This window comes from Zoogloea sp., from assembly GCF_023150065.1.
Taxonomy (GTDB): domain Bacteria; phylum Pseudomonadota; class Gammaproteobacteria; order Burkholderiales; family Rhodocyclaceae; genus Zoogloea.
The window spans coordinates 1-53,593 of sequence record NZ_JAKLLN010000028.1 but is presented as its reverse complement, the minus strand read 5'-3'; the positions used below and the strand labels follow the sequence as shown (position 1 = coordinate 53,593).

Here is a 53,593-nt window from a genome sequence, read left to right as displayed (position 1 = left end):
CGGCTGCAAGACCTTGGGCAACACCGAGCGCATACGCTTACCTTGGCCGGCGGCCAGTACGATCACTTCCATAGGGGTGTTCTCAGCTTGATTTATATGCGCGCCGGATTCTAGCAGGTGCATGTTAAGTTCTGTTGCAAAGCAGCATGCCGTTGGGGTTAAGCGTCGGGCGGAAGGAAATACGTCACACCTTGTTCCGGTGGGGGTGGAGGGCAGGCCCGAGCGCTGGCGACTGTTGATAGAATCGCGGGCTGTGTACGAGCACGCAGCTCGGCTTCTGGATACCTCCGAACACCATGCCCAACATCAACGCGCCCGCCTGGAAAGCCTTGCTGGCCCACCGAGACCAGATCTCCGGTCTGCATCTGCGCGACCTCTTTGCGGCCGACCCCGACCGCTTCAAGCGCTTTTCGGTTGAGCTGGATGGTTTGCTGGTGGATTTCTCCAAGCAGCGGCTGGATGAAAAGGCGCTGCGTCTGCTCATCGACCTGGCCGAGACGGCGCGTCTGGCCGAATGGCGTGACAGGCTGTTTTCGGGCGACAAGATCAATTTCAGCGAGAAGCGGGCGGTGCTGCACCCGGCTTTGCGGCATCTCAAGCTGGGGGCGTTTCCGTCGGCCGAGCAGGATGTGATGCCCGAGGTGCGGGCGGTGCGGGTGCAGATGCGGCAGTTCTCCGAGAAGGTGCGTGGGGGGCTGTGGCGGGGCTTTTCGGGCGAGGGGATCCGCGATGTGGTGAACATCGGGATTGGCGGGTCGGATCTGGGGCCCAAGATGGTGGTGCGCAGCCTGTCGGCGTATCAGCATCCGGGGCTGCGGATGCACTTTGTGTCCAACATCGACAGCGCCCATCTGGCCAAGCTGCTGGATTCCCTGGACCCGCGCCGCACCCTGTTTGTGGTGGCCAGCAAGACCTTCACCACCCAGGAGACCATGCTCAATGCCTACACGGCACGCGAATGGCTGTGCGCGGCGGCGGGCGAAGACTGGGCCCGGGCGCTGCCCCTGCATTTTGTGGCGGTGAGCTCGGCAGTGGATAAGGCGGCGGCCTTTGGCCTGCCCGAGGCCAATGTGTTCCGGATGTGGGACTGGGTGGGCGGGCGCTATTCGCTGTGGTCGGCGGTGGGCCTGTCGATTGCCCTGGCCATCGGCATGAACGGCTTCGAGCGCCTGCTCTCGGGCGCCCAGACTATCGACAACCATTTTCGCGAGGCGCCCTTCGAGCGCAACCTGCCGGTGCTGATGGCGCTGGTGGGGGTGTGGAACACCAACTTCCTGGGGGCCTCCACCAGCGCGGTGCTGCCTTATAACGAATCGCTGCGCTTTTTGCCGTCTTTCCTGCAGCAATTGGAGATGGAGTCCAACGGCAAGACGGTGGGCCGCGACGGCCAGCCCCTGAGCTGCCAGGCCAACCCCATCGTGTGGGGCGAGATCGGCTCCAACGGCCAGCATGCCTTCTTCCAGCTGCTCCACCAGGGCGGCTGGCTGGTGCCCAGCGATTTCATCGCCAGCGCCCAGAGTGACTTCCCCCTGCCCGGCCACCAGGCCCCGCTGATGGCCAACTTCCTGGCCCAGAGCGCGGCGCTGGCTTTTGGCAAGACGGAAGCCGAAGCCCGCTCCGAACTCGAAGCCGCCGGCATCCCCGCCGACCAGATGGCGGCCCTGCTGCCCCACAAGGTCTTCGCCGGCAACCAGCCCTCCACCACCATCATCCTGCCCCGCCTCGACCCTTTCCATTTGGGGATGCTGCTGGCGCTATACGAGCACAAGGTGTTCGTGCAGGGCGTGGTGTGGGGCATCAACTCGTTTGACCAGTGGGGCGTGGAGCTGGGCAAGCAATTGGCCGGAAGGCTGCTGCCCGCGCTGCAAGGCGTGGGGGATACCGTGGGGTTGGATCAATCCACCCGGGAGCTGATCGCTTGGTGCCGGGAGCACGGGGATTTCTGAATAGGCCCCTTGAGCAAGACACGGAATCGTATTTCGGCCCGGTGTGCAGGCGGCCCGCATAAAGAGGGTTGAAAGGAGACACGTCATGCATTCGATTCAACTCGGGATCGACATCGCCCAGGACACGTGCTGACGGGGTGAGACTGTTGCTTGAATGTCGCAGCAACGACTCTGCTTATTCCGTTGGGTCGAATCAATAGCAATTTGGGGCGTTATGCCATGACTACTCGGAAAGTTGCACTCATCACCGGCGTTACCGGCCAGGACGGTTCTTATTTGGCCGAGTTTCTCTTGGAGAAGGGGTACGAGGTGCACGGCATCAAGCGTCGTGCATCCCTGTTCAATACTCAGCGTATCGATCACATCTACGAGGATCCTCATAGCGATGATGCGCGCTTCAAGCTGCATTATGGCGATCTGACCGACAGCTCCAATCTGATCCGCATCATGAGTGAGGTGCAGCCAGACGAGGTGTATAACCTTGGTGCGCAGTCTCATGTTGCTGTGAGTTTTGAGTCACCGGAATACACCGCGGATGTCGATGCACTGGGGACCTTGCGGCTGCTTGAAGCGATCCGCTTCCTGAAACTCGAGAGAAAGACGCGCTTTTATCAGGCTTCGACCTCGGAGCTTTATGGGCTTGTTCAGGAAACGCCACAAAAGGAAGGCACCGCCTTTCACCCTCGCAGCCCATACGGCGTAGCCAAGCTTTATGCGTACTGGATCACGGTCAACTATCGTGAGGCATATGGCTTTTACGCCTGCAATGGCATTCTTTTCAATCACGAGTCTCCCCGCCGTGGGGAGACTTTTGTGACGCGAAAGATTACACGTGGTTTAGCCAATATCGCGCAAGGCCTGGAAACCTGTCTCTTTATGGGAAACATAGATGCTTTGCGCGATTGGGGGCATGCACGGGACTATGTGCGGATGCAATGGATGATGCTGCAGCAGGAGCAGTCCGAGGACTTCGTCATTGCATCGGGGTTACAGCACAGCGTTCGTGAGTTCATTGTCTGGGCTGCGGCTGAACTGGGCGTGCGCCTGCGCTTTGAGGGCACTGGGGTGGAGGAGGTTGGCCTGGTGGACGCTGTTGAGGGGGACAAGTCGCCGGCATTGAAGGTGGGGGATACGATCGTCAGGATTGATCCCCGGTATTTTCGCCCGGCCGAGGTGGAAACCTTGCTGGGGGATGCAACGAAGGCGAGAGAAAAGCTGGGATGGGTTCCCGAGGTTTCGGCCCGGCAGATGTGCGCCGAGATGGTCGCAAGCGATCTCGAGGCTGCCAGGAGGCATGCGCTCCTTAGAAAGCATGGCTTTTACGTTCCCGTCCCTGCCGAGCGTTAAGCCGGATTACCCGCTGCTCAGTGCGTCGATTGCTTGAAGTCAGCTTTGGCCTAATTGATCATCAGCCGCCCTTCACCTGCCCGCCCAGATAAGCCGCGTAGGCCTGCTTGAGGCCTTCTTCCAGTGACACGCTGGCTTTCCAGCCCAGATTGGCCAGGCGGGTGCTGTCCATGAGCTTGCGCATGGTGCCGTCGGGCTTGGTGGCGTCGAACTCCACGTCGCCTTCGTAGCCCACCACGCCGGCCACGGTCCGGGCCACGTCGCGGATGGTCACGTCGCTGCCAAAACCCACGTTGATGTGGCTGAGCATGGGCTGGGTGTTGCGGGCGTAGGTGTCGTTGTCCAGGTCCATCACGAAGATGCTGGCGGCGGCCATGTCGTCTACGTGCAGAAACTCGCGATACGGCGTGCCGGTGCCCCACAGGGCCACCTTGGCCGGGCCGGTGAGGGTCTGGGTGGCGGTGTCAAAGCCAATCATGGCAAGGATGTCGGCGGGGATGGGGCCGTAGCGTTCGCCGTCGCGCCGGATGGCGTCCACGTCGCCCTGGCGGGCCAGCTTGGCCAGGTGGAACTTGCGGATCATGGCGGGCAGCACGTGGCTGTTTTCCAGGTGGTAGTTGTCACCCGGGCCGTAGAGGTTGGTGGGCATCACGCTGCGGTAGTCGCGCCCGTACTGGCGGTTGTAGCTTTCGCAGAGCTTGATGCCGGCGATCTTGGCGATGGCGTACGGTTCGTTGGTGGGCTCGAGGATGCCGGTGAGCAGGGCGTCCTCGCGCATGGGCTGGGCCACGGCGCGGGGGTAGATGCAGCTGGAGCCCAGGAAGAGCAGCCGTTGCACGCCGTTGTGGTGAGCGGCGTTGATGACGTTGCTCTGGATCATCAGGTTGTCGTAGATGAACTCTGCCGGGTAAACGTTGTTGGCATGGATGCCGCCCACCTTGGCCGCCGCCAGGTACACCTCGTCGGGCTTTTCGGTGCTGAAGAAGGCATTCACCGCGGCCTGGCTGGTGAGGTCGAGCTCGGCGTGGGGACGGGTGATGATGTTGCTGTAGCCCGCAGCCTGCAGCTGCCGAACGATGGCCCCACCCACCATCCCGCGATGGCCGGCGACATAGATCTTCTTGTCTTGCTTGCGCATGGAGTGCCCGGCTTCCCAAAAAAAGTGAAAAAAACATGCCGAAATTATATGGGGCAGCGCAGCTGCGTGTGCGACCCGCGCCTCGTAGGGGCGACTTCAGTCGCCCAGAAAATGCCATCAGCAACTACAATCCCCCGCCATGAATGCAAACATCATCCATCACGGCGCGTTTCAGGGGGTGACGGGGTCGTGTCACCAGTTGTTCATTGATGAGCTCAACAGCCTGCTGATCGACTGTGGCCTGTTCCAGGGGGCCGAGACGGCGCCGGATGGGGTGTCGGGGGCGGACAGGCTGGAGATTCCGTTTCCGGTGGATCGGGTGCAGGCCCTGGTGGCCACCCATGTGCACATCGACCACGTGGGGCGCATCCCCTGGCTGCTGGCGGCGGGTTTCAAGGGGCCCATCCTGTGCAGCGAGCCCTCGGCCAGGCTCTTGCCGGTGGTGCTGGCCGATGCCTTTGCGGTGGGCGTGACCCGCGACGCGCGGCTGGTGGAGCGTTATCTCAGGATGGTCGAGGCGCGCATCCGGCCGATTCCGTGGCGCACCTGGTATCCGGTGTTTTCGGGCCCCAAGGGCAGCTGCCGCATCCGCCTGCAGCGGGCGGGGCATATCCTGGGCTCGGCCTATGTGGAATGCGATCTCACCCGGCCGGGCGGCGAGCGCCTGCGGGTGCTGTTCTCGGGGGATCTGGGCGCGCCCTATGCGCCTTTGCTGGCGGCGCCCAGGTCGCCCTGGATGGCCGACGTGGTGGTGCTGGAGAGCACCTACGGCGACCAGGTGCACGAAAAGCGCAGCGTCCGGCGGGCGCGTCTGCAGGCGGTGGTGGAGAAGGCCCTGGGTAACGGCGGCACGGTGATCATCCCGGCCTTCAGCATCGGCCGCACGCAAGAGCTGCTGTATGAGTTTGAGGACATCCTGTATCGCCAGCGGCAGAAGCCGGGGCGTTTTGCCGAGCGCTGGGCCAAGCTGCCCATCTACCTGGATTCGCCCCTCGCCGGGCGCTTTACCCAGCTGTATCGCGAGCTGCAGCCCTACTGGGACGCCGAGGCCCTGGCCCGGGTGAGGGCTGGGCGCAAGCCACTGGCCTTCGAGCAGCTGGTGGCCATCGATGAGCACACCGACCACGAGGCCAACGTGCGCCGCCTGGCGCGCAGCGGCGAGCCGGCCGTCGTCATCGCTGCCAGCGGCATGTGTTCGGGGGGGCGCGTGATGAACTACCTCAAGGCCATGCTCCACGACCCGCGCCACGACGTGCTGTTCGTGGGCTACCAGGCCCGCGGCACCCCCGGCAACGCCATCCAGACCTTCGGGCCCCGGGGCGGCTATGTGGACATTGACGGCGACCGCATCGAGATCCGCGCCGGCATCCACAGCCTCTCCGGCTACTCCGCCCACGCCGACCAGAACGACCTCGTCCGCTTCGTCACCCGCATGCGCCACCTCCCCACCGAAGTCCGCCTCATCCACGGCGACCCCGACGCCCGCCAAGCCCTGGCAATCAGGCTGCAGGACGCCACCGGCGGCAAGGTGAAGGTGATGAATGGGTGAGCTTCCGGATAGACGCGACGCAGTTCACACCCCCGGTAGGGGCGACTTGTAGGGGCGACTTCAGTCGCCCTCCACGCGTTGATCACCGGCACACCCTTGATCGAAGTCCGCGGGCGACTGAAGTCGCCCCTACGAGCCCACCCCCGCCGATCACCGGCATGCCCTTGATCTGACGTACACGGGATGGCGGCGGCAGAGTTCCACCACATTTTCCCGCACCCGATCACGCACTGTCGTCAGCGCACTGCCACCTGTCTCCAGTGCGTCCAGCACGTCGCACAGCCAGCCGGCCACGTGTTCGCACTCGGACACGCCGAAGCCGCGTGTGGTGACGGCAGGTGTGCCGATGCGCAGCCCTGAGGTGACGAAAGGTGAACGGGGGTCGTTCGGCACCGAGTTCTTGTTCGCGGTGATGTAGGCGTCAGTCAGCGCGGCGTCCGCGTCCTTGCCGGTGTAGGGCCGGGTGGACAGGTCGATCAGCATGAGGTGGTTGTCGGTTCCGCCGGAAACGATCTTGTAGCCGCGCTGCTGAAGCGTGGCCGCCATGGCACGTGCGTTGGCCACGACCTCCTGCTGATACGCCTTGAACTCGGGCCGCAGCGCTTCCTTGAAGGCGATGGCCTTGGCGGCGATCACGTGCATCAGCGGGCCGCCCTGGATGCCGGGAAATACGGCGGAATGGAGCTTCTTGTAGAACTCATGATCCTGCCCCTTGGAGAGGATGATGCCGCCGCGCGGGCCGCGCAGGGTCTTGTGGGTCGTGCTGGTCACCACGTGGGCATGGGGCAGGGGGTCGGGGTATTCGCCCGCCGCCACCAGGCCGGCCACATGCGCCATGTCCACCCAGAAGATCGCGCCCACCTTGTCGGCGATGGCGCGCATGCGCGCCCAGTCCTTGTGGCGCGAATAGGCGGAGAAGCCGCCGATCAGCATCTTCGGCCGGGTCGCCAACGCAAGGCGCTCCATCTCGTCGTAGTCGATCAGGCCCGTTTCGGGATCAAGGCCATAGGGCACGATCCTGTAGTGACGGCCGGAGAAATTGGACGGGTTGCCGTGTGTCAGATGGCCGCCCTGGGCCAGGTTCATGCCCATCACGGTGTCGCCGGGGTTCGTCAGTGCCAGGAACACGGCCGCGTTGGCCTGGGCGCCTGCATGGGGCTGGACGTTGGCGTAGTCGCAATCGAACAGGGCCTTGACCCGTTGGATAGCCAGACGCTCGGCCACGTCCACATGCTCGCAGCCGCCGTAGTAACGTTTGCCGGGATAGCCCTCGGCGTATTTGTTGGTGAACACCGAGTTCTGGATGGCCATCACCAGTGGGCTGGCGTAGTTTTCGGAGGCGATCAGTTCGACGTGATCCTCCTGGCGGCGTTCTTCCTGCCGGACGGCTTCGGCCAGTTCAGGATCGAAATCGGTGAGCGTCAGGGATGGGGCATACATGGGATCTGTCCTGTGGTTTGGGAGGTTTGGGAGGTTTGGGTTTGAGGGCGTGATCCTGTTCGGGCACATCCAGATCCAAGCGATGGCGCACCGCTCGGGTCAGGTCGCTGATAGCAGGCGGGCAAGACGCACCACGATGTCGTCGATCTGCAACTCGTCGCAAACCAGTGGCGGCAGCAGCCGGATGACGGTATCCCGGGTCACCGTGATGAGCAGGCGCTGTTCTTCCAGTGCCCGTCCCACCAGCTCCTTGCAGCTCCTGTCCAGCTCGATGCCGGCCATGAGGCCCTGGCCACGAATGGCAATGACGTTCGGGTGGTCGTCCAGTGCCTTGTGTAGTCCTGATAGCAGCCTCGCGCCCAGCAGCGCTGCGCGTTCGTGCAGCTTGTCGCGCGCCATGATGTCGAGCACCGTGCAGGCCACCCGGCAGGCGAGCGGGTTGCCGCCAAAGGTTGAGCCGTGTTGCCCGGGTGAGAACAGATCCGCCGCTGCGCCCCGCGCCAGGCAGGCGCCAATGGGAAAACCATTGCCGAGGGCTTTTGCCTGTGTCATCACATCGGGCGTGATGCCCCCGTGCTGGTGGCCGAACCAGGCTCCGGTACGCCCCAAGCCGGCCTGGATCTCATCGAGTATCAGCAGCCAGTCGTGCTGGTCGCAGAGTGCTCGCAGTTTGCGCAGGTAGTCGGCACTGGCAACCCGTATGCCACCTTCGCCCTGTACGGGTTCGATCAGCACCGCCACGATGTCTGCCGATTGATCGGCCGCCAGGCGAACTGCGTCGATGTCGTCGTAGGGAACACGCAGGAAGCCTGGCAGCATTGGCGCGAAGCCGGACTGTTTTGCAGGGTTGCCGCTGGCCGAGAGGGTGGCGATGGTGCGCCCATGAAAGCCGTTTTCCATCACCAGGATCTTGGGGGCCGCGATCTGTTTGCGATGGCCGTGCAGCCTGGCCAGCTTGAGCGCGGTTTCGTTGGCCTCGGCCCCCGAGTTGCAGAAAAAGGCCCTTTGCATGCCCGTCAGCGCACACAGGCGCTCGCCCAGCCGTTCCTGCCAGTCAATACGAAAGACGTTGGACGTGTGCAGCAGCATTCCGGCCTGTTCCGCGATGACGGCGGCAATCTCCGGGTGAGCGTGCCCCAGGCTGGTGACGGCGATACCGGCGATGGCATCGAGGTACTCCACGCCGTTTGCGTCCCAAAGCCGCGCACCGCTCCCGCGTACGAAGGACACAGGTTGACGGGCATAGGCCCGCATCAGATGAGAGCGTGTAGCTTGCATGGGGAAAATCCTGTTCTTGAGATGGCGCAGGGCATAAGCGCGTGACCTTAGTAGGGGTTCCAGAGGGCCGAGGTCTTCGGCGTCCAGATGGCGGCTTTCACGGTTGCGACTCCTCTGTGTTGGGTTCGCCGGGCCAGTAGTGGCTGTCTGGCAAAGGGCGGGCACCAAAAATGGCTTGGCCGACGCGCACCACGGTGGCGCCTTCTTCGATGGCGATCTCGAAATCGCCGGACATGCCCATCGACAGTTCATCCAGTGCGATGCCTGCCGGTGCGCTTTGGCGTAGCCGGTCGCGCAGGCTGCGCAGCCGCTCGAAGCACTGGCGCACTCTCTCGGCGTTGCTGGAAAACAGCGCCAGGGTCATCAAGCCGCGCACGCGCAGCGCCGAGAACGCCGGCAACGCCTGGATGAAGGCCGGCACGCCCTCGGGCAGCAGCCCGTACTTGCTGGCTTCGTTGGACGTATTGACCTGCACGAATACATCCAGCGAACGCCCTTCGGCTTGCAGATGACGATCCAGCGCCTCGGCCACGCGCAGGCTGTCGAGTGCCTGGAATTCGGCGGCAAAGCGCGCCACCAGCCTGGCCTTGTTGGTTTGCAGGTGGCCGATGACCGACCATTGCAGATCGGTCAGATCCTGCATGGCCTCCCATTTTCGGTGTGCCTCCTGCGGCTTGTTCTCGCCCAGCATCCGGCAGCCTGCCGCGTGTGCCAGGCGCAGGCTGGCTTCGGGCTTGGTCTTGCTCACCGGCAGCAGGCGCACCGTTGCCGGGTCGCGTTCTGCCCGGCGGCAGGCGGCCTCGATCCGCGCCTGCACCGCCGTCAGGTTGCGCTGAAAATCCTCGACCGTCCTGGCCTCGGGGTAGCGGCCGTGCTGTGCGTGGCCAGTCTGGGTGTCGAATGGCGCGGGCATCAGTTCACCCCGCTGTTGATAGGCGTGGGGGCCATGGCGGGTGCGCTCGCCTTCTGTGGCAGGCTGCCATTGAGGATCCCATGGGCGAGCAGCCCGATCACCAGCCCCCAGAAGGCACCGCCGATGCCCAGCAGGTTGATGTTGGCGGCGGCCGCCAGGAAGGTGATCAACGCGGCTTCACGCGTCCGGACGTCGGCCAGGGCGGTGGCCAGGCTGCCGCCGATGGTGCCCAGCAAGGCGAGTCCCGCCAGTGTGGTGATGAAGGTGGTGGGGAAGGCCATGAAGACGGCCGCCAGTGTCACGCCGAACACGCCGACGAGGACGTAGCACACGCCGGCGGCGATGCCCGCGATCCAGCGCTTGGACGGATCTTCGTGGGCCTCGCGGCCCGTGGCGATGGCGGCCGTGATGGCGGCGACGTTGAAGGCATGGGAGCCGAACGGTGCCATGAGCAGCGAGCCAAGTCCCGTCACCGTGACGATGGGGTTGGCGCTGGTCTTGAAGCCGTCATTGCGCAGTACCAGCATGCCGGGCATGTACTGGCCGGTCAGGGTGATCAGGAACAGGGGCAGCGCCACGCTCAACAAAGCGTTGAGCGAAAAGGCGGGCATGGTGAAGACTGGCGTGGCCAGCTGCAATTGCAGCCCCGACAGATCGACGCGATCCTGGACCAGCAGGAAGGCCAGCCCCAGCACCAGGATGCCCACCACCGCATAGCGTGCGGAGAAGCGCTTGAACACCACGTAGGCGAGGACCAGCACGCCGGCCAGCAGCGGGTCGATGTTCATGCCGCCAAAAGCCTTGATGCCGAACTGCAGCAGGATGCCGGCCAGCAGCCCGGCGGCTACGCCCGGCGGGATCAGACGGATCACGCGCTCGAACCAACCCGACAGCCCCAGCACCACAAAAGCCGCTGCCGAGATCAGGTAGGCCCCCACGGCTTCGGCATAGGGTGTGGTCGCCAGCGCGGTGACCAGGAACGCCGCCGCAGGCGTGGACCAGGCGGTGATGATCGGCTCGCGGGACATCCAGCTCAGGATGATCCCCGTCACACCCACGCCGATGGAGATCGACCATACCCAGGAAGCCGTCAGCTCCGGGCTCAGGCCCGCAATCTTGGCAGCCTGGAATACCAGGATGAATGTGCCGCCGTAGTTGACGATGACCGAGATCAGGCCCGCCACGACGGGGTGGGTGAGATCGTTCCAGCGAACGGATGAATGTGAGCGGATGGATGACATGGCCTGAGGGTGACTCCTGATACAGAGGATGAACGGGGTGCGAGGTGTATTTATAGATTTAGAATGGACGGATGTTCCCTGCCACTTTCTGATTGAGGTGCCGGCCAATTGTTCAAGCACGCTCAACTTGAGTCCGTCAAAGCCTGGATCGGCGACCCGGCGCATGGCGCCTTGCCTCTGCACGTGCGGGTGCAGCGGGCCATTCGCCAGTTGATTCTCGACGGTGCGCTGGAGGTGGGCAGGCCATTGCCCGCGTCACGTGCCTTGGCGAAGTCGCTCGGGGTTTCCCGCGATACGGTCGAGTCGGCCTACAGCCAGTTGCACGCGGAGGGCTTCATCGAACGGCGTGTAGGCAGTGGCACTTTCGTGTCGGAGCGGGTCCAGCGCCTGCCGGGGCGCGGCAAGCCACGGGGAATGAGTGTGGATGGCAAGGCAACACCGCGCCTCAGTCAGCGCGGCCGCGCCATGTTCAACGGCGGCGGCGTACGCGACTTCCTGGCGCCACGGCCGTTCGCGCCAGGTGTGCCCGAGACGCGCAGTTTTCCGCTTCAGACCTGGGAGCGACTGGAGCGGCAGGTGTTGAAGGAATACGGCACCCTGGCGCTGCTGCACAGCCCGCCCCAGGGGATGGAGCCGCTGCGGCGCGCGATCGCCGACTACGTGAATCTCGAACGTGGGGCGCGCGCGACACCTGATCGTGTGCTGGTGCTGACCAGTTCCCAGCAGGCCTTGACCCTGTGCGCCACGGTCTTGCTCGACGCGGGGGACCGGATCTTTATCGAAGACCCGGTGTACCACGGTGCTCGCAAGGCGTTCGATGCCGCCGGGCTGGAATGCGTGCCCGTGCCGCTGGATGAGGACGGCCTGCGGGTAGATCGTTTGCTGGAGGCCAGTGACGCGCCCGGCGAAGCACCCGGAGCGGTGTTCCTGACGCCATCGCACCAGTTCCCTACCGGGGCGAAACTGGCGCTGGACCGGCGCCTGGCCATCATTGAATGGGCCAGGCTGCGCCAGGGCTGGATCATCGAAGACGACTACGACAGCGAGTTCCACTACGCCAGCAAACCCACGGCCTGCGTGCAGGGGCTAGATCCTCATGAGCGCACGATCTACATCGGCACCTTCACCAAGTCGCTGTTTCCCGGCCTGCGCATCGGTTACATGGTGCTGCCGCCGCCGCTGGTGGCCCCGATGACGGTGGCCCGCACCCTGCTGGATGGGCACAGCGCGCCGATTCCGCAGCTCACGCTGGCGCGCTTCATCGATGGTGGCCACTTCGGCGCCCATGTGCGCACCATGCGCGCTGTCTATGCCGAGCGGCGTGACGTGCTGGCGCGGCTGGTGCGCCAGCACCTGGCCGACTTCGTGGAAGCGCGGGTTCCCGCCGGGGGCATGCAGATGCCCTGCTTGTTCATCCGGGATATTCCCGAACGCGAGGCCGTGGCGTCGGCACACCGGGCCGGAATCGATCTGCTGGGACTGACGGGGCTATATATGTCGAGCAATCACAAGGCAGGCTTCCTGATGGGATTCGCCGCTCACGCCCCGCATGAACTGGATGCTGCCGTCAAAAGACTTGCACATGTGCTGGGCGCGCTGTGCCGCTGATCGGTCTGTCACGCGTGAGCCGCAGGCCCGGTAGGGGCGACTTCAGTCGCCCAGCACGCGTCGATCACGGACATGCCGTTGATCTGCCGTCCGCGGGCGACTGAAGTCGCCCCTGCGTATTGGCTGGGTCACTGGAGAAACAAAAAACCCGCCGTGCTTGCGCAGGGCGGGTTTTTTTACCGGCCAGTCGGGTGACGCCGGGGCGTCACCTTTCCGTGAGGGCTTGCCTGATTAGGCGGCCTTCTTGGAGGACTTGGCGGGAGCGGTGGTGCTGACGGCCTTGACGGTGGCGCTGGTGGCGGCGGCAACGTTGGCTTCGGCGATTTCGGCGACTTGCTTGGCGGCCTTGGTCACGCTGTCGTAGGCGGAGTTGGCGGCGGCGATGGCGGACTTGACAGCGGCCACGGCGACGTCGGAGCCGGCGGGAGCGGACTTGGCAGCCTTGTCCAGAGCGGCGGCGAAGGACTTGTTGGCTTCGGCCACTTGGGCTTCAACCAGCTTGGACACTTCTTCCTGGGTCTGGGAGGCGATTTCGTAGATGCTGCGGGAGTAGGCAACAGCCTTCTCGACCAGGGGCTGGGCCAGGGAGGTTTGCAGGGCCAGCAGCTCTTGCACGTCCTTGGCGCCCAGCAGGGCCTTGGTGGAGGCAACGCTGTCTTCCAGAACGGCGCGGGCGGTGTTCAGGTTCAGGGCGGCGATGCGCTCGGCGCTGGCGAAGGCGGTGTTGGCCAGGGTCAGCAGGGTTTCAACGTTGGCCTTGTTGGCAGCGACGATTTGCTCGGGGGTGGTGGTCATGACAATCTCCTTGAGTGAATGGACAAATAACTGTCTGGGTTTGCAATGCCCCTGTTTGGTGCGCTGCAACATGTAGTCCATTATATGCACACAAAGAGTGCTGTCAACATTTTTTTGCTGCGCCGCACAAGAAACTTTGGGTTTCGTAACCTGCTTGAAAACTAAAGGTTTTTTTGTGCATTGGGCGGCGAGGGGGGCATCTGGCGGAGATCAAGGCCTGATGCGGTTCTCGGGCCGCCCGGGGGGTCAGTTGGCGCCGTCGCCGTCCTTTTTCTTGGGCTGGATGGTGACCTGTACACGCCCTTGCTGGCTGGGTACGGTGGTGGCGTTGGGGCCGTTGGTGACCACGTAGGTTTCGGTCAGGCCGTTGAACTGGATGTACTGGCCGCGCACTTCGTCGGCGCCGCTGCGGACCTTGGCGCGCTGGAAGAACTGGGAGAGTTCGCTGCGGGCGTCGTGCTCGATGCGCTCGCCTTCGCCCTCGACCCATTCGTTCTTGCCTTCGCGCTTCTGGCGGAAGTGGGCCAGCCCGCCTTCGCCGCCGGTGGCGACGCCGCGCTGATAGCCTTCGACGTCCTGGCTGACGACGAGCTTGTCGCTGCGGATGGTGAGGGTGCCCTGGGTGAGGACGACCTTGCCTTCAAAGATGTGGATCTTGTTCTTGTCGTCGACGGTCACGCGGTCGGCGGCGATGTTGACCGGCTTGCTGCGGTCGGCCCTTTCGGCGTGGGCAAAGGGAACGGCCAGAGCGAGGAGGGCGAGGAGGGTGAACTGCCGGCGTGCTGTTTTCATGGTTTCGGCGTCGGGGTATTTCGGTAAAGGGTGCCGCGCACCTGGCCCTGCAGGCGGATGTTGCCGACGATGTTGTCGCTTTCCATGCGGTCGGCGGTGACCACCGTCTTGCCCTGGGTGAGGGTGACGGGGGCGTCGCTGCGCATCTTTTCGTCGTCCGGCCAGACGGTCATGCGTTCGGTGCGGAGGGTGGATTCGGGCTTGCCGGGCTGGGCGGCACGGCGCAGGTAGACGTTGTCGTTGAGCACGACGGTCTCGCCGTCCTTGCTGACGGTGGCAAAGTCGGACTCCATGCGCACGGGCTCGGGCCGGTTGAGGTAGTCGAGGCGCGGGCGGGTGAGTTCGGTGCTCTCGTCGTCACCGAAGTGCACCATGCGGTCGGCTACCAGGATGTACTGGGTCTTGCCGGTGAGGTCGAAGCGCCGCAGGGTGAGCTTGTCGGCGGTGAAGTCGGGCTCGTGCTGGGATTTGTCGGCCCTGACGGTTTCTTCCTGCTGGGTCACCCGGTCGAGCCACACGCTGACACCGGCCAGCAGGAGAAGCACGATGATGGGGAAGAGGCTGTGGCCGCGGCTGTTCATGGGCTGTGGTCAGATGACCTTGGCGAGCATCAGGTCGTGGTGGTTGAGGGCGCCCACCAGGCGGCCCTCGGCGTCGGCCACCAGCAGCTGGCTGATGCGCAGGCGCTCCATCATCTCGGCGGCTTCGACGGCCAGGGCGCCGGCCTGGATGGTGCGGGGGCCGCGCTTCATCACGTCGGCCACCCGGGCGGTGGAGAAGTTGCAGCCGCTGGCCAGGGAGCGGCGCAGGTCGCCGTCGGTGTAGATGCCGATGATGCGGTCGTCGCTGCCGACGATGGCGGTCATGCCCATGCCGGCGCGGGTCATTTCCATGAGGGCGTCGCCCAGCAGGGCGTCTTCGCCGACCCGGGGGATGGCGGCGCCGCTGCGCATCACGTCGGCCACATGGGTGAGCAGGCGCCGGCCCAGGGCACCGCCGGGGTGGGAGCGGGCGAAGTCGTCGGGGCCGAAGCCGCGGGCGTCGAGCAGGGCCACGGCCAGGGCGTCGGTGAGGGCCAGGGCGGCGGTGGTGCTGGCGGTGGGGGCGAGCTTGAGGGGGCAGGCCTCTTCCTTGACGGCGCCGTTGAGGTGCACGTCGGCCTCCCGCGCCAGGGGCGAGTCGGGGTTGCCGGTGAGGGCGATGAGCCGGGCGCCCTGGCGTTTGACCAGGGGCACGATCTTGAGGAGCTCTTCGCTGCTGCCCGAGTACGAGATGGCCACCAGCACGTCGTCGGCGGTGATCATGCCGAGGTCGCCATGGGCGGCTTCGGCGGCGTGCACGAAGTAGGCCGGGGTGCCGGTGCTGGCCAGGGTGGCGGCAAACTTGCGCCCGATGTGGCCGGTCTTGCCGATGCCGGAGACGAGGACGCGGCCCCGCGACGCGAGGATCAGGTCGACGGCCCGGGTGAAGGTTTCATCGAGCTGGTCGGCGAGCGCCTGCACGGCTTCGGCCTCGATGGCCAGGACGCGGCGGGCGAGGGCGAGGACGCGGGCATGGGCAGCGGCAATCGGGGCTGAGCTCATGGGCGACGTGGGTATAATCGGGCACCGGAGTATATCAGAACGACTATTCGGCCCGTCCGGCGGGCCCGCTGCCTATGCATACCTTCGAGCTCGTTCTCGTTCTCCTCGCCGGTGCCGTGCTGGTGGTGGGGATCTTCCGCTCCCTCAATCTTCCGCCGGTCCTGGGTTATCTGATGGTCGGGGCGGCGGTTGGCCCCCATGCGATGAATCTCATGCCCGACACGGGCGGCGCCCGCTACCTGGCGGAGTTCGGTGTGGTCTTCCTGATGTTCACCATCGGGCTGGAGTTTTCGCTGCCGCGGCTCTACAGCATGAAGCGCATCGTGTTCGGGCTGGGGGCGATGCAGGTGCTGGGTTGCGTGCTGGTGGTCACCCTGGTGGGGGGGCTGGCGGGCTTGAGCTGGGGGGCGAGCTTTGCCCTGGGCGGCACCCTGGCCATGTCGTCCACGGCCATCCTCTCCAAGCTGCTGTCCGACCGCCTGGAGCTGGATTCCAAGCACGGCCGCGAGACCATCGGCGTGCTGCTGTTCCAGGATCTGGCGGTGGTGCCCCTGCTGATCCTCATCCCGGCCCTGTCCAAGCCCGCCGACGAGATGCTCACCACCCTCGGCCTGGCCACCGTGAAGGCGGTGGTGATGCTGGGGCTGGTGCTCTTTCTGGGGCAGAAGCTGATGCGTCGCTGGTTCTTCCAGGTGGCGCGCCAGCGCTCGGCCGAGTTCTTCATGCTCAACGTGCTCTTCATCACCCTGGGCCTGGCCTGGCTGACCGAGATCGCCGGCCTGTCCATGGCCCTGGGGGCCTTCCTGGCCGGCATGCTGATCTCCGAGACCGAGTACCGCTACCACGTGGAGGAGGACATCAAGCCTTTCCGTGACGTGCTGCTGGGCCTGTTCTTTGTGACGGTGGGGATGTTCCTGGATGTGGGGCAGATCATCCTCAGCCTGCCCGCCGTGTTGGCCATGCTGGCGGCGCTGCTGCTGGGCAAGTTTTTGCTGGTGGGGGCCGCGTCGCGCCTGATGGGCAGCCCCCAGGGCACGGCGGCGCGTACCGGCCTGTGGCTGTGTGCAGGGGGTGAATTCGGTTTTGTGCTGCTGAGCCAGATCGATGCGGCCAGCCTGCTGCCGCCGGCCCTGTCGCAGGTGGTGGTGGCGGCCCTGGTGCTGTCCATGCTGATGGCGCCGCTGGTCGTGCAGTACAGCGAAAAGCTGGTGCTGCGGCTGGTGCCGTCCGAGTGGATGACGCGCTCCCTGCAACTCACCAACATCGCCACCCAGTCCATGTTTGTAGACAAGCACGCGATCCTGTGCGGTTTTGGCCGCAACGGCCAGTACCTGGGCCGGATGCTGGAGCAGGAGGGCATCACCTACATCGCCCTGGATCTGGATCCGGAGCGGGTGCGCGAGGCCGCGGCGGCCGGTGAGACGGTGGTGTTTGGCGACGCCGCCAAGCGCGAGACGCTGATTGCCGCGGGTATCAACCGGGCGTCGGTGGTGGTGGTGACCTACGCCGATACCGACGCTGCCCTGCGTGCCATGAGCCAGATCCGCGCCTGCCGGCCGGATGTGCCGGTGGTGGTGCGCACCGCCGACGAGGTGGACCTGGACAAGCTGCGCCAGGCCGGCGCCGCCGAGGTGGTGCCCGAGGCGGTGGAGTCGTCCCTGATGCTCGCCTCCCACGCCCTGGCCCTGCTGGGGGTGCCCATGCCACGCATCCTCAAGCGCATCCGCGAGGTGCGGGCCGAGCGCTATCACCTGCTGCGGGGCCTGTACCGGGGTGGTGAGCATCTGCACGAGGAGGCGCTCGAAGAGCGCCAGCAGGCCCGCCTGCACTCCGTCGTGATGGCCGCCGGCGCCCATGCCATCGGCTACAGCCTTGAAGAGCTGCGCCTGCGCGAGACCGGCGTCGAAGTCAGCGCCGTCCGCCGCCAGCGCATCCGTGTCGTCGACCCCACTCCCGAAACCCGCCTGGAACTCGACGACGTCCTCGTCCTCCTCGGCACCCCCACCCAGCTCGCCTCCGCCGAAACCCGACTGTTCAAAGGCCTGTAGCGGCGACTTGTAGCGGCGACTTCAGTCGCCCATCCGTGCGTCAATCACAGGCTTGCCGTTGCTTGGCGCCCGCGGGCGACTGAAGTCGCCCCTACGGTCCCTGCCGCGTCAGGGACGTTTCAGAATGCCGCACACACCGTATAGATGCCGCCATCCACCAGCTCTGCCTGGTTGATGGCCGCGCCGTTGGCGGCGCCGCCGGGGAGGAGGCGGACGGAGCCGCTGGCGGGGAGGCCGTCGTCCATGGCGATGTCGATCTGGCGGGCGAAGTTGCCGGCGAGATTGTCCTGACAGATGAAGAAGGTGCCGGCCCAGGCAGTGATGGGCGGGGTGCCGGTGACGCCGATGCGGCCGCCGACCGCGTTGCGGGGGAGCCAGTCCTGGAGGGTGACGCCCTCGGTGATCGGGCTGCGGCCATCGCCGGTGGCGAAGTTGGCGAGGCGCACGTGCTGCCAGAACAGCACGGATTCGTCGGTGGGGGTGGTGGAGTTCCAGGCGCCCTCGATGCGCCCGTTGCCCACGCTGCCGCCGGTGCTGGCCCGGATGGCGCCGGTGAGGCGGTTGGCGACGCCCGGGTCGTCACCGGGCATGGCGCGGAAGCGGTCCTGGTAGCTGAAGACGTAGGTGGAGGTGGCGCGGAAGTCGCTGACCACGCTCTTCACCTTGGCGCTGTTGATGAGCTCCTGGCCTTTCAGCACGCCGCCGAGGAGCAGCCCGATGATGACCAGGACGACTGCGATTTCGACCAGGGTGAAGCCGCGTTGCCGTGTCTGCATTTTTGACCCCAATGGAATAGGTAGGGGGTGGATGTTAATGCAAATGGCATTTTTCGGCGCGCAAAAAAACCGCCTTGCCACCCGCTGGGCGGGGGCGCGGCGGGGGTTTCAGTGCAGGGTGTCAGGGCGCTCGGGGCTCTGGACGTCGAGCCACACGTCGCTGCCGTCCTCGCTTTCGCGGATCTGCAGGCCGAAGGTGGCAAAGGCGGCCTGCACGTCACGGCGCAGGGGGATGTCGGCGAGCTCGCCCGGGCCGATGGCATGGCCGGCGGTCAGGTGCTGGGCGGTGGTGAGCCAGATGGGCGACAGGAAGGAGCCGGCGACGAGCTCGTGCATTTCGGCGCTGACGGCCTTGAGGGGCTGGCCGAGGCCGTCCAGGTAGCCCTGCACGTGGGCGACGGCCTGCATCAGGTGGGCGATGCGGCCGAGGCTCTTGGCAAAGAGGTCGTCCAGATCCTGGGCGGCGTAATACAGGGTGATCTCTTCCTGCATGCCCTCGGGCAGGGCCTGGATGAGGGCGGCCAGGTGGTTGAGGAGCAGGTCGGAGTCGGCCGGCACCGACCAGGCGCTGCGCCGGTTGATGCGGTATTCCTGCCACATGGCGGCGACGATGGGGGCCAGGGCACGGGCCAGGGGCGCGTCATTGCCGTCGGGCACCGGGGCCCGGGAGTCGTGCAGGCGCCAGCATTCCTTGTGCAGGTGGTGGATCAGGCGGGCGATCTCGGCGCCATCGCCGGAGAGGATCTGCCACAGCTTGCTGCCGTCGAAGAGCAGGGCCAGCCCGCCTTCGTCGGAGACGATGCGCGACAGGTGATCGGCACCCGCCGGGGTGACGCCGAACCTTTGCTCGGTGGCGGCCAGGTCGTCAACCACGAGGATGCGCGACAGGGCCGCCAGGTCGAGGTCTTCGTCGCGGGCCTGGATGCGTTCGAGCAGGGCTTCGAGCACCTGCCGGAGGGTGTGGGCGTTGGCGGTGGAGGTGGGGCCGTCGAAGTCGATGTGCATGGTCGGTGGGGCGTGGCGCCGGGTTTATTCCTCGACGTGGCGCAGGGACAGGTCGATGGCGCGGACGTCCTTGGTGAGGCTGCCGATGGAGATGCGGTCGACACCGGTTTCGGCGATGGCGCGCACCCGTTCCAGATTGACGCCGCCGGAGGCTTCGAGCTCGGCGCGGCCCTTGTTGATGGCCACGGCGTCGCGCATCTGGGCGAGGTCCATGTTGTCGAGGAGGATCATCTTGGCGCCGGCGGCCAGGGCTTCCTCGAGCTGCTCGAGGTTCTCGACTTCGACTTCGATGAACACGTTGGAGGGGGCGAAGGACTTGGCCTGCTCGATCACGGCCTTGATGCTGCCGGCGGCAATGATGTGGTTTTCCTTGATCAGGATGCCGTCGTAGAGGCCAATGCGGTGGTTGGTGCCGCCGCCGACCTTGACCGCGTATTTTTGCGCCAGGCGCAGGCCGGGGAGGGTCTTGCGGGTGTCGACGATCTTGGCCTTGGTGCCGGCCACGGCCTGCACGAAGGTGGCGGTGAGGGTGGCGGTGCCGGAGAGCAGCTGCACGAAGTTGAGGGCGGTGCGCTCGGCGGTGAGCAGGGCGCGGGCGGAGGCGTCCACCTCACAGAGCAGCTGGCCGGGCTTGATGCGTTCGCCGTCACGGGCGTGCCAGATCACGGAGGCGTCGGGCTCCAGCGCGGCAAAGGCGGCGTCGAACCAGGCGGTGCCGCACAGCACGGCGTCTTCGCGGGTGATGACGCGGCCACGGGCGTTGCGGCTGGCGGGCACGAGGCGGGCGGTGAGGTCGCCGGTGCCGATGTCTTCGGCCAGGGAGGCGGCCACGGAGCGCTGGACTTCAACGCGAAGCTGTTCTGCAAATTCCATCGGGAGTCACCTAAGATGTTACCGGCCTTGAATTCTAACACCGGGGGGAAAGCGTCATGACCACGATGATGGGCGTGCTGGAGGTCAGCCTGGGGGTGCTGATCGTGGTGGTGCTGGTGGGGGGTACGATCTACTGGTATATCCAGGACATCACCCAGAAGAAGCACGCCATTCTGCGCAATTACCCGCTGATCGGCCATCTGCGCTACTTTTTCGAGCAGATGGGCGAGTATTTCCGGCAGTACTTCTTCCTCAATGACCGGGAGGAGATGCCCTTCAACCGGGCCACCCGGGGCTGGGTGTACCGGCTGGCCAAGAACGAGGGCGGGGTGGTGGGCTTTGGCTCCACCTACGACCTGCATCACCCGGGGGCGCTGATCTTTGTGAACGCCGGCTTTCCGGTGCTGGAGGAGGACCAGGCCCCCACGCCACCCCTGGCCATTGGCGACGGCTACGCGGCGCAGCCCTTCGTGGCCCGCTCCATCATCAACATCAGCGGCATGAGCTACGGCGCCCTGTCGGGCCCGGCGGTGCTGGCCCTGTCGAGGGGGGCGGCCGAGGCCGGCTGCTGGATGAGCACCGGCGAGGGTGGGCTGGCGCCGGCCCACCTGGAGGGGGGCGCCGACATCATGCTGCAGATCGGCACCGCCAAATACGGCGTGCGCGACGCCCAGGGGCAGCTGTCGGACGCGCGCCTGCGCGAGCTGGCGGCCCATGGGGCGGTGAAGGCCTTCGAGATCAAGCTGTCCCAGGGGGCCAAACCGGGCAAGGGCGGCGTCTTGCCGGCCAGCAAGGTGACGCCGGAGATCGCGGCGATCCGCGGGATTCCGGTGGGGGTCGATTCCATCAGCCCGAACCGCCACCGGGACATCGCCAACGTCAACGAGCTGCTCGACATGGTCGTGCGGGTGCGCAGCGTGACGGGCAAGCCGGTGGGCATCAAGACGGCCATCGGCGGGCGGCGTTTTCTGCATGAGCTGTGCGAGGCGATCCTGCGCCGGGGGCTCGATTCGGCCCCCGACTTCATCACCGTGGATGGGGGCGAGGGCGGCTCCGGCGCGGCGCCCCAGGCCCTGGCCGATCACATGGCCCTGTCCATCGACGAGGCGCTGCCGCGGGTGGTGGATACGCTGATCGAGTTTGGCTTGCGGGAGCGCATCCGGGTGATCGCCGCCGGCAAGCTGGTGACTTCGGCGCGGGTCGCCTGGGCCCTGGCCTGTGGGGCGGATTTTGTGAATACGGCGCGGGGTTTCATGTTCTCGCTGGGCTGCGTGCAGGCCATGCGCTGCCACCAGAACACCTGCCCGACCGGCATCACCACCCACAATGTCAAGCTGCAGCGCGGCCTGGTGGTGGAAGAGAAATACCTGCGGGTGGCCAACTACGCCCGCAACCTCAACCGGGAGATCGACATGATCGCCCACGCCTGCGGCCTGCAGCATGCCCGGGAGTTCCGCCGGGAGCATGTGCGCCTGGTGCAGTCGGAAGGGCGCAGCGAGGCCTTCAACATGCTCTATCCCTACCCGGAACCCTTCGAAGCGGCCCACGGCCGGCACGGCGGGCTGGTCTGAGGCGGCATTTCCTGCCGCCGCTGCCCGGCGGTGGGGGCGCGGCCCCGTGTGCGCCGCGGCATGAGCCGTCTGCTGCCGCCGGCAGATTTTTCCGGAAAGGGGCCGCGGATAGTGGTCGATGCCCGCTGGCTGCGTCGGAAAGGGGTTTTTGGGCGAATCCCCTTAACTGGACTTTACCCGTCTTAACGCCTGTTAACGGCAAGATCGCCGCTTTTCGGCCGCTAAATTGCTACATGAGGGGGCCGGGGGCAAGTCCGCCTTCCGGCCCGGATCGACCGGCGGTTTTCCGGTCAGTTCTGCGAAGGATCGCATCATGGTCAGCAGTATCGGCAGTAACAGCATGGCTTCCATGGCGGGCATGTCACGCCATGACCCGAGCCGCATGGCGAGCAATCTCTTTTCGAAGCTGGATACCAAGGGCCAGGGTTACATCGAGGCCAGCGACCTGCAATCGGCCCTGAGCCAGATCAGCACGACCTCGTCCACCAGCACCGAGAGCGACAGCGCGGCCCTGTTCAAGGCACTGGACGGGGATAGCGATGGCAAGGTGACGGAGAGCGAGTTCTCCAGCAGCATGCAGAAGCTGGCCGACGCCCTCGACAGCCAGGCCTTCGGCAGCCGCATGGCCGGCGCCATGCCGCCTCCGCCGCCGCCCCAGGGGGGGGATGACGCGGGCTTCACCAAGGATGAGTTGAGCAGCCAGCTGGAAGAGATCGGCTCGACCGACAGCAAGCGCTCCGAGCTGATCTCCAAGGTGGCGGACAACTTTGAAGCCGCTGATACCAACGGCGACGGCAAGGTGAGCGCGTCGGAGGCGATGGCCTATGAGCGGAAGAGTGCCAGTGCGAGCAGCAGCGGCAGCACTACGGCCAGCACATCCTCGTCCGACACCACCACCACCACGGATGCCGCCCTGGCCCAGCGCCTGATGGACCTGATGCGCGCCTACAGCGGTGACGAAGGCCGCCAGCGCGGGAGCGTTGCCGTCAGCGCCTGATCCGGCGGGCGGAGGTCGAATTCACTCGGCCGCTTTCTTCCCCTCGTCCCCCAGGTGCCGCCCCAGAAACCCGTCGAGCGCCTCGAGGTACTGGCGCCGGTGGGTGGGGTTGCCGAGGCTGTGGCCGGCGCCCTTGATCTCGATGTACTCGTGGCGCCGACCGGAGCGGGTGAGGGCCTCGGCCATGCTGCGGGCCTGCTCCACCGGCACGGTCTGGTCGGCGTCGCCCTGGATGAGGAGGAGGGGCGTCTTGATGGCCTGGGTGTGGAACACCGGCGAGGTGGCGCGCAGGCGGGCGCTGTCGCTCCAGAAGCTGCCGAACTGCAGGCGGGCCAGGCTGCGCCCGCCACGGCTGCGCAGGTGGTGGATGAGCGCCTCCAGGTCGGTGACGCCGTTGATGCTGGCGGCGCAGCGGTAGGTGTCGGGGGTGCGGATGGTGCCCATCAGGGCGGCATAGCCCCCGTAGCTGCCGCCGACGATGCACACCCGCCCGGGGTCGGCGATGCCCTGCTGGATGGCCCACTGCACCGCGTCGGTGAGGTCGTCCTGCATCTCCAGGCCCCAGCGCTGCAGGCCGGCCATCTCGAAGCTGTGGCCGTAGCCCGATGAGCCCCGGAAGTTGACCTGCAGCACCGTGTAGCCCCGGCTGGCGAGGAATTCGGTCATGGGGTCGAAGTCGTTGTTGTCGCGGGTATGGGGCCCGCCGTGGGGCATGAGTACCAGGGGCCCGGGGGCCGTGCCGGCAGCCTTGGGGCGGGTGAGCCAGGCGCGCAGCGGCAGGCCGTCCCGGGCGGTGATGCGGGCGGCCTGCTTGCCCACCAGCTGCGCCTTTGGAATATGGGGGTATTGCTCGGCCAGCAGGGCCAGGCGGCCGTTCTCGCGGTCGCCGATGTAGTACTGCCCGGGCAGGCCGTTGCCGCTGGAGCGCACGAGGTAGCGGGTTTCGTCCCGGCTCAGTTCAAGCAGCCGGTTGAAGCGGCCGGGCAGGGCCTTGTCGATTTCACCGGCCAGGGCGGCGAGCTCTGGGTCCCAGAAGCGGCTGGTCTGGCCGTCCTCGTCCGCGTCACCCATCAGCCCGAGGGCCTCGCCGGTCAGCGGCGAGCGGACCAGGCGGCCGTCCAGGTCCTGTTCGGGGTGAGCCAGCCGCAGTACCCGGGGCAGGGCCGGGTCGCGCAGATTGACACTGAAGACGGCGTCGCGGCCTTCGTGGAGGGCCATGATGAAGAGCGTGTATGGGTCTTTGTCGAACCCCAGGGGGATGACGCTCTCGGCGGAGAACAGGGGGTAGGACCACAGGGTGCGCCAGGCGTGGCCGTCCGGGTCGCGGGTGATGATGTCGATCCGCTCGCCCTGCTGGCGGATGCCCAGACGGACCCGGTGCTGGGCGTCGGTCATCCAGCGGCCGACCCGGCGCTGGGGCGGCTCGACCATGCGACGGCTGCCGGACTCGATATCCAGCTTGTAAACGGCGGGGCTGCGGGCGGTGGGGGCTTCCAGCGCGAGCAGGATGTGGCGGCCATCGCCGGGCAGGAGGTCGATCACCTCGTCCTGGATCTGCTGGCCGGCGCGCAGGCCGGCGTCGTCCAGCTCGCTCAGGTCCTGCCGCTCGCCGCCGTCCCGGTCAATGGCCACGAGGCGGGTCTGGGTGCCGCTCTTCTGCTTGCGGTAGTGGACGCTGGCGATGAGCCGGTCATTGGATACCCAGCGCGCCCAGCCCAGCGCCACGGTCTTGTTGTCGGAGAAGAGCAGGTTGCGGATGGCGCCGCCGTCGGTGCCCTGGGTGACCAGCACCGTGCCGTCGGGCAGGTTCATGAGGCCGGCGATGTGCTTGCCGTCGGGGGAGAGGGTGACCCCGTTGAGGAAGGGCAGCCGGGCCAGCTGCTCGGCGCTGAGCGGTGGTGTGGCGGGGGCAGAGAGGGCGGGGAGGGCGTGCAGCAGGGCGACAAGGGCCAGGGCCGGGAGATGACGCATTTCGAGTATTGAGAATTGTTATCGATTGCGCCGGATCGTAACATGGTTTGCGGATGGCATAGGTGGGCTGGAAGGGCTGTAGGGGCGACTTCAGTCGCCCATCGTGCGCCGATCACCGGCCTGCCGCGCATCGAAGTCCGCGGGCGACTGAAGTCGCCCCTACAAGTCGCCCCTGCGGGAGATGCTGACCTGTCTGCTCAGCCCAGCCTGGCCATCACTTCCCCGGCCACCCGGGTTTCCAGGTCGGGGGCGAGGCAGTCCAGCTCCACCAGGTCTCCCCAGTTGTCGCGGAAGTTGCGTTGCCAGGTGATCTGGCGCTTGGCCAGCTGGCGGGTGGCGAAGATGCCCTTGTCGCGGAAGGTGGCGAGGCTGCAGTGGCCTTCCAGGTATTCGAGGGCCTGGCGGTAGCCGACGCAGCGCATCGAGGGCAGGCTGGCGTCGAGCTGGTAGTGGCGGCGCAGGCGCTCCACCTCGTCCACAAAACCGGCCAGCAGCATGGCGTCGAAGCGCCTTTCGATGCGGGCGTGGAGCACGGCCCGGTCGCCGGGGGTGAGGGCCAGGGGGATGAGCCGGTGGGTGTCGGCGGCGCTCTCGCGGCGGGCGTAGCTGGCGGCCAGGGGCTGGTCGGTGAGGCGCACGATCTCGAGGGCGCGCTGGATGCGCTGGGCGTCGTTGGGCTCCAGGCGGGCGGCGGCGTCCGGGTCGAGGCGGGCGAGTTCGGCGTGCTGGGCCGGCCAGCCGTCCCGGGCGGCGGCATCCTCGATCTCCCGGCGCAGGACCGGGTCGGCCTCGGGCAGGTCGGAGAGGCCTTCGCGCAGGGCCTTGTAATACAGCATGGTGCCCCCCACCAGCAGGGGCACGCGCCCCCGGGCGCTGATCTCGCCCATCAGGCGCCGGGCGTCCTCGCAGAAGCGGGCGGCGGAGTAGGCCTCTTCGGGGCTGAGGATGTCGATGAGGTGGTGGGGGCAGGCGGCCTGCTCGTCGCGGCTGGGCTTGGCCGTGCCGATGTCCATGTCCCGGTACACCAGGGCCGAATCGACGCTGATGATCTCCACCGGCAGGCTGCGGGCGAGGGCCAGGGCGCTGGCGGTCTTGCCGCTGGCGGTGGGCCCCATGAGCAGGATGGCGGGCGGAAGCGGGGAGGTTTGGGGCATGATGCGCCTTTCGATTGGACGCGCATTGTAGCGGGAGGGCTTGCCCTGTGAGCATGAGGATGAGCGGGGCCTGGCGGGCCCTGGTGGTGGTGTGGCTGATGCTGTGGGCGGGGCTGGCGGGCGCCGCCAGTCCGCTGTTTCTGTGGGAGCTCCGGGACGGCGCGGGCGGGCTGAGGGCCTGGCTCTACGGCACCATCCACGTCTGCGATGTGGCCTGCTTTCCGCTGCCGGCGCCGGTGCGGGGCGCGCTGGCCCAGGCCGACAGCCTGGCCCTGGAGCTGGACCTGGAAGACCCGGCGGTGATGCGGCGCCTCGGTGAGGCGGCGATGCTGCCGGTCGGGATGCAGCTCGATACCCAGCTTCCGGCGGCCCTGCGGCCACGCCTGGTGCTGGCCTCCACCCGCATGGGCCTGCCGCCCGAGATGGTGCAGCGCCTGCAGCCCTGGATGGCGAGCACCCTGCTGACCATACGGGTGGCGGAAATGGTGGGCTTTCGCACCGATCAGGGGGTGGATCTGTGGCTGGCGCGCCAGGCTCGGACCCAGGGCAAGCCCTTGTGGGCCCTGGAAACCGTGGAGCGGCAGATCGAGGCCATGGCCGGGGGCGGTGATGCTGCCCAGGTGGCCAGCCTGACCGAGGTGATCGAGCTGATCGAGTCGGGCGAGGCCCGGGTCTACTTCCAGCGCATGCTCGACGCCTGGCGGTACGGCGATGTGGCGGCCCTGGATGTGCTGCTGCGGGAGGAGATGTCCAGCGCCGCCATGGCCCCCCTTTTCGAAGAGATGCTCGACCGGCGAAACCGGGAGATGGCGGATACCCTGCTGCGCCGGCTGGAGGGCGGCGGGCGGCCCTTTGTGGCGGTGGGCGCCGGGCACTTTGGCGGCCCGGCGGGGCTGTTGGCAGAGCTCACCCGGCGGGGCTACACCCTGAAACAGGTGGAAGCCTCTGCAGCCGGGGACTGATCCGCACACCGGGAGAGCGCCCATGGACGGCATCTTGAAACCTGCGGCTGGGCTGCCGCTACCGGCAGGTGCGTGGCGCAGGGCGGCGTGGCTGGCCCTGGCCCTGATGGCTACACCGGCCATCGCCGGCGTGCCGGTGGCCGTCGACGTCGGCCACTACCTGGACAAGCCCGGCGCCACCAGCGCCTACGGCATCACCGAGTTTGAATACAACCACGCCCTGGCGGGGGTGATCGCGGCCCGGCTGACCACGGCCGGCACGCCGGTGCGCCTGATCGGCCACCGGGGCGAGATGGCCGACCTGCGTGCCCGCCCGCGGGAGGCCGAGGCGGCGGGGGCGGGCTTCTTCCTGTCGGTGCACCACGACTCGGTGAAGGAGGTGTACCTTCAGCCCTGGGTCTGGCAGGGGCGGCCCCTGCGCCACGCCGAGGGTTTTGCCGGCTTCTCCCTGTTCGTGTCGCGCCTCAACCCCCGGCTGGACGAGAGCTTGGCCTGCGCCAGCGCCATCGGCGCGGCCCTGCGCCGGGCCGGGCTGCCGGTGGCCACCCACCATGGGGTGTCGTCGGAGGGCGTCGCCCGGCCCTGGGCCGACGAGGCCAACGGGGTGTATTTCTACGACAACCTGGTGGTGCTCAAGACGGCCACGGTGCCGGCGGTACTGCTGGAGGCCGGGGTCATCATCAACCGCGACGAGGAGCGCGCCCTGGCCACGCCCGAGCGCCGGGCCCTCACCGCCGACGCGGTGCTGGACGGGCTGCAGCGCTGCGGTGTGGCGGCCGCCCCGTGACCGCCGGCGCCGGATCGGCCAGAATGCCATCCGCGCGCACTGACAGGCTTCCTCGCCCATCACCATGAAAACCGTCCTGCTCTCCTATTTTTCCGCCGCCCGCAGCCTGACCCGGCCGGGCGTGTTGTGGCATCTCATGTGGCCGACCCTGCTCGCAACCGGCATCTGGACAGCCCTGCTGATCTCCAGCTGGGGCAGCCTGATCGAGCTGGGTTCGGGCCTGATCACCGCCATGCCCCTCGTGGGTGGCTGGCTGGCCAGCACCGACAGTGCCCTGATGGTGGCGCTGGTGATGTTCAAGATCGGCCTGGTGGTGCTGGCCCTGCCCATCATCTACGTGACGGCGGCCTTCCTGGTGGCAGCCGTGGCCCTGCCCCTGATGGCCGACAAGGTGGCCGCCCAGGATTACGCCGATATCGCCCGACGCAAGGGCGGAAGTCAGGCGGGCAGCGTGTGGAACGCGCTGGTGGCCGTGCTCCAGTTCCTGCTGCTGCTGGTGCTGAGCCTGCCCCTGTGGCTGATTCCGGGCGTCGGGCTGATCATCTCCCTGGTGCTCACCGCGTGGCTCAACCAGCGTGCCTTCCGCTACGACGCCCTGATGGCCCACGCCGACGGCTTCGAGATGAAGGATCTGCCCGCCCGCCACTCCAGCGGGCTGTTCGGGGTGGGTCTGCTGGGCGCGGCGATGGCCCATGTGCCCCTGGTCAATCTGTTTGCGCCGGCACTCTCCGGCCTGGCCTTTGTCCATTACCTCCTGTCGGCCCTGCGCGTGAGCCGGCAGGGCGAGAACATCATCGAGGTAACGTAAATGACCGACAACGCGGTGCCGTCCTTCGGCGCAATCATCATTGGTGACGAGCTGCTGTCCGGCCGTCGGGAAGACAAGCACCTGGGCAAGGTGCTGGAACTGCTCAAGGCCCGGGGGCTGCGCCTGGCGTCGGTACGCTACGTGGGCGACGAGCGCCCGCGCCTGGTCCAGACGCTCAAGGAGAGCTTTGCCGCCAGCGACATCGTGTTCAGCTTTGGCGGCATCGGCGCGACGCCGGACGACCACACTCGCCAGGCCGCCGCCGAGGCCCTGGGCCTGCCTCTGGCCCTGCACCCCGAGGCCGAGGCCGAAATCCGCGCCCGCTTCGGCGACGAGACCACGCCCCAGCGCCTGCAGATGGGCGTCTATCCGGAAGGCAGCGAGATCATCCCCAACCCCTACAACCGGATCCCGGGCTTCTCCATCCGCAAGCACTTCTTCGTGCCGGGCTTTCCGGTGATGGCCTGGCCCATGGTGGAGTGGGTGCTCGATACGCGCTTTGCCCATCTGCACCACAAGGCCGACTACGTGGAGGCGTCCATCATCGTGTGGGACGCCCTGGAAGGGCATCTCATCGACTTCATGGAACGCATCACTGCCGATTTCCCCGATGCGACCCTGTTCAGCCTGCCCAGCGTGGGCGGCGAGGGGGGGCGTCGTCACATCGAGCTGGGCATGAAGGGCCCCGCGGCCCGGGTGGAGCAGGCCATGGCCCTGATCACCGCCGAGATGAGCCAGCGCGGCTACGCCTGGGAGCCGGCCCGGAGCCTCTGAGTGAGCAAGGACGCGGCCTGCGGCTATCGCGACTTTCCCGGCCGGCGCTGGCTGGTGGTGGTGCTGCGCGCCGCCCACATCGCCGGTGTGGTGGGCGTGGGCGCCGGGCTGCTGGCCCCGTCGGGGCATCCATTCGAAGGCTTCGTAAGGCTGATGGTGGCCTCGGGCATCGCCATGGCCGCCCTGGACGCCTGGTCCAACCCCGTGTGGCTGCGGGAGTACGCCGGCCTGTCCCTGCTCGTCAAGTTTGCCCTGCTGGGCTGGTTCGTGGCCGATGAAAGCGCGCGGCCCCTGCTGTTCTGGTCCATCCTGGTGTTCTCCGTGATCTTCGCCCACGCCCCCGCCAGCTTCCGTCACCGCCGGCCCGGCGGAGGCTAGGCGCGTCCGTGGGGTCGAGTGCCTTCGACCGGGTGTCACCGTGCTGAATTATTCATGCCGTACTCTGCTCTCCGGTTCAGTAATACGCGGAGGGCGCCATGCAGAAGGACTGGATTCCGGGCAAGACGGCGGCCGGGGTGGAAGAGATTGCCACGCGTGGCCGGCGTCTGCCGCCGCGCCTGCGGACCTTGTTGATCCTGGTGGACGGCCGGCGCACGTTGGGCCAGCTGGCCGAGCTGGTGGCCGATCCGGCGGTGGGCGAGGGCCTTGTCGAGCTGCTGGAGCGGGGCCTGATCACGCCCCGACCGGTGCCTCCCCCCCATCCACCCCACGCCAGCGAGCCTGCCAGCCGGGCCTCGCTGGAACCGAAGACCCGCCCCGCGGCTCCCACCGACCGGCGGCGCTCCCTGGCGCTGGCGCGCTTCTACCTGCTCGACGCCATGGAGCAGAGCCTGCGTACCAAAGACGTGGCCATCCGCGAGCAGTTGCGCCAGGCCACCACCCGGGATGAACTGCTGCAGGCCTTCGCCCGCTGCCGCGTCATCGCCGCCGAGGTGGGTGTGGCCCACGTGACGACCATCGAGACCCGCTTCATGGACATGCTGCCCGAGGAGGGCTGAGTTTTTCCTTGAAACCGCCGCCGGGGGCTTCTATAGTTCGGGAGTCCCAAGGGGGAGTAGCTCCACGCTGGTAGGTCGTCAGTACGAAGAATGTCGCGATGTCTGCGGGGTTCTTCCGGCCGCCAGGCAGTCGCCGGGTTTTTAGGGTGACTGTGAGCAAGACCTTTGCCGCGATGGCGAAGTGTCTTCAGGCAATCCGGCTCCCCTGCCGGACCAACTCAAGGGCCTTTCGTCATTGCCGGACGAAAGGCCTTTTTGTTTGGTTCCGATTTGGGAGAGACGTGATGGAAAGTATCGGTACGTGGTGGATGTGGGCGGGCTTTGCCGTCGTGGTGCTGGTGATGCTGGCGATCGACCTGTTTGTGGTGGGCGGCGGCAAGGAGCACAAGGTGTCGGTCCGCGAGGCCGGCATCTGGACCGTGGTGTGGGTGAGCGTGGCGATGCTCTTTGCCGGCGCCCTGTGGTGGTACCTGGATGGGGCGGCAGGCCGCGAGGTGGCCAATGCCCGGACCCTGGAGTTCGTCACCGGCTACCTGATCGAGAAGGCCCTGGCCGTCGATAACGTGTTTGTCTGGCTGCTGCTGTTCTCCTTCTTCGCCGTGCCCCCCGAGTTGCAGAAGAGGGTGCTGGTGTATGGCGTGCTGGGGGCCATCGTGATGCGCACCGGCATGATCTTCGCCGGCGCCTGGCTGATCAGCCAGTTTCACTGGGTGCTGTATGTGTTCGGTGCCTTCCTGCTGCTCACCGGCGCCAAGATGATGTGGTTTGCCGACCATGAGCAGAACCTGGACAAGAACCCCCTGCTGCGCTGGCTGCGCGGGCATATGAAGATCACCAGCGAGTTTCACCACGAGCGCTTCTTCGTGATGAAGGAGGAGGGCGGCAAGTGGGTGCGCTACGCCACGCCCCTGTTCCTGGCCCTGGTGCTGGTGGAGATCTCCGACGTGATCTTTGCGGTGGATTCGATCCCGGCCATCTTCGCCATCACCACCGACCCCTTCATCGTGCTCACCTCCAACGTGTTCGCCATCCTGGGTCTGCGCGCCATGTACTTCCTGCTGGCCGATTTTGCCGGGCGCTTCTCGCTGCTCAAGTACGGCCTGGCGGCGGTGCTGATGTTCATCGGCACCAAGATGCTGCTGCTGGACGTGGTGAAGATTCCGGTGGGCATCTCCCTGGGCGTGGTGGCCTTGCTGATCGCCACCTCGGTGGTGCTGTCCCTGCGCAAGGAGCGGCTGGAAAGCTCGGCGCAGCGAGGCTGACGCTGGACGGGGCCCGGCTGCGTGGGGCATGCTGCCGGGCCCTGATGTTCCGAGACTGTCCGCTGTCGTGCTGATCCGCAATGAAACCCCGGCCGATGCCGCCGCCGTGCATGCACTGATTGTGGCCGCCTTCGAAGGCAATGCCGAGGCCGATCTGGTGGAGGCCCTGCGCGGTCACACCTTTCCCTACGTGTCCCTGGTGGCCGACGACAAGGGGGTGATCGCGGGGCACATCCTGTTCACCCCCGTGCATCTGCCCGGCCACCCCCGGGCGCGGCTGATGGCCCTGGCGCCCCTGGCCGTGCTGCCGGGCTACCAGCGCAGCGGGGTGGGGTCGGCTTTGGTGGAGGCCGGGCTGGAGCGGGCCCGCGAGGCCGGCGCCGGTGCGGTGGTGGTGCTCGGCCATCCGGCTTACTACCCGCGCTTCGGCTTCGTGCCGGCGTCGCGCCACGGCATCCGCTGTTCCTACATGGATTCCGGCGAGGTGCCGGACGAGGCCTACATGATCCTCGAACTGCAGCCCGGCCACCTGGACGGGCTGGCCGGCTGCGTCGAGTATCACGCGGCTTTTTCTGCCGTCTAGCCGCCGCTCCCGGCCGTCAGGCGGCGCAGCAGCGGCCGCCACATCTCGCCCTGGTGCACCGCCAGGCCGAGCAGGATCAGCCCGGTGCCCGCCCACAGGCGCAGGCCGATCACCTCGCCATTCAGCAGATTCCCCAGCAGCAGGGCCAGCACCGGCGTGATCAGGGTAATCAGCGCCACCCGGGATGCGTCCAGGTGCTTGATCACGTAGTAGTAAAGGGCAAAGCCCAGCACCGACCCGAATACCCCGAGATAGACGATGGCCGCGCCAGCGCGGGGTGGCACCGCGCTGGGCAGGTGCCCGTCGCTGAGCAGCCACACCAGGGCGAAGAAGGGCAGGGAGACGGTCAGGGTGCCCACCGTGGTGGCCAGGGGCGGGCTGTCGTCGCCGATGTGCTTGAGGGACACCAGGCTGCCCGAATACACCAGCACCGCCGCCAGCAGGGCCACCAGGCCTTGCAGCGCATGCTCGCCGCCCAGGCTGTCACCGTGCACGAAGATCACGCCCAGCCCGGCTGCGCCCAGCAGGGTGCCGGCCAGGCGCGCCGGGGTGAGGGCCCGTTCGCCCAGGAAAACGGCCGCCAGCACCGCCGCGAACAGGGGCGACAGGCCGAACAGCACCGCCACCAGGCCGGAGTTAACGTAGCGCGCACCCCAGTAGGTCAGCGCCATGGCCCCGAACAGGCCGATCCCGCCCGACAGGTAGGCCCGTCGCGCCCGGGCGTGCAGGGGAAAGCCGATGCGCCACACCAGCACCAGCAGCCCGGCCACCAGCGCACCGATCGCCATGCGGGCGAGCACGGCGAAGGCGAAACCGGTGCCTTCGGTGCTCCACTGGATGGCCAGGGGCGTGGTGGACCAGATCAGGATGATGCCGAGGTAGGCAGCGGGCAGTGACATGGGGGACTCCTGAAAATGAAAAAGGCCGCGGAGGGAAATCCGCGGCCTGTCGTGAAATCGGTGCAACTAACCGATCAACCCGATCCCGGCCCCGGACGGACGGCCACGCGCCAGGCGCGCAGGGCGCGACGACGGGCGGGCAGCAGGGGATAGGCGGTATAGAGGCAAGGCATGGCCCCATTCTCGCGGCCAGACGCGCCAGACGTCAAGGGGCGGGCAGGTTGATCGTTCAACGGGGGGAGGCCGGATGAGCTCGACTGCGGACTTCGTTTTTGATACCTGGCAGGTATTGAAAATAAAGTTATTAAGTATTGGACGGTATGTTTCCCCATTCATAGACTGCTTCCCATACCGGGCCTGCGGGTTCGGACACTTCAGACCATTGATCGAGGTTCAAGCATGCGTCTCATCCAGAATTTCATCGGCGGCGAATACACCGCCGGGCTCAGCGGCAAGACCTTCGAGAAGCGTTCGCCCCTGGACAACAGCGTCATCGCCCGCATCACCGAGGCGGGGCGGGACGAGGTGGATGCGGCGGTGTGTGCCGCCCGTGCGGCCCTGAACGGCGAGTGGGGCGGCCTGACCCTGGAGCAGCGCGTCGATCTGCTCTACGGCGTGGCCGACGAGATCACCCGCCGCTTCGAAGACTTCGTGGCCGCCGAGATGGCCGACACCGGCCAGCCGTCCCACGTCATGCGCCACGTCTTCATCCCCCGCGGCGCGGCCAACTTCAAGGTCTTTGCCGATGTGGTCAAGAACGTGCCCACCGAGTCCTTCCAGATGTCCACGCCCGACGGCCGGGGCGCGCTCAACTACGCCGTCCGCGTGCCCAAGGGCGTGGTGGGCGTGATCAGCCCGTGGAACGCCCCCTTCCTGCTGATGACCTGGAAGGTGGGCCCGGCCCTGGCCTGTGGCAACACGGTGGTGGTGAAGCCCTCCGAGGAGTCGCCCCACACGGCGGCCCTGCTGGGCGAGGTGATGAACGCGGTGGGCATCCCCAAGGGCGTCTACAACGTGGTGCACGGCTTCGGGCCCGACTCCGCCGGCGAGTTCCTGACCCGTCACGCGGGCGTCGATGCCATCACCTTCACCGGCGAGACCCGCACTGGCGCCGCCATCATGAAGGCCGCCTCCGACGGCATGCGCGACGTGTCCTTCGAGCTGGGCGGCAAGAACGCCGGCATCGTGTTTGCCGACGCCGATTTCGACGCGGCGGTGGATGGCATCTTCCGCTCCGCCTTCCTCAACACCGGGCAGGTGTGTCTGGGCACCGAGCGGGTCTATGTGGAGCGGCCGATCTTCGAGCGCTTCGTCGCCGCCCTCAAGGTAAAGGCCGAGGCGGTGAAGTTTGGCCGGCCCGAGGACCACGCCGCCAACTACGGCCCGCTGATCAGCCAGGAGCACCGCCAGAAGGTGCTGTCCTACTACCGCAAGGCGGTGGAGGAGGGCGCCACGGTGGTGACCGGCGGCGGCGTGCCCGACATGCCCGGCGAGCTGGCCGAGGGCGCCTGGGTGCAGCCCACCATCTGGACCGGCCTGCCCGAGAGCGCCGCCGTGGTGCAGGAGGAGATCTTCGGCCCGTGCTGCCACATCCGCCCCTTCGACAGCGAGAACGAGGTGGTGGCCCTGGCCAACGACACCGACTACGGCCTCTCCACCACCATCTGGACCACCAACCTGGCCCGCGCCCACCGCATGGCCGCGCACATCGAGGTGGGCATCACCTGGATCAACAGCTGGTTCCTGCGTGACCTGCGCACGGCCTTCGGCGGCTCCAAGCAGTCGGGCATCGGCCGCGAGGGCGGGGTGCATTCCCTGGAGTTCTACACCGAGACACGGAACGTGTGCGTGAAGCTGTGACCGCAAGGACATGACCATGAACGAAGAAAAGATCCACCAATACGGCGACGAGCTCTACGAGGCTTTCGTCAGTCGCCGCGCGATCCGCCCGCTGCTGGAGCGTGAGCCGGACATCACCATCGCCGACGCCTACCGCATCCAGGAGCGCTTCGTGGCCCGCCGGGTGGCGGCCGGCGAGCGGGTGATCGGCAAGAAGATCGGCGCCACCAGCAAGCCGGTGCAGGACTTCCTGGGCGTCTATCAGCCGGATTTCGGCATCCTGCTGTCGGGCATGGTGTACAGCGAGGGCGACACCATCGACCTGGGCACCCTGATCCAGCCCAAGGCCGAGGCCGAATTGGCCTTCGTGCTCAAGGAAGACCTGAAGGGCCCGGGCATCACCGCCATGGACGTGATCCGCGCCACCGACTACGTGCTGCCCTGCTTCGAGATCGTCGATTCGCGCATCACCGACTGGAAGATCAAGATCCAGGACACCGTGGCGGACAACGCCTCCTGCGGCGTGTATGTGCTGGGCAAGACCAAGGGCGACCCGCGCAAGCTGGACATCACCCTGGCCGGGATGGTGCTGGAGAAGAACGGCGAGCTGTTCTCCACCGGCGTCGGCGCCGCCGTGCAGGGTTCCCCCGCCAACGCGGTGGCCTGGCTGGCCAACACCCTGGGCGAGCTGGGCATCCCCTTCAAGGCCGGCGAGGTGATCCTGTCCGGCTCCCAGTCGGCCCTGGTGCCGGTGGTGGACGGGGACGAACTGGTGTGTACGGTGGGCGGCCTGGGCAGCTGCCGGGTGAAGTTTGCCGGGCAGAGCACCACCGCCAGCGCGGCTGCGCCTGGCAGCGAAGCCCGACCGGGCAGTGGCACCGCCGGCATGAACCTGACCCTGGGCCGCGAGGACGTGGTGCGCCTGTGCGAGCGCATCGAAGGCGCCCAGACCCGGGCCCGCGCCATCCCCAAGCTCACCGACGAATACCCGGGCATGACCATCGGCGACGGCTATGCCGTGCAGCTGGCCCTGCGCCAGCGCTTCCTGGCCGCAGGCCACAAGCAGGTGGGCTGGAAGGCCGGGCTGACCTCGAAGGCCAAGATGATCCAGATGGGCGTCAACGTGCCGTCCATTGGCTTTCTCACCGACCGCATGGCCCGCCCCGAGAACTCGGCCATCTCCACCGCCGACCTGGTGCATCCCCGCGTCGAGTGCGAGGTGGCCTTCGTGATGAAGAAGGCCCTGCAGGGCCCCGGCTGCACCCGCCAGGACGTGCTGGACGCCACCGACTACGTGCTGCCGGCGGTGGAGATCATCGACTCGCGCTTTTCCGGCTTCAAGTTCGACCTGCCCAGCGTGGTGGCCGACAACGGCTCGTCGGCCCGCTTCGTGGGCGGTGGCCGGGCCCGCTACGTGGACGACGTGGATCTGGCCACCCTGGGCGTGGTGATGGAGAAGAACGGCGAGCTGGTGGCCATGGCCAGCGCGGCCGCCGTGCTGGGCCACCCGGCCGAGGCCATCGCCATGCTGGTGAACATCCTGGCCGAGCTGGGCGAGGGCCTGCCGGCGGGCAGCTTCGTGATGAGCGGCGGGATCACCGAGGCCATCGCGGTCAAGCCCGGTGACAGCGTCATCGCCCGCTTCCAGGAGCTGGGCAGCGTGTCCATGCGCTTCGTCGCGTAGTCGCAGAAAAAACAGCAATCGCCCCAACCCATCCCATGGAGAGAGACCCATGCCAATTATCGAGATGCACATGATGGTGGGCCGTACCACCGAGCAGAAGAACAAGGTTGCCGTTGCGGTAACCGAGGCGGTGGCGAAGAGCCTGGAATGCAGCGCCGACACGGTGCGCATCCTGATCACCGAACACGCCACCGACGGCTTCTACGTGGCCGGCCAGACCATGGCCCAGCGCGCCGCCGCCCGGGCCCAGGAGAAAACGGCATGAAGAAGATCCGCTGCGCCCTGATCGGCTCGGGCAACATCGGCACCGACCTGATCTACAAGATCCAGCGCAGCCCGGTGCTGGAGCCCGTGTGGATGGTGGGCATCGACCCGGCCTCCGAAGGCCTCGCCCGGGCCCGGGAGATGGGCCTCAAGACCACCGCCGACGGCGTGGATGGGCTGCTGCCCCACGTGCTGGAGGACAACATCCAGATCGCCTTCGACGCCACCAGCGCCTACGTGCATGCGGAGAACAGCCGCAAGCTCAACGCCCTGGGCGTGATGATGATCGACCTGACGCCCGCCGCCATCGGCCCCCTGTGCGTGCCGCCGGTGAACCTGCGCCAGCACGCCGACAAGGTGGAGATGAACGTGAACATGATCTCCTGTGCCGGCCAGGCGACCATTCCCATCGTCAATGCCGTGTCGCGCACCCAGGGCGTGGGTTACGCCGAGATCGTGGCCAGCCTGTCGTCCAAGTCGGTGGGCCCCGGCACCCGGGCCAACCTGGACGAGTTCACCTACACCACCTCCGGCGCCATCGAGAAGGTGGGCGGCGCGCGCAAGGGCAAGGCCCTGGCCATCATCAACCCGGCCGAGCCGCCGATGATCATGCGCAACACCATCTCCTGCCTCACCGACGAGGCGCCGGACGAGGCCCGGATCACCGAGTCCATCCTGCAGATGATCAAGGAAGTGCAGAAGTACGTGCCGGGCTACCGCCTGGTGAATGGGCCGATCTACGACGGCAACAAGGTGCAGGTGTTCATGGAGGTGGCCGGGCTGGGGGACTATCTGCCGCGCTACGCCGGCAACCTGGACATCATGACCGCCGCCGCCACCCGTACTGCCGAGATGTTCGCCGAGGAGATCCTCAAGGGCAGCATCAGGCTGACCGCCGTCGCGTAATCCCACAGATTGGAGAATCCCATGGATCTCAAAGGCAAGAAAATCATCCTGCACGACATGTGCCTGCGTGACGGCATGCATGCCAAGCGCGAGCAGATCAGCCTCGACCAGATGGTCAAGGTCGCCACCGCTCTGGACGCGGCCGGCGTGCCCTACATCCAGGTCACCCACGGCGCCGGCCTGGGGGGCAACTCGCTGCAGCACGGCTTTGCGCCCCACAGCAACGAGGAATACATCTCCGCCGTGGCCTCGAAGATGACCCAGGCCAAGGTGTCGGTGCTGCTCATCCCCGGCCTGGGCACCATGAAGGAGCTGCAGTCGGCCTACGACTGCGGCGCCCGCAGCGTGCACGTGGCCACCCACTGCACCGAGGCCGACACCGCGCCCCAGCACATCGCCTTTGCCCGCAAGCTGGGCATGGACACCACCGGCTTCCTGATGATGGCCCACCTCAACGACCCCGAGGGCATCGCCCGCCAGGGCAAGCTGATGGAAGGCTACGGCGCCCACACGGTGTATGTCACCGACAGCGCCGGCTACATGCTGCCGGACGACGTGAAGGCCCGCATCGGCGCCCTGCGCGCCGTGCTCAAGCCGGAAACCGAGATCGGCTTTCATGGCCACCACAACCTGGGCATGGGCATCGCCAACTCCATCGCCGCCATCGAGGCCGGCGCCACCCGCATCGATGGCTCGGCGGCCGGGCTGGGGGCGGGGGCGGGCAACACGCCGCTGGAAGTCTTTGCCGCCGTGTGCGAGCGCATGGGCATCGACACCGGCGTCGATCTCTTCAAGCTCATGGACGTGGCCGAGGAGATCATCGTGCCGATGATGGAGCACGTGGTGCGCGTCGATCGCGAATCCCTGACCCTGGGTTTTGCCGGCGTGTATTCCACCTTCCTGCTCCACTCCAAGCGCGCCGCCGACCGCTTTGGTGTGCCGGCCCGGGACATCCTGGTGGAGCTGGGCCGCAAAAAGATGATCGGCGGCCAGGAAGACATGATCATGGACACCGCCATGACCATGGCCAGGGAGCGCGGCCTGCTGAAGGCCGTGGCGGCCTGAACACACGGACGGGGTGCCCATGCAGGCACCCTGCGGTAGCACCCCCATCCACCAACGGAGACAAAGATGGCACTCAGAGGATTGCTTCGCATGGGCGAAGTGGCGATACGCGTACTCGACATGGGCGAAGCCCGCGAGCACTACGGCAAGCGCATGGGCCTGCACGAGGTCATGACCGACGCCGCCGGCCAGGTCTATTTCAAGGCCTGGGACGAGCACGACCACCACTGCCTGGTGCTGCGCGAGGCGGAGTCGTCGGGCATGGACTACTTTGCCTTCAAGGTCTTCGACGACGCCACCCTGGATGCGCTGGAGCCGAAGATCCGCGCCTTCGGCCTGCAGGTGGAGCACATCGAGGCCGGCGTGTACCCCAAGAGCGGGCGGCGCCTGCAATTTACGCTGCCCAGCGGCCACGTGATGCAGCTGTATGCCCACAAGGAGCAGACCGGCAACAACCTGCCCCTGCTCAACCCCGGCGTGATGCCCGACGAGGGGGTGATCCGCGGCTTCCGCATCAACCGCCTCGACCATGCCCTGGTGGGGGGCGTGAACATCGACGAGTCGGCGCGGCTGTTTACCGAGGTGTTCGGCTTTGACCTGAGCGAGCGCCTCATCGACGCCGACAGCGGCCAGTCCCTGGCCCTGTTCCTGAGCTGCTCCACCAAGCCCCACGACATCGCTTTCGTGCTGCAGCCCACCCCGGGGCGCTTCCACCACGTCTCCTTCCTGCTCGAATCGGTGACCGACGTGATCCACGCCGCCGACCTCATCGGCAAGTACCGCATCCCGGTGGACGTGGGCCCCAACCGCCATGGTGTCACGCGCGGCGCCACCATCTACTTCTTCGATCCCTCGGGCAACCGCAACGAGGTGTTTTCCGGTGGCTATGTGCACTACCCGGACACCCCGACCCTGACCTGGGACACCACCGAACTGGGCCACGCCACCTTTGCCCAGGACAACGTGGTGCGCGAGAGCTTCCTGACCGTACTGACGGGCTGACCCCATGACCACTTCCCCGACTGAACTGGCCGTCGTGGTGGGCGCCACCGGCGCCTTTGGCAACGCCATCGTCGATCGCCTGGCCGCGGCCGGCCTGGGCGTGGTGGCGGTGGCCCGCAGTGCCGATTCCCTGGCGGCGCTGCAGGCCCGGGTGCCCGGGTTGCTGGCCTGCGTGGCCGACATCGCCGCCGACAGCGCCATCGAGGCCATTGCGGCGGTGGTGGACCGGCCCGTGCGCATGGTGGTGCATGGGCCGGGCGTGACGGTGGCGGGGGGCATCCTCACCGCGCCCACGGCCACCATGGTGGACGCGGTCAACATCAAGGTGGGCGGCCTGCTGCGTCTCACCCGCGCCGTGGATGGGCGCCTCAGCCCGGGTTCGCGCGTCGTCGCCATCGGCGGCCACTACGGTTTCGAGCCCACCGCCTATGCCGCGTCCGCCGGGGTGGCCAACGCCGCCCTGGTCAACGTGGTACGGCAGCTGAGCCTGGCCTATGGCAACCGGGGCATCACCGCCCACCTCGTCGCCCCCGGGCCGGCCGACACCGAGCGCCTGCGCCGGGTGGCCGCCGACCGGGCCGCCCTGCGCGGCATCACGGTGGACGAGGTGCTGGCCGAGATGCTCGAGGACTCCTCCATCGGCCGCTTCACCACCCCCGAACAGGTGGCCTGGGCCGTGTCCATGCTGCTGGCCCCGGAAGCCGACGCCATGACCGGCTCCAGCCTGATGCTGGACTCCGGCCGCCGCCGCGGCCTGCCATGACGGCACCCATAGACATCGCCCAGGAGCCCAACCGTGCCCATCGTCAATTTTCATGTGCTTGAAGGCATGAGCACCCCCGAGCAGGACGAGCGCCTGCTGATCGGTGCCTGCCAGCTCTATGCCGAGGTGTTGAAGGCTCCGATGGAGCGCATCCGCGCCTTCATCACGCCCCACCGCCCCGGCCAGTTCGCCGCGGCCGGCGGCCTGTGCGCCCACAACGGCCTGCACGCGCCGTATTTCGAGTTCATCGTGCTCGAAGGGCGCTCCCTGGAAGACCGGCATTGCCTGATGCGCCGCTTCACCGACCTGCTGGTGGACACCCTGGGCGTGCGCCGCGACCTCGTCCGCGGCAGCTGCCGCCGCGTCGCCCCCGAGGACTGGTCCATCGCCGGCGAACCCGCCAGCGTCGTCCGCAAAGACGAAGTCGCCGCCCGCGCCGCCCAGAATACCCCGCCCTCTTAGCCCGGGCCCCAGCCTGCCGCCGGGCCGCCCCAAGGCAGGCGCCCGCCCCCTTGGGGGGCAGCGACCCCCACGCAGTGGGGCGAGCGTGGGGGCCCATGTCTCCCTCGACCGAAGTAAACCCTCTCCTCCCAGGAATTCGGTCGTGTTCTCCCCTTCGCGAGGGCGGCTCGCGAAGGGGATTTTTTTGTGACCGCGCTGAAGCCCGAAGCCACCCTACGGTCCCGCTGAACACTGAAGGAACAGCCCATGAACGTACTGATCGTCTTTGCCCACAACGAACCTCGCTCCTTCAACGCCGCCATGAAGGACGAGGCGCTGCGGGTGCTGGAGGGGGAGGGCCACCAGGTGCAGGTGTCCGACCTCTACGCCATGAACTTCAACCCGGTGGCCAGCGCCGCCGATTTTGGCAGCCGCGCCAACCCGGATTACCTGGTGTATGCCCTCGAGCAGCGCCATGCCTTCAACACCGGCACCCTGGCGCCGGACATCGCCGCCGAGCTGGAGAAGGTGAAGTGGGCCGACCTGATCCTCTTCAACTTTCCCATCTACTGGTACGGCATGCCCGCCATCCTGAAGGGCTGGGTGGATCGGGTTTTCGTGTCGGGCTTCTGCTATGGCGGGCGGCGCATCTATGACCAGGGTGGGCTCAAGGGCAAGAAGGCGATGCTCGCCGTGTCCCTGGGCGGACAGGCCCACATGTTCGGGCCCGAAGGCATCCACGGCGAGCTGGAGGTTCTGCTCCAGCCCATTTTGCGGGGCATGCTGGGCTATGTGGGCTGCACCGTGCTGCCGCCCTACGTGGCCTGGCATGTGCCCTATGTGAGTGACGCCGAGCGGGCGGAGATCCTCGACGGCTACCGCCGGCACCTGCTCAGCCTGGATGCCCGGGCGCCCCTGCGCTTTCCGTCCCTGGCCGACTATGACCAGAACCTGCGCCCCAAAGCTGCGGTAGATTGACGGCCTGACCGACGATCCAGAGGAGAAGCCCGTGGAGTTTCCCGACAACCCCTTCAAGCAGCGCCTGCTCGCCGGCGACCTGCAATACGGCCTGTGGCTGGGCCTGTCCGAGATTTTCAGCGCCGAGATCTGTGCCGGCGCCGGCTTTGACTGGTTGCTGATCGACGCCGAGCACGGCCCCAATGATCTGCGCACCATCTTCGCCCAGCTCCAGGCGATTGCCCCTTACGCGTCCCAGCCGGTGGTGCGCCCGCCCCAGGGCGACCATGTACTCATCAAGCAGCTCCTGGAGACCGGGGTGCAGACCCTGCTGATCCCCATGGTGGAGTCGGCCGAACAGGCCGCCCACCTGGTGGAGGCCATGCGCTACCCGCCGGCGGGCATCCGCGGGGTGGGCAGCTCGATTGCCCGGGCCTCCCGCTGGGGCCGCATCGGTGACTATGCCCAGCGCGCCAACGACGCCATGTGCCTGCTCGTGCAGGTGGAAACCCGAGCCGGCATGGCCGAGCTGGACGCAATCCTGGCGGTGGACGGGGTGGATGGGGTGTTCTTCGGCGCGGCCGATCTGGCGGCGTCCTATGGTCTGCTCGGGGAGTCGAATCACCCGGAGATCGTTGCCATGATCGAACAGGGCCTGGCCCGGGTGGCGGCCTGCGGAAAGGCCGGCGGCGTGCTGTGCGGCGACCGGGGCCTGGTGGCGCGCTACCGGGAGGCCGGGGCGCGTTTCATCGCCGTGGGGGTGGATTCGATGCTGCTGGCGGCGGCGACGTCCAGCCTGTGTGCGTCGTACAAGGGCGGGGCGTCGAGCGACGCCCCGGGGTCTTCCTACTGAGGCGCCCGGGGGCGGGCGCCTCAGTCAGCATCAGCGGGCTGCGGCCTGGGGGGCGACGCTGGCGTTGCTGTCCTTCCAGCCACCGCCCAGGGCCTTGAACAGATCCACCGCCGAGGACAGCCGGGCCTGGCGGTTCTGCACCCAGGCCACGGTGGCGTCGTTGCTGGTGCGCTGGGCCGTCAGCACTTCCAGGTAGGGCGAGTAGCCGCTGTCGTAGCGGGTCTGGGCGAGCTGCAGGCTGCGTTTGGCGGCCTGCATGGCCTGGTTGAGGGCAACCTCGCTCTCGCCGTTCTGGCGCACCGTGATCAGGGCATCGTTCACCTCCCGGAAGGCGGTCTGCACCGACTTGCGGTAGGCCTCGAGGCTCTGCTTCTGCTGGGCGCTGACCTGTTCCACCTGGGCGCGCAGACGGCCGCCTTCGAAGATGGGCTGGGTCAGGCCACTGCCGATGGACCATACCGCGGCGGCCGGGCTGAACAGATCGGACAGGTCGCGGCTCTCCCGGCCGAAGGTTCCGGTCAGGGTGATGCTCGGGAACAGGGCGGCCTTGGCCACGCCGATCCGGGCGTTGGCGGCGATCAGGTCGGTTTCGGCCTTGCGCACGTCGGGGCGGGCTTCGAGCAGGCTGGAGGGCAGGCCGGCCGGCGGTGCCGGGGGTACCGGCAGGCTGCGCAGGTCGCCCGGGGCCAGCTTGAGGCCGGGTTGGCCGACCAGCAGGCCGAGCAGGCTTTCGGCCAGGGCACGGCTCTTCTCCAGCTGTACCTGGGCCGCCGTGTAGGTGGCCAGGGCGCCTTCGGCCTGCTGTACATCCAGTTGCGACACGTAGCCCCGATCGAAGCGGATGCGGGTCAGCTGGGTGCTCTTGGCCTGGCTGCTCACCGAGTCGCGGTTGGCCAGCAGCTGGGCGTCGATGGCGCGCAGGTTGAGATAGGCCTGGGTGACGCTGGCGGCGAGGCTCAGGGACACCGTCTCGGCGGTGTAGCGGGTGCCCAGGGCCTGGGCCCGGGCGCCTTCGGAGGCGCGCCGCAGCTTGCCCCACACATCCAGCTCGAAGGACGTGGACAGGCCGATCTTGTTGGTATTGCGCACCAGCCCGCTGGGCGGGTTGGTGTTGGGCAGGATGCTGCGGCTGCGCGAGATGCCAGCGTTGGCGTCGATCTGGGGCAGCAGCGCGGCATTCACCTGGCGCAGTACGGCGTCGGCCTCTTCGATGCGGGCGGCGGCGCTCAGGGCATCCGGGCTGCTGGCCAGGGCCTGGTCCACCAGGGTGTCGAGCTGCGCATCGCCGAACAGGGTCCACCAGCGGCCGGCAAGCGCCGGCGTGGTGGCCGGCGCGGCCGCCACGGGCTCATTGGCGTAGCTGTCGGGCAGCGCTACGCGGGCGTCGGGGCGCTGGTAATCGGGGCCGATGGCACAGCCGGCCAGGGCCAGGGGAATGGCGAGGGCGAGCAGGGTCAGACGGGGGCGGATCACGGCTTCACCTCCTGGGTGCCGGCATGCGGCAGGTCATCTGTCGGGGGGCGCGGCGTGTTGCGGCTCAGCCACTTGAAGAACAGCGGGATGAAGATGGTGGCGATGAAGGTGGCGGCGATCATGCCCCCCACCACGCCGGTGCCCATGGAGCGCCGTGCCGCGGCGCCGGCGCCCGACGAGAGGGCCAGGGGCAGCACGCCGAGGATGAAGGCCAGGGAGGTCATCACGATGGGGCGGAAGCGCAGGCGGGCCGCTTCGATGGCCGCATCCACCACCTTCATGCCCTCGGCCTGCTTCTGGGCGGCGAACTCGACGATCAGAATGGCGTTTTTCGCGGCCAGGCCGATGAGCACCACCAGACCGATCTGGAAGTAGATGTCGTTGGGCATGTTGCGCATCAGCACGGCCACCAGGGCGCCGAGCATGGCGAAGGGCACGGCCATGATCACCGCCAGGGGCAGGGACCACTTTTCGTACTGGGCGGCAAGGATCAGGAAGACCATGATGATGCCGAACACGAAGGCGATGATGGAGGCGCTGCCGGTGCGCTTTTCCTGGAAGGCCTGGCCGACCCATTCGGTGCGGTAGCCTTCGGGCAGGCTGGCCTGGGCAACCTCTTCGACGGCCTTGATGGCGTCGCCGGAGCTGAAGCCCGGGGCGGCGTTGCCCAGCACCTTGGCCGACACGAAGCCGTTGAAGCGTTCCACCATCTCGGCGCCGGTGATGGTCTTCACCGTGGCTACGGCGGACAGGGGCACCATGGTGCCGGTGGCGGTGCGCACGTAGGGCTTGAGCAGGTCTTCCGGCTTCATGCGGTAGGCTGCGTCGGCCGACAGCTGGACCTTGTAGGTCTTGCCGCTGCGGTTGAAGTCATTGACGTAGAGGGTGCCGGTGCTGGCCTGCAGGGTGGCGTAGATGCTCTCCAGGGGGATGCCCATGGACAGGGCCTTGGGTTCGTCCACCTCCACGTACAGCTGGGGCGCGGTGACCCGGAAGAAGGTGTTGACGCCGGTCAGCTCGGGGCGCTTCTTGAGGGCTTCGACGAACTGGGCGTTGACGGTGGCCAGGGTGCGCGGGTCGCCGTCGGCGCGGTTCTGCACGTACACCTCGAAGCCACCGGCGGTGCCGAGGCCCTGGATGGGGGGCGGGTTGAAGACCAGGCCCATGCCGTCGGGCAGGCTCATGCCGATGCCCATGAACTTGCCGGCCATCTCGGGTGTGGTCACCGTCCGCTGGTCCCAGGGCTTGAAGATGATGAAGGTGGTGGCCACGCTGGGGCGGGCGTTGCCGGTGATGAAGTCGACGCCATTGATGAAGAAGATGTTCTCGATGTCGTCGGACATGATGCGCTGGCGCATCTGCTCCGCGGCCACCCCGGTACGCTGGGTGGACGCGCCATCCGGCAGGGTGACGAAGCCGAACAGGTAGCCCTGGTCTTCGGCCGGCACAAAGCTGCCCGGCACGATGCGCAGCAGGCCCGCGGCGGCGGCGATGGTGAGCAGGAACACCAGGGTGCCGATGATGCCGTGGCGCAGGGTCAGGCCGACGGTGTTGGTGTAGCTGCGGGTGAAGCTGTCGAAGAAGCGGTTGAAGGGGCGGAACAGGGGCTTCTCTTCGTGGGTCGGCTTGAGCAGCAGCGCGCACAGGGCCGGGGTGAGGGTCAGGGCGACGATGCCCGAGATCACCACCGCCACCGCCACCGTCACGGCGAACTGCTTGTAGAGCACCCCGGCGATGCCGCCCAGGAAGGCCACCGGCACGAATACTGCGCACAGCACCAGCACGATGGCCACGACGGCGCCCGAGACCTCGCGCATGGCCTCGATGGCGGCGTCCTTGGGGGACATCTTGCGTTCGCTCATCAGGCGCTCGACGTTCTCGAGCACCACGATGGCGTCATCCACCACGATGCCGATGGCCAGCACCATGGCGAAGAGGGTCAGGGTGTTGATGGAGAAGCCGAACAGCCACATGCCGGCGAAGGTGCCGATCAGGGACACCGGCACCGCCACAATGGGGATGAGAGTGGCGCGCCAGTTCTGCAGGAACAGGTACACCACGGCGATCACCAGGAGGGCTGCTTCAATGAGGGTGTGGGTCACCTCTTTGGCGGATTCCTGGATGAAGCGGGTGGTGTCGTAGGGTACGAAGTACTCTATCCCCTTGGGGAACTGCTTGGACATTTCATCCAGGCGGGCACGGACGCGCTTGGCGGTGTCCAGGGCGTTGGCGCCCGACTGCAGATAGATGCCCATGCCGGACACCGGGGCGCCGTTCACGCGGGCGCTGCGGTCGTAGCCGTCGGCGCCCAGCTCCAGGCGTGCCACGTCCTTCAGGCGTACCAAGCCGTTGGCGCCGTCGGCGCGCAGCACGATGTTTCCGAACTCGTCGGGGGTCAGCAGGCGGCCCTTGGCAGTGACGGTATAGGTGAGCTGCTGGCCATTGATCACCGGCTCGGCGCCGATCTTGCCGGCAGCGTTCTGGGTGTTCTGTACCCGGATGGCGGCGGCCACGTCGGAGGTGGTGATGCCCATCTTGGCCATCACGTCGGGCTTCAGCCACACACGCATGGCGTAGACCGGGTCGAACTGCTGGGCGTCGCCTACGCCTGGAATGCGACGGATCTCCTCAATGACGTTGACCAGTACGTAGTTGGAAAGGTAAAGGGCGTCGAAGGTGTTGTCGGGGGAGCGCAGGGCCGCGAACATCAATATGTTGTTGGAGCGCTTCTGCACCAGCACGCCGGTGCGGCGCACGTCATCGGGCAGGCGCGGCTCGGCCACCTTGACCCGGTTGTTAACGGCGATCAGCGCCGTGTCGGGGTTGGTGCCCACCTCGAAGGTGGCGGTGATGCTCACCGTACCGTTGGAGGTGCTCTGGGAGTTGTAGTAGATCAGGCCTTCCACGCCCGACAGCTGCTCCTCGATGGGGGCGGCGACGGTCTTGGAAAGGGTTTCGGCGTTGGCGCCGGGGAAGGTGGCGGAGATGATCACCGTGGGCGGGGTGATCTCGGGGTACTGGGCCACCGGCAGGGTGAGGGAGGCCATCAGGCCTGCGATCACGATGACGATGGAGATGACCGAGGCGAAGATCGGTCGGCTGATGAAGAAGCGTGACATGGACGGCGACCCCCTCAACCCTTGGCCGGCGCGGCCGGCGCTGCAGCCGGCTTGGCGCCAGGGCCTTCACCCGGCGCGTGGGGGGCCACCGGGGCGCCCGGGCGGGTCTTGATCAGGTTGTCGATGATGACCTTGTCACCGGCCTTCAGGCCGCCGAGGATCACCCAGTCATTGCCGCTCCATTGGCCAGTCTTTACGGGCCGCGGCTCCACCTTGTTGTCGGCGTTGGCGAGCATCACCACCGCACCCTTGTCGCTCTGCATCACGGCGCTCTGAGGCACCAGGAAGACGCCATCACGCTCGCCGGTAAGCAGGCGGGCACGCACGAACTGGCCGGGGAGCAGGGTGCCGTCGGGGTTGGGGAACTCGCCCCGCAGCTGCAGGGTGCCGAGGGTCGGGCTGACCTGGCTGGCGGCAAAGTTGAGCTTGCCGCGCACCGGGTAAGTGCTGCCATCGGGCAGGATCAGCTCGACGCCACGCACCACCTGGGGCTTGAAGCGGCCGCTGGGGGTGGCGGCGTTGAGTTCGGCCTCGGAGACCGAGAAGCGCACCCACATGGGGTTGAGCTGGACCACGCTGGTCACCAGGCTGTTGGTGGCCACCAGGTTGCCTTCAGAAATCACGGCGCGGCCGCTGGTGCCGGCCACCGGGGCGGTCACGGTGGACCAGCCGAGGTTGAGCTCGGCCTGGCGCAGGGCGGCGTCGGCGGACTGCACGGCGGCCAGGGCGGCGGCCTTGTCGGAGCCGGCGGTGTCGTATTCGCGCTGGCTGATGGCCTGTTCGGCCAGCAGGCCCTTCAGGCGGGCGGCCTCGCGGTCGGTCTGCTCGGCGCGGGCCTTGGCCTGGGCCAGGTTGGCCCGGGCCTGGGCGACGGCTACTTCGAAGGGCGCCTTGTCGAGCTGGAACAGGGGCTGGCCGGCGTGGACGGGCGCGCCTTCCTCGAACAGGCGCTTCATGACGATGCCGCCGACCCGGGCGCGGACTTCCACCTCGCGGGCGCCCTCGGTTTGGGCCACTGCCTCGACGCTGCTGTCGACGCGGGTCGGCTTCATTTCGAGCACGGTGACGGGCAGTGCCGGCATGGCGCCCCCCGGCGGCCCGGCGGGCGCCTGATCCTTGCCGGAACAGGCCGACAGGACCAGGGCAGACAGGGCGATGACGGGGAGGGAGGTGCGCAGGGCGCGGGGAAGGGGCGTTGAGTGGACAGTCACGGAGGCCTCCGGGGGCTGGATTTTTAGTTGGTGTTGGGGCATGATTTTATACATTCACGAATGTATGTAAAGGCTTTTGCCACAGTTCGGATGTGATTACAGGCATGTCAAATGGTTCGTAAAACCAAGGAAGAAGCCGATCTCACGCGCCGCCAGATCATCGATGCTGCGCGCCGTGTGTTTCTGGAGTGCGGCGTCAGCCACACCACCCTGGAGAAGATCGCTGCCACTGCGGGGGTGACCCGGGGCGCCGTGTATTGGCACTTCCGCAACAAGACCGAGCTGTTCTTCGCCATGCGCGAGCAGGCCATTCTGCCTTTCGTGGATCGGGTGGTCTTCAAGGAGGATGATTCCGACCCCCTGTACGGCATCGAAACCGCCCTGCGGGAAATCTTCCACATCCTTGGTGATCAGCCCGAGGTGCGGGAGACCTTCGAGATCATCAGCTTCAAGTGCGAGTATGTGAATGAGCTTGGTGACATGATGCAATGCACCGGCGGTCAGCTGGATTTCCTGGGCAAGCTCACGGAGGCCTATCGTCGGGCAGAGGCTCGGGGGGTGCTGCGCCCGGGTATCGCACCGGACGATCTGGCCCACGACACTTTCCTGTTTGTTGGTGGCCTGATCAAGCACTGGCTGGCTGGCAGGCCGGATGAGCGTTTCCGTGCCGATGCCGCGGCCCTGATCCGCACCCATGTGGCCTTGCGTCGGGCTGGCGTGGATCAGGCCGGGCCGGTCTCTCCGGCCCGATCCAGCCATCTGAGCAAGGCGGCGTAGAGAAGCTCCGGGTCCACCGGCTTGCTCACGAAATCATTCATGCCTGCCGCCAGGCAGCGGGCCTCGTCCTCGCCAAAGGCGTTGGCCGTCATGGCGATGATGGGCAGGGTCTCGGCCGGGTGGGTCTCGCGGATGCGCCGGGTGGCTTCGAGACCATCCATCACCGGCATCTGCATGTCCATCAGTACCAGGGCGTAGCCCGGATTGCCGTCACGCAGCCGTTCGACGGCCTGCTGACCATTGTCGAGAACATCGAGCTGCAGTCCGATCTCGGCAATCAGATCGCGGGCGACCTCCTGGTTGACCATGTCGTCCTCCACCAGCAGCAGCCGGGCATGGGCGTGGTGCTGGCGCAGCAAGGTCTCGGCGGTATCGTCGGTGGGCGTGCTGACGGGGCTGATGTCGGCTTCGGCGAGGCGCGGCAGACGGGCAGTGAACCAGAAGCGGCTGCCCCGGCCCGGGCTGCTCTCTCCGTTGGCGTCACCCCCCATGAGGCGGGCCAGGCGCCGGGTGATGGCGAGGCCCAGGCCGGTTCCGCCGTGGGTCCGGGTGGTGGAGCTGTCTGCCTGGCGGAAGGGTTCGAACAGCTCGGCCAGGGCTTCCGCGGTGATCCCGGCTCCCGTGTCACACACCTCGAAGCGGAGCAGCAGCCCGTCGTTGTTCTCGTCTTCCTGGATGATCCTGAGCCGGACGCTGCCCTGGCGGGTGAACTTGATGGCATTGCCGGCAAGGTTGAGGAAGGCCTGGGTGAGGCGTGTCCGGTCGCCGGACAGCATGGGCAGGGGCGGGGTGTCGATCTGCAGTTCGAGGCCCTTGTCCCGGGCCTGCTCGCTCAGCAGCGACACGACGCTGGCACCCAGCACGCGCAGATCCACCGGCTGCGCCTCCAGGACCAGCTTGTCCGCCTCGATCTTCGAGAAGTCGAGAATGTTGCTGATGACGGACAGCAGATGGCGGGCGGCATCGCCGATCTTGCCGAGTTTGTCGAGCTGCTCCTGGTCATGGCTCCGCCGCCGCAGCAGGTGGGTGAGGCCGACGATGGCGTTGAGCGGGGTGCGGATCTCGTGGCTCATGTTGGCCAGGAACTCGGATTTGGCCCGGCTGGCCGCCGCCGCGGTCCGGTTGGCTTCCAGCAATTCCATGGTGCGGGCTTCGACCAGCTGTTCGAGATGATCCCGGTAGCCTTCCAGTTCGGCTTCTGCCTTGCTCCGCTCCTCGATCTCGAACTGGAGAGCGGTGAAGGCTGTATCCCGGGCCCGGTCATGGCGGACAATGCTGCGCGAGGCCAGCACGCCGGCCGTGAAGACTCCTGCGCTGGCCAGGGCGGCGGCAATCAGCAGGCCGATGCGGCTGACTTCGAGCTGCCGGGTGAGCTCCGCCGTGGCGGCGTCCGTGCGACGGGTGTTGATGTCGGTGAGCTTGCGCAGGCTCAGGGCCAGCAGCTTGTCGTGCTCGCCCTGGAGCGCTGCCTCGATGCTGGCAGTGTCCGCGCCGCTGGCGCGCAGGGCGACGACCCGCGTCATGTCCTCCCGGTAGAGTTTCAGGTAGCGGTCGACGCTGTCGAGCAGGGTGCTTTCGGCCTCGTCGAGCTGGCCGAGGCCGCGGTAGGCCGCCAGATGGCTCGCCAGGCGTTCGATCTCCGCCGTGAAGCGCTCTCCTTCGTCGCCGCCCTCGCGGACGAAGTTGTTGAAGTGCTCGGTGGCCAGCCCCAGGCGCAGGGCGCTGCGCAGCATCACCTGATGCCGGCCGGCGATCATCGTGGACATCTCTGTCCAGCTGCTTGAAAGTTGTGACAGAACCATGAAGGCGATCAGCACCACGCTCAGCACGGCCAGCAGGGTCGTGCCGAAACCGATGATGAGCGCGTGCCGGACCTTCATTCTGCCGCAGCCTCCACGACCCGCCTGACGTACGCACCGACGGGGCTGGCGTACCACTTCTCATACACGGGCCGGGTTGCCTCGACAAAGGCGGCCCGATTGACAGGGCTGATCTGGATACCGCTGGCGACGAGCGCCTGCTGTGCCTCCTCCTCGCCACGCCGGGCCAGGGCCCGCTGGCGGGTGGTGGCTTCGGCTGCGGCGGCGCGGATGATGTCCCGGTCGGGGACAGGAAGGGCGTTCCAGGTGCGGCGGCTCATCACGAAGGGGGTGATCTCGTACTTGTGAGCAGTCAGGGACAGGTAGGGCTGAACCTCCTGAAGCCTTGCGGTCCGGAAGTTGATGAGGGGGTTCTCCTGGCCGTCGGCGGCGCGCTTTTGCAGGGTCTGATAAAGGGCGGCGAAGCGGATTTCGACGGGTTGGGCCCCCAGGGCGCGGACGATGTCGGTGGTGACCGGGTCGGCCGGCGTGCGGATCTTCAGACCGGCGAAGTCGGCGGGTTTGAGCAGGGGGCGGACCGAATTGGAAAAATGCCGGATGCCGTTGTCCCAGAAGCCCAGCAGGATGAAGCCGGCGTCGGCCATGCGCTGGGCGAGATGATCGCCCAGAGGGCCGTCCAGCAGCCGGAAGGCCCGTTCGGGCCGGTCGAACAGGAAGGGCAGGCCGAAGGCGTTGATCTCCGGAACGTAGGCCGAGAGGGGCCCCTGGCTGTTGGCGGAGATGTCGAGGCTGCCATCCCTCAGGGCCGTGAGCATGGCCACATCGTCACCGAAGCTGGCGCCGCCCAGCACCTCGACGGTGAGGCGCCCGCCACTGCGGGTCTTGACCACCTCGGCAAAGTGGTGTGATGCCCGGGCGCGAGGGTGGTCGGCGCTCAGCGCGTGTCCCAGGGTCAGCACCGTGTCGGCGTGGACCCGAACAGGAAGGGCAAGCAGGAGCGCCACAAGGAAGGGCAGGATGACGGCCTTCATAAGTGCTTATCGTCAATTGTGCAGGGAAACCTGAACACAATCATGCGCGGTCGTGCACCATGGGCCGCCACCCCTTCCCCGGAGCCTGCCCGACCAGGGCCGGGCAGGCCTTTCAGACCGGATCAGTAGGTGTAGAAGCCCTGACCGGTCTTGCGACCCAGGTAACCCGCATCCACCATTTCCCGCAGCAGGGGCGCCGGACGGTACTTGGGATCATTGAAGCCGTCGTAGAACACTTCCATCACCGCCAGCATGGTGTCCAGGCCGATGAGATCGGCCAGGGCCAGGGGGCCGATGGGATGGTTGCAGCCCAGTTTCATGCCCTCGTCGATGTCGGCGGCGGAGGCCAGGCCTTCCTGCAGAGCGAAGATGGCCTCATTGATCATCGGGCAGAGCAGGCGATTGACCACGAAGCCCGGGCTGTTCTTGACGGCGATCGGGGTCTTGCCGATGGCGCTGGCGAAGGCCTGGACAGCGGCCACGGTCTCGTCGGAGGTCTGCAGGCCGCGGATCAGCTCGACCAGGGCCATCAGAGGCACCGGGTTGAAGAAGTGCATGCCGATGAAACGCGACGGGGTGGACACCGCTGCCGCCAGCTTGGTGATGGAGATGGACGAGGTGTTGGTGGCGATCACGGTAGTGGCCGGCACGATGCTGTCGATCTCCTTGAGGATGCGCAGCTTGAGGCCCTCGTTCTCGGTGGCAGCCTCGATCACCAGGTCGGTTGCGGCCAGGTCGGCATAGGCAGTGGTGGCCTTGATGCGGGCCAGGGCTGCGGTCTTGTCGGCCTCGGAGATCTTCTCCTTCTTGACCATGCGGTCAAGGCTGCCGGAAACGGTCTTGATGCCGCGCTCTACCGCCTCGGCGGTGATGTCCACCATCACCACGTTGACGCCCGAGAGGGCACAGACCTGGGCGATGCCGTTACCCATGGTGCCGGCGCCGATCACGCCGATGTTCTGAATAGCCATGCTGTAGCTCCTTGTTGCGTTGATTTTTTGAAATGCTGTTTTGTTGCGCGGTACGTTCCGGTATGAACTTCTCCCGCTGCGATTCCGCGCCGCACGAGGATACCCGAGTGGCCGGACGATGGCTCGAGAACACGCAAGCACGGCCCTTTTCGCCCTTCTTGGGCAGGAACGCGGAAGCCCTCGATGATGCGCTGCAAAATAAATTTGACACTACCTGGGTGGTAGTCTAATATCTCGTTTCTCAGACGCGGGGTGGAGCAGTCTGGCAGCTCGTCGGGCTCATAACCCGAAGGTCGCAGGTTCAAATCCTGCCCCCGCA

Annotated in this window: 47 protein-coding genes, 1 tRNA gene and 1 pseudogene; 28 read left to right on the top strand and 21 right to left on the bottom strand. The window is 67.0% G+C overall.

Going from position 1 to position 53,593, the window contains the following annotated elements:
• The first annotated feature begins 296 nt into the window (after positions 1-296).
• Both pgi and gmd read left to right on the top strand, forming a co-directional pair.
• Positions 297-1,946 (top strand): glucose-6-phosphate isomerase, encoded by a 1,650-nt coding sequence (gene pgi / locus L6Q67_RS21340; protein WP_296574593.1) that lies wholly within the window; start codon positions 297-299, stop codon positions 1,944-1,946.
• Positions 1,947-2,165: 219 nt separating this feature from the next.
• Positions 2,166-3,293, top strand: coding sequence for a GDP-mannose 4,6-dehydratase (gene gmd, locus L6Q67_RS21335; RefSeq protein ID WP_296574599.1), 1,128 nt, complete (start codon positions 2,166-2,168; stop codon positions 3,291-3,293).
• 61 nt (positions 3,294-3,354) lie between these two features.
• Here gmd and L6Q67_RS21330 read toward each other — a convergent pair whose 3' ends face one another.
• Entirely contained in the window at positions 3,355-4,431 is a 1,077-nt protein-coding gene (locus tag L6Q67_RS21330; protein ID WP_296574591.1) for a GDP-L-fucose synthase, read from the bottom strand.
• A gap of 139 nt (positions 4,432-4,570) precedes the next feature.
• Between L6Q67_RS21330 and L6Q67_RS21325 the strand changes: the two genes are divergently transcribed.
• Positions 4,571-5,980, top strand: a complete 1,410-nt coding sequence (locus L6Q67_RS21325) for an MBL fold metallo-hydrolase (protein WP_296574589.1) — start codon at positions 4,571-4,573, stop codon at positions 5,978-5,980.
• A gap of 150 nt (positions 5,981-6,130) precedes the next feature.
• Here L6Q67_RS21325 and glyA read toward each other — a convergent pair whose 3' ends face one another.
• The 4 genes from glyA to L6Q67_RS21305 all read right to left on the bottom strand — a co-directional run bounded on the left by glyA (position 6,131) and on the right by L6Q67_RS21305 (position 10,852).
• On the bottom strand, positions 6,131-7,420 hold the full coding sequence (gene glyA, locus L6Q67_RS21320) for a serine hydroxymethyltransferase (RefSeq protein ID WP_296574585.1): 1,290 nt from the start codon (positions 7,418-7,420) through the stop codon (positions 6,131-6,133).
• Between the two features lie 99 nt (positions 7,421-7,519).
• Complete coding sequence (locus tag L6Q67_RS21315; RefSeq protein WP_296574581.1) at positions 7,520-8,698, bottom strand: aspartate aminotransferase family protein; 1,179 nt, start codon at positions 8,696-8,698, stop codon at positions 7,520-7,522.
• Between the two features lie 97 nt (positions 8,699-8,795).
• Entirely contained in the window at positions 8,796-9,611 is an 816-nt protein-coding gene (locus tag L6Q67_RS21310) for a YggS family pyridoxal phosphate-dependent enzyme (RefSeq protein ID WP_296574578.1), read from the bottom strand.
• On the bottom strand, positions 9,611-10,852 hold the full coding sequence (locus L6Q67_RS21305) for a benzoate/H(+) symporter BenE family transporter (RefSeq protein WP_296574575.1): 1,242 nt from the start codon (positions 10,850-10,852) through the stop codon (positions 9,611-9,613). Before L6Q67_RS21305 ends, L6Q67_RS21310 begins: the two co-directional genes overlap by 1 nt.
• A gap of 108 nt (positions 10,853-10,960) precedes the next feature.
• Between L6Q67_RS21305 and L6Q67_RS21300 the strand changes: the two genes are divergently transcribed.
• On the top strand, positions 10,961-12,460 hold the full coding sequence (locus L6Q67_RS21300) for a PLP-dependent aminotransferase family protein (protein WP_296574572.1): 1,500 nt from the start codon (positions 10,961-10,963) through the stop codon (positions 12,458-12,460).
• Positions 12,461-12,691: 231 nt separating this feature from the next.
• On the opposite strand, the gene phaP is transcribed toward L6Q67_RS21300, so the two are convergent.
• The 4 genes from phaP to L6Q67_RS21280 form a co-directional block, all read right to left on the bottom strand.
• The gene (phaP, locus tag L6Q67_RS21295) at positions 12,692-13,255 is read right to left on the bottom strand and encodes a phasin family protein (protein ID WP_296574570.1); all 564 of its coding nucleotides are present in this window, start codon (positions 13,253-13,255) and stop codon (positions 12,692-12,694) included.
• Positions 13,256-13,501: 246 nt separating this feature from the next.
• Positions 13,502-14,047 (bottom strand): lipopolysaccharide transport periplasmic protein LptA, encoded by a 546-nt coding sequence (lptA, locus tag L6Q67_RS21290; RefSeq protein ID WP_296574567.1) that lies wholly within the window; start codon positions 14,045-14,047, stop codon positions 13,502-13,504.
• Complete coding sequence (gene lptC / locus L6Q67_RS21285) at positions 14,044-14,628, bottom strand: LPS export ABC transporter periplasmic protein LptC (RefSeq protein WP_296574564.1); 585 nt, start codon at positions 14,626-14,628, stop codon at positions 14,044-14,046. Before lptC ends, lptA begins: the two co-directional genes overlap by 4 nt.
• A gap of 9 nt (positions 14,629-14,637) precedes the next feature.
• On the bottom strand, positions 14,638-15,630 hold the full coding sequence (locus tag L6Q67_RS21280; RefSeq protein ID WP_296574561.1) for a KpsF/GutQ family sugar-phosphate isomerase: 993 nt from the start codon (positions 15,628-15,630) through the stop codon (positions 14,638-14,640).
• 74 nt (positions 15,631-15,704) lie between these two features.
• Between L6Q67_RS21280 and L6Q67_RS21275 the strand changes: the two genes are divergently transcribed.
• Positions 15,705-17,678 carry a monovalent cation:proton antiporter-2 (CPA2) family protein gene (locus L6Q67_RS21275; RefSeq protein WP_296574558.1) on the top strand — a complete coding sequence of 658 codons (1,974 nt, stop codon included), beginning with the start codon at positions 15,705-15,707 and terminating at the stop codon, positions 17,676-17,678.
• Positions 17,679-17,797: 119 nt separating this feature from the next.
• On the opposite strand, the gene L6Q67_RS21270 is transcribed toward L6Q67_RS21275, so the two are convergent.
• From L6Q67_RS21270 to nadC, 3 genes are all read right to left on the bottom strand, one after another.
• On the bottom strand, positions 17,798-18,454 hold the full coding sequence (locus tag L6Q67_RS21270; protein ID WP_296574555.1) for a prepilin-type N-terminal cleavage/methylation domain-containing protein: 657 nt from the start codon (positions 18,452-18,454) through the stop codon (positions 17,798-17,800).
• A gap of 108 nt (positions 18,455-18,562) precedes the next feature.
• Positions 18,563-19,459: a hypothetical protein gene (locus tag L6Q67_RS21265; RefSeq protein WP_296574552.1), complete on the bottom strand. Its 897-nt coding sequence runs from the start codon at positions 19,457-19,459 to the stop codon at positions 18,563-18,565.
• Positions 19,460-19,483: 24 nt separating this feature from the next.
• Entirely contained in the window at positions 19,484-20,332 is an 849-nt protein-coding gene (nadC, locus tag L6Q67_RS21260; RefSeq protein WP_296574549.1) for a carboxylating nicotinate-nucleotide diphosphorylase, read from the bottom strand.
• Positions 20,333-20,388: 56 nt separating this feature from the next.
• Here nadC and L6Q67_RS21255 point away from each other — a divergent pair, with 56 nt between their 5' ends.
• Together L6Q67_RS21255 and L6Q67_RS21250 are read left to right on the top strand one after the other, a co-directional pair.
• Complete coding sequence (locus tag L6Q67_RS21255) at positions 20,389-21,903, top strand: FMN-binding glutamate synthase family protein (protein WP_296574547.1); 1,515 nt, start codon at positions 20,389-20,391, stop codon at positions 21,901-21,903.
• A 313-nt stretch (positions 21,904-22,216) separates the two neighbouring features.
• The gene (locus L6Q67_RS21250; RefSeq protein ID WP_296574544.1) at positions 22,217-22,900 is read left to right on the top strand and encodes an EF-hand domain-containing protein; all 684 of its coding nucleotides are present in this window, start codon (positions 22,217-22,219) and stop codon (positions 22,898-22,900) included.
• Positions 22,901-22,921: 21 nt separating this feature from the next.
• On the opposite strand, the gene L6Q67_RS21245 is transcribed toward L6Q67_RS21250, so the two are convergent.
• Complete coding sequence (locus tag L6Q67_RS21245; protein ID WP_296574541.1) at positions 22,922-24,871, bottom strand: S9 family peptidase; 1,950 nt, start codon at positions 24,869-24,871, stop codon at positions 22,922-22,924.
• Positions 24,872-25,068: 197 nt separating this feature from the next.
• Positions 25,069-26,025 carry a tRNA (adenosine(37)-N6)-dimethylallyltransferase MiaA gene (gene miaA / locus L6Q67_RS21240; protein ID WP_296574538.1) on the bottom strand — a complete coding sequence of 319 codons (957 nt, stop codon included), beginning with the start codon at positions 26,023-26,025 and terminating at the stop codon, positions 25,069-25,071.
• Between the two features lie 59 nt (positions 26,026-26,084).
• Here miaA and L6Q67_RS21235 point away from each other — a divergent pair, with 59 nt between their 5' ends.
• From L6Q67_RS21235 to L6Q67_RS21200, 8 genes are all read left to right on the top strand, one after another.
• Positions 26,085-26,987: a TraB/GumN family protein gene (locus L6Q67_RS21235; protein WP_296574535.1), complete on the top strand. Its 903-nt coding sequence runs from the start codon at positions 26,085-26,087 to the stop codon at positions 26,985-26,987.
• Positions 26,988-27,009: 22 nt separating this feature from the next.
• On the top strand, positions 27,010-27,774 hold the full coding sequence (locus tag L6Q67_RS21230; protein ID WP_296574528.1) for an N-acetylmuramoyl-L-alanine amidase: 765 nt from the start codon (positions 27,010-27,012) through the stop codon (positions 27,772-27,774).
• A gap of 64 nt (positions 27,775-27,838) precedes the next feature.
• Positions 27,839-28,582, top strand: a complete 744-nt coding sequence (locus L6Q67_RS21225; RefSeq protein WP_296574525.1) for an EI24 domain-containing protein — start codon at positions 27,839-27,841, stop codon at positions 28,580-28,582.
• Complete coding sequence (locus tag L6Q67_RS21220) at positions 28,583-29,356, top strand: molybdopterin-binding protein (RefSeq protein ID WP_296574522.1); 774 nt, start codon at positions 28,583-28,585, stop codon at positions 29,354-29,356.
• Positions 29,357-29,734 (top strand): hypothetical protein, encoded by a 378-nt coding sequence (locus L6Q67_RS21215; protein WP_296574520.1) that lies wholly within the window; start codon positions 29,357-29,359, stop codon positions 29,732-29,734.
• A gap of 98 nt (positions 29,735-29,832) precedes the next feature.
• Positions 29,833-30,354, top strand: a complete 522-nt coding sequence (locus L6Q67_RS21210; protein ID WP_296574518.1) for a hypothetical protein — start codon at positions 29,833-29,835, stop codon at positions 30,352-30,354.
• A gap of 284 nt (positions 30,355-30,638) precedes the next feature.
• On the top strand, positions 30,639-31,616 hold the full coding sequence (locus L6Q67_RS21205; protein WP_296574516.1) for a TerC family protein: 978 nt from the start codon (positions 30,639-30,641) through the stop codon (positions 31,614-31,616).
• A 67-nt stretch (positions 31,617-31,683) separates the two neighbouring features.
• Complete coding sequence (locus tag L6Q67_RS21200; protein ID WP_296574513.1) at positions 31,684-32,199, top strand: GNAT family N-acetyltransferase; 516 nt, start codon at positions 31,684-31,686, stop codon at positions 32,197-32,199.
• On the opposite strand, the gene L6Q67_RS21195 is transcribed toward L6Q67_RS21200, so the two are convergent.
• Positions 32,196-33,098, bottom strand: a complete 903-nt coding sequence (locus L6Q67_RS21195) for a DMT family transporter (RefSeq protein WP_296574511.1) — start codon at positions 33,096-33,098, stop codon at positions 32,196-32,198. The genes L6Q67_RS21200 and L6Q67_RS21195 overlap by 4 nt on opposite strands.
• 399 nt (positions 33,099-33,497) lie before the next feature.
• On the opposite strand from L6Q67_RS21195, the gene L6Q67_RS21190 reads away from it, so the two are divergent.
• From L6Q67_RS21190 to L6Q67_RS21140, 11 genes and pseudogenes are all read left to right on the top strand, one after another.
• Complete coding sequence (locus L6Q67_RS21190) at positions 33,498-34,958, top strand: 2-hydroxymuconic semialdehyde dehydrogenase (RefSeq protein ID WP_296574508.1); 1,461 nt, start codon at positions 33,498-33,500, stop codon at positions 34,956-34,958.
• Positions 34,959-34,974: 16 nt separating this feature from the next.
• Positions 34,975-35,757 (top strand): annotated as a pseudogene (gene dmpE, locus L6Q67_RS21185) (2-oxopent-4-enoate hydratase); the annotation flags it as partial.
• Positions 35,758-35,823: 66 nt separating this feature from the next.
• The gene (gene dmpH, locus L6Q67_RS21180; RefSeq protein WP_296574596.1) at positions 35,824-36,621 is read left to right on the top strand and encodes a 2-oxo-3-hexenedioate decarboxylase; all 798 of its coding nucleotides are present in this window, start codon (positions 35,824-35,826) and stop codon (positions 36,619-36,621) included.
• Between the two features lie 49 nt (positions 36,622-36,670).
• Entirely contained in the window at positions 36,671-36,886 is a 216-nt protein-coding gene (locus L6Q67_RS21175) for a tautomerase family protein (protein ID WP_296574506.1), read from the top strand.
• The gene (locus tag L6Q67_RS21170; protein WP_296574503.1) at positions 36,883-37,791 is read left to right on the top strand and encodes an acetaldehyde dehydrogenase (acetylating); all 909 of its coding nucleotides are present in this window, start codon (positions 36,883-36,885) and stop codon (positions 37,789-37,791) included. The genes L6Q67_RS21175 and L6Q67_RS21170 overlap by 4 nt, the downstream gene beginning before the upstream one ends.
• A 21-nt stretch (positions 37,792-37,812) precedes the next feature.
• The gene (gene dmpG, locus L6Q67_RS21165) at positions 37,813-38,856 is read left to right on the top strand and encodes a 4-hydroxy-2-oxovalerate aldolase (RefSeq protein ID WP_296574500.1); all 1,044 of its coding nucleotides are present in this window, start codon (positions 37,813-37,815) and stop codon (positions 38,854-38,856) included.
• Between the two features lie 66 nt (positions 38,857-38,922).
• Positions 38,923-39,858 (top strand): catechol 2,3-dioxygenase, encoded by a 936-nt coding sequence (locus L6Q67_RS21160; protein ID WP_296574498.1) that lies wholly within the window; start codon positions 38,923-38,925, stop codon positions 39,856-39,858.
• 4 nt (positions 39,859-39,862) lie between these two features.
• On the top strand, positions 39,863-40,621 hold the full coding sequence (locus L6Q67_RS21155; protein ID WP_296574494.1) for an SDR family oxidoreductase: 759 nt from the start codon (positions 39,863-39,865) through the stop codon (positions 40,619-40,621).
• A gap of 33 nt (positions 40,622-40,654) precedes the next feature.
• On the top strand, positions 40,655-41,083 hold the full coding sequence (locus tag L6Q67_RS21150) for a tautomerase family protein (protein WP_296574492.1): 429 nt from the start codon (positions 40,655-40,657) through the stop codon (positions 41,081-41,083).
• Between the two features lie 246 nt (positions 41,084-41,329).
• Complete coding sequence (locus L6Q67_RS21145) at positions 41,330-42,040, top strand: NAD(P)H-dependent oxidoreductase (RefSeq protein ID WP_296574489.1); 711 nt, start codon at positions 41,330-41,332, stop codon at positions 42,038-42,040.
• Positions 42,041-42,071: 31 nt separating this feature from the next.
• Complete coding sequence (locus L6Q67_RS21140; protein WP_296574487.1) at positions 42,072-42,872, top strand: HpcH/HpaI aldolase/citrate lyase family protein; 801 nt, start codon at positions 42,072-42,074, stop codon at positions 42,870-42,872.
• 30 nt (positions 42,873-42,902) lie between these two features.
• Here L6Q67_RS21140 and L6Q67_RS21135 read toward each other — a convergent pair whose 3' ends face one another.
• The 3 genes from L6Q67_RS21135 to L6Q67_RS21125 are packed head-to-tail and all read right to left on the bottom strand — an operon-like array spanning position 42,903 to position 48,675.
• Complete coding sequence (locus L6Q67_RS21135; protein ID WP_296574484.1) at positions 42,903-44,345, bottom strand: efflux transporter outer membrane subunit; 1,443 nt, start codon at positions 44,343-44,345, stop codon at positions 42,903-42,905.
• A complete protein-coding gene (locus L6Q67_RS21130; protein WP_296574482.1) occupies positions 44,342-47,464 on the bottom strand; it encodes an efflux RND transporter permease subunit in 3,123 nt (1,040 codons plus the stop codon). The genes L6Q67_RS21135 and L6Q67_RS21130 overlap by 4 nt, the downstream gene beginning before the upstream one ends.
• A gap of 14 nt (positions 47,465-47,478) precedes the next feature.
• The gene (locus tag L6Q67_RS21125) at positions 47,479-48,675 is read right to left on the bottom strand and encodes an efflux RND transporter periplasmic adaptor subunit (protein WP_296574480.1); all 1,197 of its coding nucleotides are present in this window, start codon (positions 48,673-48,675) and stop codon (positions 47,479-47,481) included.
• A 111-nt stretch (positions 48,676-48,786) separates the two neighbouring features.
• On the opposite strand from L6Q67_RS21125, the gene L6Q67_RS21120 reads away from it, so the two are divergent.
• Complete coding sequence (locus L6Q67_RS21120) at positions 48,787-49,452, top strand: TetR family transcriptional regulator (RefSeq protein WP_296574477.1); 666 nt, start codon at positions 48,787-48,789, stop codon at positions 49,450-49,452.
• Here L6Q67_RS21120 and L6Q67_RS21115 read toward each other — a convergent pair.
• The 3 genes from L6Q67_RS21115 to L6Q67_RS21105 all read right to left on the bottom strand — a co-directional run bounded on the left by L6Q67_RS21115 (position 49,398) and on the right by L6Q67_RS21105 (position 53,274).
• Entirely contained in the window at positions 49,398-51,332 is a 1,935-nt protein-coding gene (locus L6Q67_RS21115) for an ATP-binding protein (RefSeq protein ID WP_296574474.1), read from the bottom strand. The genes L6Q67_RS21120 and L6Q67_RS21115 overlap by 55 nt on opposite strands.
• Positions 51,329-52,303, bottom strand: a complete 975-nt coding sequence (locus tag L6Q67_RS21110) for a TRAP transporter substrate-binding protein (RefSeq protein WP_296574471.1) — start codon at positions 52,301-52,303, stop codon at positions 51,329-51,331. The genes L6Q67_RS21115 and L6Q67_RS21110 overlap by 4 nt, the downstream gene beginning before the upstream one ends.
• Before the next feature lie 122 nt (positions 52,304-52,425).
• Positions 52,426-53,274 carry a 3-hydroxybutyryl-CoA dehydrogenase gene (locus L6Q67_RS21105; protein ID WP_296574469.1) on the bottom strand — a complete coding sequence of 283 codons (849 nt, stop codon included), beginning with the start codon at positions 53,272-53,274 and terminating at the stop codon, positions 52,426-52,428.
• 246 nt (positions 53,275-53,520) lie between these two features.
• On the opposite strand from L6Q67_RS21105, the gene L6Q67_RS21100 reads away from it, so the two are divergent.
• A tRNA-Met gene (locus L6Q67_RS21100) sits at positions 53,521-53,593 on the top strand.

What these genes read in the sequence shown, in the direction of transcription:
- L6Q67_RS21255 (WP_296574547.1), top strand. Translation starts at nt 20,389, where the DNA reads ATGACCACGATGATGGGCGTGCTGGAGGTCAGCCTGGGGGTGCTGATC.
- L6Q67_RS21160 (WP_296574498.1), top strand. Translation starts at nt 38,923, where the DNA reads ATGGCACTCAGAGGATTGCTTCGCATGGGCGAAGTGGCGATACGCGTA.
- L6Q67_RS21270 (WP_296574555.1), bottom strand. Translation starts at nt 18,454, where the DNA reads ATGCAGACACGGCAACGCGGCTTCACCCTGGTCGAAATCGCAGTCGTC.
- pgi (WP_296574593.1), top strand. Translation starts at nt 297, where the DNA reads ATGCCCAACATCAACGCGCCCGCCTGGAAAGCCTTGCTGGCCCACCGA.
- dmpG (WP_296574500.1), top strand. Translation starts at nt 37,813, where the DNA reads ATGGATCTCAAAGGCAAGAAAATCATCCTGCACGACATGTGCCTGCGT.
- L6Q67_RS21115 (WP_296574474.1), bottom strand. Translation starts at nt 51,332, where the DNA reads ATGAAGGTCCGGCACGCGCTCATCATCGGTTTCGGCACGACCCTGCTG.
- gmd (WP_296574599.1), top strand. Translation starts at nt 2,166, where the DNA reads ATGACTACTCGGAAAGTTGCACTCATCACCGGCGTTACCGGCCAGGAC.
- L6Q67_RS21250 (WP_296574544.1), top strand. Translation starts at nt 22,217, where the DNA reads ATGGTCAGCAGTATCGGCAGTAACAGCATGGCTTCCATGGCGGGCATG.
- L6Q67_RS21155 (WP_296574494.1), top strand. Translation starts at nt 39,863, where the DNA reads ATGACCACTTCCCCGACTGAACTGGCCGTCGTGGTGGGCGCCACCGGC.
- L6Q67_RS21130 (WP_296574482.1), bottom strand. Translation starts at nt 47,464, where the DNA reads ATGTCACGCTTCTTCATCAGCCGACCGATCTTCGCCTCGGTCATCTCC.
- L6Q67_RS21120 (WP_296574477.1), top strand. Translation starts at nt 48,787, where the DNA reads ATGGTTCGTAAAACCAAGGAAGAAGCCGATCTCACGCGCCGCCAGATC.
- phaP (WP_296574570.1), bottom strand. Translation starts at nt 13,255, where the DNA reads ATGACCACCACCCCCGAGCAAATCGTCGCTGCCAACAAGGCCAACGTT.
- L6Q67_RS21325 (WP_296574589.1), top strand. Translation starts at nt 4,571, where the DNA reads ATGAATGCAAACATCATCCATCACGGCGCGTTTCAGGGGGTGACGGGG.
- lptC (WP_296574564.1), bottom strand. Translation starts at nt 14,628, where the DNA reads ATGAACAGCCGCGGCCACAGCCTCTTCCCCATCATCGTGCTTCTCCTG.
- nadC (WP_296574549.1), bottom strand. Translation starts at nt 20,332, where the DNA reads ATGGAATTTGCAGAACAGCTTCGCGTTGAAGTCCAGCGCTCCGTGGCC.
- glyA (WP_296574585.1), bottom strand. Translation starts at nt 7,420, where the DNA reads ATGTATGCCCCATCCCTGACGCTCACCGATTTCGATCCTGAACTGGCC.
- L6Q67_RS21305 (WP_296574575.1), bottom strand. Translation starts at nt 10,852, where the DNA reads ATGTCATCCATCCGCTCACATTCATCCGTTCGCTGGAACGATCTCACC.
- L6Q67_RS21315 (WP_296574581.1), bottom strand. Translation starts at nt 8,698, where the DNA reads ATGCAAGCTACACGCTCTCATCTGATGCGGGCCTATGCCCGTCAACCT.
- L6Q67_RS21310 (WP_296574578.1), bottom strand. Translation starts at nt 9,611, where the DNA reads ATGCCCGCGCCATTCGACACCCAGACTGGCCACGCACAGCACGGCCGC.
- L6Q67_RS21110 (WP_296574471.1), bottom strand. Translation starts at nt 52,303, where the DNA reads ATGAAGGCCGTCATCCTGCCCTTCCTTGTGGCGCTCCTGCTTGCCCTT.
- L6Q67_RS21105 (WP_296574469.1), bottom strand. Translation starts at nt 53,274, where the DNA reads ATGGCTATTCAGAACATCGGCGTGATCGGCGCCGGCACCATGGGTAAC.
- L6Q67_RS21195 (WP_296574511.1), bottom strand. Translation starts at nt 33,098, where the DNA reads ATGTCACTGCCCGCTGCCTACCTCGGCATCATCCTGATCTGGTCCACC.
- miaA (WP_296574538.1), bottom strand. Translation starts at nt 26,025, where the DNA reads ATGCCCCAAACCTCCCCGCTTCCGCCCGCCATCCTGCTCATGGGGCCC.
- L6Q67_RS21145 (WP_296574489.1), top strand. Translation starts at nt 41,330, where the DNA reads ATGAACGTACTGATCGTCTTTGCCCACAACGAACCTCGCTCCTTCAAC.
- L6Q67_RS21265 (WP_296574552.1), bottom strand. Translation starts at nt 19,459, where the DNA reads ATGCACATCGACTTCGACGGCCCCACCTCCACCGCCAACGCCCACACC.
- L6Q67_RS21280 (WP_296574561.1), bottom strand. Translation starts at nt 15,630, where the DNA reads ATGAGCTCAGCCCCGATTGCCGCTGCCCATGCCCGCGTCCTCGCCCTC.
- L6Q67_RS21330 (WP_296574591.1), bottom strand. Translation starts at nt 4,431, where the DNA reads ATGCGCAAGCAAGACAAGAAGATCTATGTCGCCGGCCATCGCGGGATG.
- L6Q67_RS21175 (WP_296574506.1), top strand. Translation starts at nt 36,671, where the DNA reads ATGCCAATTATCGAGATGCACATGATGGTGGGCCGTACCACCGAGCAG.
- L6Q67_RS21170 (WP_296574503.1), top strand. Translation starts at nt 36,883, where the DNA reads ATGAAGAAGATCCGCTGCGCCCTGATCGGCTCGGGCAACATCGGCACC.
- L6Q67_RS21225 (WP_296574525.1), top strand. Translation starts at nt 27,839, where the DNA reads ATGAAAACCGTCCTGCTCTCCTATTTTTCCGCCGCCCGCAGCCTGACC.
- L6Q67_RS21230 (WP_296574528.1), top strand. Translation starts at nt 27,010, where the DNA reads ATGGACGGCATCTTGAAACCTGCGGCTGGGCTGCCGCTACCGGCAGGT.
- L6Q67_RS21275 (WP_296574558.1), top strand. Translation starts at nt 15,705, where the DNA reads ATGCATACCTTCGAGCTCGTTCTCGTTCTCCTCGCCGGTGCCGTGCTG.
- L6Q67_RS21190 (WP_296574508.1), top strand. Translation starts at nt 33,498, where the DNA reads ATGCGTCTCATCCAGAATTTCATCGGCGGCGAATACACCGCCGGGCTC.
- L6Q67_RS21235 (WP_296574535.1), top strand. Translation starts at nt 26,085, where the DNA reads ATGAGCGGGGCCTGGCGGGCCCTGGTGGTGGTGTGGCTGATGCTGTGG.
- L6Q67_RS21205 (WP_296574516.1), top strand. Translation starts at nt 30,639, where the DNA reads ATGGAAAGTATCGGTACGTGGTGGATGTGGGCGGGCTTTGCCGTCGTG.
- L6Q67_RS21210 (WP_296574518.1), top strand. Translation starts at nt 29,833, where the DNA reads ATGCAGAAGGACTGGATTCCGGGCAAGACGGCGGCCGGGGTGGAAGAG.
- L6Q67_RS21220 (WP_296574522.1), top strand. Translation starts at nt 28,583, where the DNA reads ATGACCGACAACGCGGTGCCGTCCTTCGGCGCAATCATCATTGGTGAC.
- lptA (WP_296574567.1), bottom strand. Translation starts at nt 14,047, where the DNA reads ATGAAAACAGCACGCCGGCAGTTCACCCTCCTCGCCCTCCTCGCTCTG.
- L6Q67_RS21245 (WP_296574541.1), bottom strand. Translation starts at nt 24,871, where the DNA reads ATGCGTCATCTCCCGGCCCTGGCCCTTGTCGCCCTGCTGCACGCCCTC.
- dmpH (WP_296574596.1), top strand. Translation starts at nt 35,824, where the DNA reads ATGAACCTGACCCTGGGCCGCGAGGACGTGGTGCGCCTGTGCGAGCGC.